This window comes from Myceligenerans halotolerans (genome assembly GCF_054782975.1).
In genome coordinates this window covers 113714-169393 of record NZ_BAAGRL010000006.1, presented here as the reverse complement: position 1 = coordinate 169393, position 55680 = coordinate 113714, and the positions used below count along the sequence as shown (strand labels likewise).

Annotated in this window: 62 protein-coding genes and 1 pseudogene (2 of these 63 only partly in view); 7 read left to right on the top strand and 56 right to left on the bottom strand. The window is 69.2% G+C overall.

All coding sequences use genetic code 11. The features are described 5' to 3' along the window. The 4 genes from ACYVK5_RS04050 to ACYVK5_RS04035 form a co-directional block, all read right to left on the bottom strand. Positions 1–249 carry the beginning of a choice-of-anchor G family protein gene (locus tag ACYVK5_RS04050; RefSeq protein ID WP_460702048.1) on the bottom strand. Its footprint begins 6213 nt before the window's first position, so 249 of the gene's 6462 nt are visible here — the first part of the coding sequence; the start codon lies at positions 247–249; the stop codon falls past the left edge of the window. 417 nt (positions 250–666) lie between these two features. Beyond that, the gene (locus ACYVK5_RS04045; RefSeq protein WP_460702046.1) at positions 667–2997 is read right to left on the bottom strand and encodes a LuxR C-terminal-related transcriptional regulator; all 2331 of its coding nucleotides are present in this window, start codon (positions 2995–2997) and stop codon (positions 667–669) included. 276 nt (positions 2998–3273) lie between these two features. Further along, positions 3274–3594 (bottom strand): hypothetical protein, encoded by a 321-nt coding sequence (locus tag ACYVK5_RS04040; RefSeq protein WP_460702045.1) that lies wholly within the window; start codon positions 3592–3594, stop codon positions 3274–3276. A 102-nt stretch (positions 3595–3696) separates the two neighbouring features. Continuing rightward, the gene (locus tag ACYVK5_RS04035; protein WP_460702043.1) at positions 3697–5355 is read right to left on the bottom strand and encodes a bifunctional ADP-dependent NAD(P)H-hydrate dehydratase/NAD(P)H-hydrate epimerase; all 1659 of its coding nucleotides are present in this window, start codon (positions 5353–5355) and stop codon (positions 3697–3699) included. Between the two features lie 150 nt (positions 5356–5505). On the opposite strand from ACYVK5_RS04035, the gene ACYVK5_RS04030 reads away from it, so the two are divergent. Together ACYVK5_RS04030 and ACYVK5_RS04025 are read left to right on the top strand one after the other, a co-directional pair. Continuing rightward, positions 5506–6555, top strand: a complete 1050-nt coding sequence (locus ACYVK5_RS04030) for an LLM class F420-dependent oxidoreductase (protein ID WP_460702041.1) — start codon at positions 5506–5508, stop codon at positions 6553–6555. Then, on the top strand, positions 6552–6902 hold the full coding sequence (locus ACYVK5_RS04025) for a holo-ACP synthase (protein ID WP_460702039.1): 351 nt from the start codon (positions 6552–6554) through the stop codon (positions 6900–6902). Before ACYVK5_RS04030 ends, ACYVK5_RS04025 begins: the two co-directional genes overlap by 4 nt. A gap of 57 nt (positions 6903–6959) precedes the next feature. On the opposite strand, the gene glmS is transcribed toward ACYVK5_RS04025, so the two are convergent. Further along, complete coding sequence (glmS, locus tag ACYVK5_RS04020) at positions 6960–8882, bottom strand: glutamine--fructose-6-phosphate transaminase (isomerizing) (RefSeq protein WP_460702037.1); 1923 nt, start codon at positions 8880–8882, stop codon at positions 6960–6962. Positions 8883–9005: 123 nt separating this feature from the next. On the opposite strand from glmS, the gene coaA reads away from it, so the two are divergent. Continuing rightward, complete coding sequence (gene coaA / locus ACYVK5_RS04015; RefSeq protein WP_460702035.1) at positions 9006–9989, top strand: type I pantothenate kinase; 984 nt, start codon at positions 9006–9008, stop codon at positions 9987–9989. A 149-nt stretch (positions 9990–10138) separates the two neighbouring features. Here coaA and ACYVK5_RS04010 read toward each other — a convergent pair whose 3' ends face one another. From ACYVK5_RS04010 to rplM, 4 genes are all read right to left on the bottom strand, one after another. Continuing rightward, positions 10139–10828 (bottom strand): DedA family protein, encoded by a 690-nt coding sequence (locus ACYVK5_RS04010; RefSeq protein ID WP_460702033.1) that lies wholly within the window; start codon positions 10826–10828, stop codon positions 10139–10141. A gap of 153 nt (positions 10829–10981) precedes the next feature. Next, positions 10982–12346, bottom strand: a complete 1365-nt coding sequence (glmM, locus tag ACYVK5_RS04005) for a phosphoglucosamine mutase (RefSeq protein ID WP_460702031.1) — start codon at positions 12344–12346, stop codon at positions 10982–10984. Positions 12347–12560: 214 nt separating this feature from the next. Further along, positions 12561–13046 carry a 30S ribosomal protein S9 gene (rpsI, locus tag ACYVK5_RS04000; RefSeq protein ID WP_207274621.1) on the bottom strand — a complete coding sequence of 162 codons (486 nt, stop codon included), beginning with the start codon at positions 13044–13046 and terminating at the stop codon, positions 12561–12563. A gap of 43 nt (positions 13047–13089) precedes the next feature. Beyond that, positions 13090–13539, bottom strand: coding sequence for a 50S ribosomal protein L13 (rplM, locus tag ACYVK5_RS03995; protein ID WP_192860881.1), 450 nt, complete (start codon positions 13537–13539; stop codon positions 13090–13092). 266 nt (positions 13540–13805) lie between these two features. Here rplM and ACYVK5_RS03990 point away from each other — a divergent pair, with 266 nt between their 5' ends. After that, the gene (locus ACYVK5_RS03990) at positions 13806–14219 is read left to right on the top strand and encodes a DUF5709 domain-containing protein (protein ID WP_460702028.1); all 414 of its coding nucleotides are present in this window, start codon (positions 13806–13808) and stop codon (positions 14217–14219) included. Between the two features lie 71 nt (positions 14220–14290). On the opposite strand, the gene ACYVK5_RS03985 is transcribed toward ACYVK5_RS03990, so the two are convergent. Next, complete coding sequence (locus tag ACYVK5_RS03985; RefSeq protein ID WP_460702026.1) at positions 14291–14995, bottom strand: lysostaphin resistance A-like protein; 705 nt, start codon at positions 14993–14995, stop codon at positions 14291–14293. A gap of 125 nt (positions 14996–15120) precedes the next feature. Here ACYVK5_RS03985 and ACYVK5_RS03980 point away from each other — a divergent pair, with 125 nt between their 5' ends. Beyond that, positions 15121–15750 carry a hypothetical protein gene (locus tag ACYVK5_RS03980; protein WP_460702024.1) on the top strand — a complete coding sequence of 210 codons (630 nt, stop codon included), beginning with the start codon at positions 15121–15123 and terminating at the stop codon, positions 15748–15750. Next, positions 15750–16004 carry a helix-turn-helix domain-containing protein gene (locus tag ACYVK5_RS03975; RefSeq protein ID WP_460702022.1) on the top strand — a complete coding sequence of 85 codons (255 nt, stop codon included), beginning with the start codon at positions 15750–15752 and terminating at the stop codon, positions 16002–16004. Before ACYVK5_RS03980 ends, ACYVK5_RS03975 begins: the two co-directional genes overlap by 1 nt. Here the strand turns inward: ACYVK5_RS03975 and truA are convergent. Next, a complete protein-coding gene (truA, locus tag ACYVK5_RS03970) occupies positions 16001–16882 on the bottom strand; it encodes a tRNA pseudouridine(38-40) synthase TruA (protein ID WP_460702020.1) in 882 nt (293 codons plus the stop codon). The genes ACYVK5_RS03975 and truA overlap by 4 nt on opposite strands. Positions 16883–16924: 42 nt before the next feature. Between truA and ACYVK5_RS03965 the strand changes: the two genes are divergently transcribed. Beyond that, a complete protein-coding gene (locus tag ACYVK5_RS03965; protein ID WP_460702018.1) occupies positions 16925–17692 on the top strand; it encodes an ROK family protein in 768 nt (255 codons plus the stop codon). Between the two features lie 172 nt (positions 17693–17864). Here ACYVK5_RS03965 and rplQ read toward each other — a convergent pair whose 3' ends face one another. From rplQ to rplA, 45 genes and pseudogenes are all read right to left on the bottom strand, one after another. Then, a complete protein-coding gene (rplQ, locus tag ACYVK5_RS03960; RefSeq protein WP_460702016.1) occupies positions 17865–18371 on the bottom strand; it encodes a 50S ribosomal protein L17 in 507 nt (168 codons plus the stop codon). Positions 18372–18445: 74 nt separating this feature from the next. Further along, the gene (locus ACYVK5_RS03955) at positions 18446–19465 is read right to left on the bottom strand and encodes a DNA-directed RNA polymerase subunit alpha (RefSeq protein ID WP_460702014.1); all 1020 of its coding nucleotides are present in this window, start codon (positions 19463–19465) and stop codon (positions 18446–18448) included. Between the two features lie 181 nt (positions 19466–19646). After that, positions 19647–20036, bottom strand: coding sequence for a 30S ribosomal protein S11 (rpsK, locus tag ACYVK5_RS03950; protein ID WP_123815716.1), 390 nt, complete (start codon positions 20034–20036; stop codon positions 19647–19649). Between the two features lie 194 nt (positions 20037–20230). Then, positions 20231–20605, bottom strand: coding sequence for a 30S ribosomal protein S13 (rpsM, locus tag ACYVK5_RS03945; RefSeq protein WP_460702012.1), 375 nt, complete (start codon positions 20603–20605; stop codon positions 20231–20233). A 169-nt stretch (positions 20606–20774) separates the two neighbouring features. Continuing rightward, on the bottom strand, positions 20775–20888 hold the full coding sequence (rpmJ, locus tag ACYVK5_RS03940) for a 50S ribosomal protein L36 (RefSeq protein WP_003956441.1): 114 nt from the start codon (positions 20886–20888) through the stop codon (positions 20775–20777). Positions 20889–20957: 69 nt separating this feature from the next. Beyond that, entirely contained in the window at positions 20958–21179 is a 222-nt protein-coding gene (gene infA, locus ACYVK5_RS03935; RefSeq protein ID WP_201845193.1) for a translation initiation factor IF-1, read from the bottom strand. A gap of 239 nt (positions 21180–21418) precedes the next feature. After that, positions 21419–21829 carry a hypothetical protein gene (locus ACYVK5_RS03930; protein ID WP_460702009.1) on the bottom strand — a complete coding sequence of 137 codons (411 nt, stop codon included), beginning with the start codon at positions 21827–21829 and terminating at the stop codon, positions 21419–21421. A 54-nt stretch (positions 21830–21883) separates the two neighbouring features. Continuing rightward, positions 21884–22774 carry a type I methionyl aminopeptidase gene (gene map / locus ACYVK5_RS03925; RefSeq protein ID WP_460702007.1) on the bottom strand — a complete coding sequence of 297 codons (891 nt, stop codon included), beginning with the start codon at positions 22772–22774 and terminating at the stop codon, positions 21884–21886. 93 nt (positions 22775–22867) lie between these two features. After that, a complete protein-coding gene (locus tag ACYVK5_RS03920) occupies positions 22868–23425 on the bottom strand; it encodes an adenylate kinase (protein WP_460702966.1) in 558 nt (185 codons plus the stop codon). A gap of 77 nt (positions 23426–23502) precedes the next feature. Then, positions 23503–24798 carry a preprotein translocase subunit SecY gene (secY, locus tag ACYVK5_RS03915; RefSeq protein ID WP_460702005.1) on the bottom strand — a complete coding sequence of 432 codons (1296 nt, stop codon included), beginning with the start codon at positions 24796–24798 and terminating at the stop codon, positions 23503–23505. 274 nt (positions 24799–25072) lie between these two features. Next, complete coding sequence (gene rplO / locus ACYVK5_RS03910) at positions 25073–25534, bottom strand: 50S ribosomal protein L15 (protein WP_460702003.1); 462 nt, start codon at positions 25532–25534, stop codon at positions 25073–25075. 2 nt (positions 25535–25536) lie between these two features. After that, positions 25537–25719: a 50S ribosomal protein L30 gene (rpmD, locus tag ACYVK5_RS03905; RefSeq protein WP_123815721.1), complete on the bottom strand. Its 183-nt coding sequence runs from the start codon at positions 25717–25719 to the stop codon at positions 25537–25539. Then, the gene (gene rpsE / locus ACYVK5_RS03900; RefSeq protein WP_460702000.1) at positions 25719–26384 is read right to left on the bottom strand and encodes a 30S ribosomal protein S5; all 666 of its coding nucleotides are present in this window, start codon (positions 26382–26384) and stop codon (positions 25719–25721) included. Before rpsE ends, rpmD begins: the two co-directional genes overlap by 1 nt. 31 nt (positions 26385–26415) lie before the next feature. After that, positions 26416–26787 (bottom strand): 50S ribosomal protein L18, encoded by a 372-nt coding sequence (gene rplR, locus ACYVK5_RS03895; protein WP_460702964.1) that lies wholly within the window; start codon positions 26785–26787, stop codon positions 26416–26418. A gap of 2 nt (positions 26788–26789) precedes the next feature. After that, on the bottom strand, positions 26790–27326 hold the full coding sequence (gene rplF, locus ACYVK5_RS03890; RefSeq protein ID WP_460701998.1) for a 50S ribosomal protein L6: 537 nt from the start codon (positions 27324–27326) through the stop codon (positions 26790–26792). A gap of 19 nt (positions 27327–27345) precedes the next feature. Further along, positions 27346–27744 (bottom strand): 30S ribosomal protein S8, encoded by a 399-nt coding sequence (gene rpsH / locus ACYVK5_RS03885; RefSeq protein ID WP_460701996.1) that lies wholly within the window; start codon positions 27742–27744, stop codon positions 27346–27348. A gap of 71 nt (positions 27745–27815) precedes the next feature. Further along, a complete protein-coding gene (locus ACYVK5_RS03880) occupies positions 27816–28001 on the bottom strand; it encodes a type Z 30S ribosomal protein S14 (protein WP_013837851.1) in 186 nt (61 codons plus the stop codon). Between the two features lies 1 nt (position 28002). Further along, positions 28003–28575, bottom strand: a complete 573-nt coding sequence (rplE, locus tag ACYVK5_RS03875; RefSeq protein ID WP_460701994.1) for a 50S ribosomal protein L5 — start codon at positions 28573–28575, stop codon at positions 28003–28005. After that, positions 28575–28919 carry a 50S ribosomal protein L24 gene (gene rplX / locus ACYVK5_RS03870; protein WP_460701992.1) on the bottom strand — a complete coding sequence of 115 codons (345 nt, stop codon included), beginning with the start codon at positions 28917–28919 and terminating at the stop codon, positions 28575–28577. The genes rplE and rplX overlap by 1 nt, the downstream gene beginning before the upstream one ends. Before the next feature lie 2 nt (positions 28920–28921). Further along, a complete protein-coding gene (gene rplN, locus ACYVK5_RS03865) occupies positions 28922–29290 on the bottom strand; it encodes a 50S ribosomal protein L14 (RefSeq protein ID WP_460701990.1) in 369 nt (122 codons plus the stop codon). A gap of 136 nt (positions 29291–29426) precedes the next feature. Next, complete coding sequence (gene rpsQ / locus ACYVK5_RS03860; RefSeq protein ID WP_460701988.1) at positions 29427–29711, bottom strand: 30S ribosomal protein S17; 285 nt, start codon at positions 29709–29711, stop codon at positions 29427–29429. A 7-nt stretch (positions 29712–29718) separates the two neighbouring features. Next, positions 29719–29958, bottom strand: a complete 240-nt coding sequence (rpmC, locus tag ACYVK5_RS03855) for a 50S ribosomal protein L29 (protein ID WP_123815729.1) — start codon at positions 29956–29958, stop codon at positions 29719–29721. After that, positions 29958–30377: a 50S ribosomal protein L16 gene (gene rplP / locus ACYVK5_RS03850; protein ID WP_460701986.1), complete on the bottom strand. Its 420-nt coding sequence runs from the start codon at positions 30375–30377 to the stop codon at positions 29958–29960. The genes rpmC and rplP overlap by 1 nt, the downstream gene beginning before the upstream one ends. Before the next feature lie 2 nt (positions 30378–30379). After that, positions 30380–31222: a 30S ribosomal protein S3 gene (rpsC, locus tag ACYVK5_RS03845; protein ID WP_460701984.1), complete on the bottom strand. Its 843-nt coding sequence runs from the start codon at positions 31220–31222 to the stop codon at positions 30380–30382. 2 nt (positions 31223–31224) lie between these two features. After that, positions 31225–31581 carry a 50S ribosomal protein L22 gene (gene rplV / locus ACYVK5_RS03840; RefSeq protein ID WP_123815732.1) on the bottom strand — a complete coding sequence of 119 codons (357 nt, stop codon included), beginning with the start codon at positions 31579–31581 and terminating at the stop codon, positions 31225–31227. A gap of 71 nt (positions 31582–31652) precedes the next feature. Next, complete coding sequence (gene rpsS, locus ACYVK5_RS03835) at positions 31653–31934, bottom strand: 30S ribosomal protein S19 (protein WP_460701981.1); 282 nt, start codon at positions 31932–31934, stop codon at positions 31653–31655. A 14-nt stretch (positions 31935–31948) separates the two neighbouring features. Further along, positions 31949–32785 carry a 50S ribosomal protein L2 gene (gene rplB / locus ACYVK5_RS03830; RefSeq protein WP_460701979.1) on the bottom strand — a complete coding sequence of 279 codons (837 nt, stop codon included), beginning with the start codon at positions 32783–32785 and terminating at the stop codon, positions 31949–31951. Positions 32786–32817: 32 nt separating this feature from the next. After that, entirely contained in the window at positions 32818–33120 is a 303-nt protein-coding gene (rplW, locus tag ACYVK5_RS03825; RefSeq protein ID WP_123815735.1) for a 50S ribosomal protein L23, read from the bottom strand. After that, positions 33117–33497 carry a helix-hairpin-helix domain-containing protein gene (locus ACYVK5_RS03820; RefSeq protein WP_460702962.1) on the bottom strand — a complete coding sequence of 127 codons (381 nt, stop codon included), beginning with the start codon at positions 33495–33497 and terminating at the stop codon, positions 33117–33119. Before ACYVK5_RS03820 ends, rplW begins: the two co-directional genes overlap by 4 nt. 33 nt (positions 33498–33530) lie before the next feature. After that, a pseudogene (gene rplD, locus ACYVK5_RS03815) lies at positions 33531–34208 on the bottom strand (50S ribosomal protein L4); the annotation flags it as partial. Positions 34209–34213: 5 nt separating this feature from the next. Then, positions 34214–34867, bottom strand: a complete 654-nt coding sequence (gene rplC, locus ACYVK5_RS03810) for a 50S ribosomal protein L3 (protein WP_460701977.1) — start codon at positions 34865–34867, stop codon at positions 34214–34216. A gap of 17 nt (positions 34868–34884) precedes the next feature. Continuing rightward, positions 34885–35193: a 30S ribosomal protein S10 gene (gene rpsJ / locus ACYVK5_RS03805; protein ID WP_043498203.1), complete on the bottom strand. Its 309-nt coding sequence runs from the start codon at positions 35191–35193 to the stop codon at positions 34885–34887. 468 nt (positions 35194–35661) lie between these two features. After that, positions 35662–36858, bottom strand: coding sequence for an elongation factor Tu (gene tuf, locus ACYVK5_RS03800; RefSeq protein ID WP_460701974.1), 1197 nt, complete (start codon positions 36856–36858; stop codon positions 35662–35664). A gap of 119 nt (positions 36859–36977) precedes the next feature. Continuing rightward, positions 36978–39080 carry an elongation factor G gene (gene fusA, locus ACYVK5_RS03795; protein WP_460701972.1) on the bottom strand — a complete coding sequence of 701 codons (2103 nt, stop codon included), beginning with the start codon at positions 39078–39080 and terminating at the stop codon, positions 36978–36980. 84 nt (positions 39081–39164) lie between these two features. Further along, entirely contained in the window at positions 39165–39635 is a 471-nt protein-coding gene (rpsG, locus tag ACYVK5_RS03790) for a 30S ribosomal protein S7 (RefSeq protein ID WP_123815740.1), read from the bottom strand. Then, positions 39635–40009 carry a 30S ribosomal protein S12 gene (gene rpsL, locus ACYVK5_RS03785; RefSeq protein ID WP_460701970.1) on the bottom strand — a complete coding sequence of 125 codons (375 nt, stop codon included), beginning with the start codon at positions 40007–40009 and terminating at the stop codon, positions 39635–39637. The genes rpsG and rpsL overlap by 1 nt, the downstream gene beginning before the upstream one ends. Positions 40010–40423: 414 nt before the next feature. Further along, a complete protein-coding gene (locus ACYVK5_RS03780) occupies positions 40424–44305 on the bottom strand; it encodes a DNA-directed RNA polymerase subunit beta' (RefSeq protein WP_460701968.1) in 3882 nt (1293 codons plus the stop codon). 59 nt (positions 44306–44364) lie between these two features. Further along, positions 44365–47877, bottom strand: coding sequence for a DNA-directed RNA polymerase subunit beta (rpoB, locus tag ACYVK5_RS03775; protein WP_460701966.1), 3513 nt, complete (start codon positions 47875–47877; stop codon positions 44365–44367). A 397-nt stretch (positions 47878–48274) separates the two neighbouring features. Then, positions 48275–48664 carry a 50S ribosomal protein L7/L12 gene (rplL, locus tag ACYVK5_RS03770; RefSeq protein WP_460701964.1) on the bottom strand — a complete coding sequence of 130 codons (390 nt, stop codon included), beginning with the start codon at positions 48662–48664 and terminating at the stop codon, positions 48275–48277. An 81-nt stretch (positions 48665–48745) separates the two neighbouring features. After that, on the bottom strand, positions 48746–49276 hold the full coding sequence (gene rplJ / locus ACYVK5_RS03765) for a 50S ribosomal protein L10 (protein WP_460701961.1): 531 nt from the start codon (positions 49274–49276) through the stop codon (positions 48746–48748). Positions 49277–49587: 311 nt separating this feature from the next. Then, the gene (locus tag ACYVK5_RS03760) at positions 49588–52170 is read right to left on the bottom strand and encodes a CHAT domain-containing protein (RefSeq protein WP_460701959.1); all 2583 of its coding nucleotides are present in this window, start codon (positions 52168–52170) and stop codon (positions 49588–49590) included. A 10-nt stretch (positions 52171–52180) separates the two neighbouring features. Further along, positions 52181–53641 carry a S8 family peptidase gene (locus ACYVK5_RS03755; protein WP_460701957.1) on the bottom strand — a complete coding sequence of 487 codons (1461 nt, stop codon included), beginning with the start codon at positions 53639–53641 and terminating at the stop codon, positions 52181–52183. Between the two features lie 112 nt (positions 53642–53753). After that, positions 53754–54299 carry a hypothetical protein gene (locus ACYVK5_RS03750; RefSeq protein ID WP_460701955.1) on the bottom strand — a complete coding sequence of 182 codons (546 nt, stop codon included), beginning with the start codon at positions 54297–54299 and terminating at the stop codon, positions 53754–53756. Beyond that, the gene (locus ACYVK5_RS03745; protein ID WP_460701953.1) at positions 54290–54928 is read right to left on the bottom strand and encodes an RNA polymerase sigma factor; all 639 of its coding nucleotides are present in this window, start codon (positions 54926–54928) and stop codon (positions 54290–54292) included. Before ACYVK5_RS03745 ends, ACYVK5_RS03750 begins: the two co-directional genes overlap by 10 nt. Positions 54929–55240: 312 nt before the next feature. Further along, positions 55241–55680, bottom strand: the 3' portion of a protein-coding gene (gene rplA / locus ACYVK5_RS03740) for a 50S ribosomal protein L1 (protein WP_460701951.1). The gene runs 277 nt beyond the window's last position; 440 of the gene's 717 nt are visible here — the last part of the coding sequence; the start codon falls outside the window, past its right edge; its stop codon occupies positions 55241–55243.

The window sequence follows — 55680 nt, the reverse complement described above, 5'->3', positions numbered from 1 at the left end:
CCCGAGCTGTCCGAGATCCATGAACTCGTCGACGGGGATCGCGACGTCGCCCAGCGACAGCAGCTGCCCCCCGAGCAGGTCGACGTCCAGGTTCTCGGTGTTGGGGCCCGGGTCGGTGTCCCAGCCGGCCACCGACGTGGCAGCGCCGAGGAGCTCAGTCTCCATGAGCTCCGACATCAGCACGCTCGCCCCTGCCTCCGCAGGGTCGTCAGGATAGGTGTCGAGCACCGCCTGTGCGGGGACGCTCAATCCGGCAACGCAGAGTGCGGCGCCGGCACCGATTGCGACCGGCCGCTGCCATTTGGCGCGGCCTCGCAATCGGTGTCGTCGTGAAGACAACTGTGTTCGCCTCAAAGGAACTCACTCCTCACAGGTTGCGCCGTCTGGGCGGCGTCGGAATAACGACGGGACCACGAAAAAGCACACACGAGTCCCACGTTCAGCGAACACAAGATCGAGGGGAAATGCATGCCCTGTCATCAGATATGCCCCAGCGCAGGCGAGCGCAACATGGCGCACTCGGGCCATACAGGTAGCGCTATTACGAAATAGCCCGATCTTTCCCCGTCATCATGGAAAGAGTGAAACCGCCACTGAAGACAATTTCACCCCTCATATGACGCGGCAAACCCGGACCGCCCCCGGGGGGCGGTCCGGGCCGGAACCCTATGCCTCGGCGGCCGCCCACCGTGGTGGGCATTCCTCCGCCAGGCGGATGAGGTCCCTGCGGTCACGGATACCCAGGCGGTGGTAGACCTGCCGCAGGCGGTTCACGACGGTCCGCTCCGAGACGAACACCGATTCCGCGATCTTCGAGTTCGTGGCACCTTTCAGAGCGAGCCGCACCATGGTCCGCTCGTCCCGGCGCAGCCCCTCCCACCGGTTGCTCGCCACGGCGCCTCCCGACGCGGTCTGCGCCGTGTCGATGCCCCGCGTCCACCCGGCCAGCCCGGCCAGCTGCGCGAGCGTCCGGCCGCGGTCGAACGCCGCCACGGCGACGCCGGCGTCTCCCCGGGCCGCGCGGAAGCGGCCGTAGGCGACGAGCGTCCGCACGTGCTGGCGGATCGAGGCCGGGGGCGTCGAGGCGCGAACCGCGTCGTCGAAGGCGCCCAGGGCATGGTCCCCGTCCGCGAGCAGCGCGGCGCCGCGCGCCGCGGCGGCGCGCAGGTCCGCGGACAGAGTGCCGCACTCGCTGACGACGGCGCCTCCGGCGGCGGCGGGAAGTGCCTGGACGTCGCCCGCGGACACCGCCGCGTCCACCAGGTCGGCCCGGACCATCACCGGGCACTGGTAGGGCCACCGGCACTGCTCGGCGGACACGGCCAGCAGAGACACCGCCTCCCGCGCGCGCCCCAGCAGCAGGTGGGCGGCTCCGACGTCGGCCGCGAACTCCGCCGCCGCGCGCGGTGACCAGTTCCCGAGGGTTTCGGGGACGCCCGCGTCCGGCACCCGGCCGTCGATGGCGGCGTCGGCGAGCGCGGTCAGTCCGCGCAGCACGAGCCATCCGTCGCACCCGGGGCGCAACCGGCGCACGGCGTCGAGGTGGCGGCGCACGTCGTGGAACTGTCCCTCGACCGCTGCGACCATCGCCCCGCTGAGGCTCCGCGCCACCTGCTCGGCGGCCCCCCGGACGTCGTCGTCCACGTGCGCCGCCACGAGCGCGCGGGCTCCGGACACGTCGCCGAGCATGAGCCGCATCCGCGTCTGCAGGTGCAGGCCCAGCCAGTGCTGGCCGGACGTGTCACCGACCGTGTCCAGGTCGGCGCGAAGCTGGTCCGGGTCGTGCACGGCGCCCTCGGCCTCGACGGCGAGCGCGGCGGCGGCGAGGCGCGCTCCCGCCGCACGGTCGGGCTCGTCGTGCCCGGCGGAGGCCCGCCACCACACGTGGTCGGCCCACTCACGGCAGTCGACCGCCCTCGTCGTGCCCGTGCGCGGAATGCCCCACGTCTGCCCGGTCAGCACCGACACGGTGAAGGCCAGGGCGCGGTTCTTCGGACACTCCACGGACAACGGGCCGGCTCGCAGCACCGGGTTGAGTTCCTGCATGTGCAGGCCGCGGAGCATCGACTCGCTCTTGCGTTCCGTCGTCGGTGCGGCCGGGCGCTCGGCCCCGCTCCGCTCGGCGCAGAGCACCGCGACCAGCGGATGTCGGAGGAACCACGTTCCGCCGCGCAGTTCGGCGAGACCCAGGTCGGCGAGTTTGCCCAGGGACGGGTCGTCGCCGAGTCCGGCCGCGCCGTCCCACGGCTCCTCACCGAGGCTCGATCCGGTCTGGCGCAGCACGAAGGACGCAAGCAGGTCCGCCCCGGGTTCGTCGATCTTCTCGAGGAGATGGCGGTAGGTCCGCTGGGCCGCGGAACCGGCTGTGTCGGGACCGTGCCAGAGCGCCCCGCCGCGCAGCTGCGCGACGGAGAGGTCCTGGGCCAGTTCGAGGGCGAGCCGGGGATTTCCGGCGCTCCACCAGGTGATCCGCTCGACGACGTCCGCCGCGATCGCCAGGCCGAGCGCGTCGGTGAGGAAGTGGCGTAGCGCCGGCGCCGCGAGGGGACCGAGGCGGAGGACGTCGAGCTCGTCCGGCAGCGCGCCGGGTGTGAGTTCCTCGGCGGCGACGATGAGCCGGCAGTCCAGTGCGAACGCCTCGTCGGCCAGGTGCTGCAGCCAGGAGAGCCGCTCCTCGGTCAGCACGCCGGCGTCGTCGACGAACACGACACGAGGGATCGTTCCGCCGAGGTTCTCGATGACGCTCTCGAAGAATCCGGTCGCGGCGTCCCGGTCCGCGTCGGACGGGACGACCGTGAGGTCGGAGCGTTCCGTGTCCCCGAGGAATCGTGCGTGGGGCCGGCGCGACCAGATCCTCTGCACGCGAAGCACCGGGACGTCAGGGCCCAGTCCGCGCAGCGCGTGCATGACCGTCGCGGTCTTTCCGGAACCGCTCGGTCCGACAACCAGCAATGTCCGGGGGTCGATCTCCGAGGCAACCCCGGCGATCGTCCGCATTTCCCGGTCTCGTCCGTGAAGCGTGTATTCGCGCACATTCTCCATAGCCATGCCGACGACTTGTCGAGGCTCACCATCGAGCACTCGAGGCGATACTGTCCGTGTCCTCACGCGCACCCACCCCCTTTTTGTGGCAGCGGTTACTTTTCCTGGGGGTGCGATGCGAGTGTATGACGAAAATGCGATCTTGCTTGGTGTATGCAAGTGGTGCAGGTGGGATTAATGGATGCTTGCCGGAATTGTGCTCGGCGGACACCAGCCCGTGCCGAGCTCCCCTTACCCGCCCGACACGAGCGTCAACCGCACCGAGACGGGCACCAGGTACGACGCGTCGGGCAGCCAGCCGCACCACGTCCGACTCAATGCCAACGGCGACGGCGGCCCCGGGACGAGACGGTGCCGCAGGGCCAGCCGCTTGGCGGCGCCCTCGTCGCTCAGCGTCACATTGACGGTCAGCCCGTCGATCCGTATCGGCTCTGCATCCTCGCTCCCGGGCACCACCTCGACCGCTTCCTGCTGGATCCTCAGAGCCAGGCTGTCCAGGCGGGCGAAACTGTCGATGACCTCGTGGAACCGGAACTCCGCATCGATGCTCATGCACCCCAGACGCGAGAACGCCGGAGATGTCACACCACTTTGGGAAATTCCTGAGCCGACTCCCAGGAGCCGCCCGGCCCCGCGGTTCCGGCTCGCCCCCGCTCAGCCCGCCAGGACGTCGGCGATCACGCGCGGCACGGCATCCGCCAGGGCCGACGCCGACACCGGACCGCCGCCGCTGGCCAGGGCCGCGGCCCGCCCGTGCAGCACGACGGCGGCCGCGGCGACCCGGCTCGTCAGCGCGGGATCGGCGAGCACATCGTCCGCCCGGGAGGCGAGCAGGGCGCCCAGCAGGCCGGCCAGGACGTCGCCGGCACCTGCCGTGGCGGTCCATGCGGGCGCCTCGGCCTGCGTGAACGTCGCGCCCGAACCGACCACCACCGTGACGGCCCCCTTCAGCAGCACCGTCGCGCCCGTCGCACGTTGCGCCGCACGCGCCCACCGCACCGGCTCGGCCTCGACATCCGCCCGGTCCACCTCGTGACCGAGCCCGCGCATCAGTTCCGCCAGCTCCCGGGCGTGCGGGGTGAGAACCGCGATCTCCGGGAGCCGGTGCTCCAGCATCGCCATGGCACCGGCGTCGATGACCGCGGGGACGACGCCGCCGGTGACCTCCGCGTCGAGCACCCCGGTCACGGCCGCCAGCGCGCCGTAGACGCGCCGGTCCTGCCCGGCGTCGGAACCGTCGGAGGGGATGCCCGGGCCGAGCACCCAGGACTGCACCCGCCCGCCCGCGGTGACGACCTCGGGGTGCCGGGTCAGGATCCGGTCGGTCACCGCCGTCGGGCCGAGCGCACGCACCATGCCCGCACCCGCGCGGACCGCTCCCGCGGTCACGAGGACCCCGGCGCCAGGGTACTTCTCGGTCCCGGCCACGACGCCCACGACACCACGTGTGTACTTGTGATCACGCACGCCGGGAACGCGCAGCACGTCGGCGACGTCGGCGTCCTCCATCCGCAGCGTGCCCGGGACCTGCGGCCCCTGTGCCGCCCCGATCCCGACGTCGGCCACCTCCACGGCGCCGGCGAGGTGGGCGGCCGGCGGGAGGAGGAGGCCGGGCTTGTGGGCGCCGAACGTCACGGTCCGGTCGGCCGGGAGCACAGGGCCCGGCACGGAGCCGTCGTCGACCCCGATGCCGCTTGGTACGTCGACGGCGACCACCCAGGGCCACGGGGTTCCGGCCGCCTCGGCCGTCGTCCGCGACTCCACGAGCGCCCGGACGATCCCGCCGGAGGGCGGGCGGAGCGCGCCACGCGACCCGACACCGACGAGTCCGTCGAGGACGACGTCCGCCGCCTCGGCCCGTTCGACGACGACCGGGACGCGCAGCTCGGACCGGGTGATCACCTCGGCACCGGCAGCCTCGAGCGCCGCGAGGCCCTCGTCGTGCACCGTGCCGGCCACGAGGAACGCGGTGACCCGGATGCCGGACCGCGCCAGGTGGGCACCGGCGAAGAGGGCGTCGCCGCCGTTGTTCCCGGCGCCGACGAGCAGCACCGCCCGCGCGCCGTGCGCGGCGTTCCGGGCGGGGCCGCCGCGACGGGGAGGCCGGACACGGCCGGGTCCCGGCAGGCCGTCCGACCCGAGGGCGCCGGCGAGCCGGAGCCGCGGGGGGTCGCCCGCGGACCGCCGTCGGGCGACGTCCGCGACCGCCGTCCGGGCGAGCGCCCACGCAGCACGTTCCATGAGGGGTGCCCCCGCGTCGAGCAGCGGTTTCTCCGCCGCACGCATCTCGTCTGCCGTCCATGCCTCGATCACGGGCCCTATGATGCCTGCTTTTTGTCACGGTTCGGTAAGGCAACGTTCCCCGCCGTCGTCGGACCGGCGATCCGGGGGCCCGCGAGCAGGAGGAGTACGCCTGTGGACAAGGGGCGACACCTGCCCGCGCAACCTCCTAGGCTCAGGGGCATGCGATTCGGACTCTTCATTCCGCAGGGCTGGCGGCTCGATCTCGTGAGCATCGCCCCCGAGGACCACTGGTCGACAATGTTGTCGCTGCTGCACCGGGCCGAGAACCAGGCGGCGGGCGAGGCCGTCCCAGGCGGCGGCTTCGCCTGGGAGTCGGCCTGGGTCTACGACCACTTCCACACCGTGCCGTTGCCCACGCAGGAGGCGACGCACGAGGCATGGACGCTGATGGCGGCGTTCGCGGCGGCCTCGCAGCGGGTGCGCCTGGGCCAGATGTGCACGTGCATGGCCTACCGGGAGCCGACCTATCTCGCGAAGGTGGCCTCGACCGCGGACGTGATCTCCGGCGGGCGCATCGAGATGGGCATCGGCGCCGGCTGGTACGAGCACGAGTGGCGCGCCTACGGCTATGGCTTCCCGACGGCGGGCGAGCGGCTGCGCGCGCTGGACGAGGGCGTGCAGATCATGGAGAACATGTGGCGCACCGGCTCCTCGGGCACGTTCGACGGCCAGCGGTACCAGGTCGACGGCGCCCGCTGCTACCCGCAGCCGCTGCAGCAGCTCCCGGTGGGCGACGGCGGTGCCGAGGTGCCGAGCATCCCCCTGTGGATCGCGGGCGGGGGCGAGAAGAAGACGTTGCGCATCGCCGCACAGCACGCGCAGTACACGAACTTCGCGGGCGATCCGGAGGGCTTCGCGCACAAGTCGTCGGTGCTCCAGGGGCACTGCGAGGACCTGGGCCGCGACTTCGACCAGATCACGCGCTCGGCCAACTACAACGTCGTGATCGGCGCTACCGAGAAGGAGGTCGCCGACCGGCTCGCCTGGATCGAGGAGCACCTGCGCCGGTGGGCGCCGGACCACGCCGAACGCGAGATGGACGAGTGGCGGAAGACCTACCTGTCCGGCACGCCGGAGCAGATCGTGGAGAAGCTGCGCGCGGTCGAGGAACTCGGCATGACGTACGCGATCACGTACTTCCTGGAGGCCGCGTACGACCAGTCCGGCATCGAGCTGTTCGAGAAGCAGGTCATCCCGGAGCTGCAGTGATCATCGGGGTGGGGATCGACGTCGTCGACGTCGACCGTTTCATGGCGACGCTGGAACGCACGCCCCGGCTCCGCGAGAAGCTGTTCACGCCCGCCGAGCGGGACCTGCCGCCGTCGTCGCTGGCGGCACGGTTCGCCGCGAAGGAGGCCATCGCGAAGGCGCTCGGCGCCCCGGACGGCATGCGCTGGCACGACGCGACGGTGCATCGCGTGGTCGGCGGGCCGCCCGAGGTCGAGCTCATCGGGACGGTCGCCGCGCGCGCGGACGAGCTGGGCGTGCGGCACTGGCACCTGACGATCTCGCACGACGCGGGGATCTCATCGGCGATGGTGATCGCCGAGGGGTGACCTCTCGCAGCCTCGGGCGGCACGTGATCGTTCCGTCGCATCCGGAACGATCTGCCCCTACTCCACCGTGACCGACTTCGCCAGGTTGCGCGGCTGGTCCACGTCCAGGCCCTTGGCCGTGGCCAGGGCCATCGCGAAGATCTGCAGCGGGACGACGGCGAGCAGGGGCTGCAGCAGCGTCGGCGCCTTCGGGATCCAGAAGACCTCGTCGGCGTACTTGCGCACCTCGTCGTCGCCGTCCTCGGCGATGACGAGGGTGCGGGCGCCGCGAGCCCGGATCTCCTGGATGTTCGAGACCACCTTGGAGTGCAGCGAGTCCCGTCCGCGCGGCGAGGGAACGACGACGAACACGGGCTGCCCCTCGTCGATCAGCGCGATCGGGCCGTGCTTGAGTTCGCCGGCCGCGAAGCCCTCGGCGTGGATGTAGGCCAGCTCCTTGAGCTTGAGCGCACCCTCCAGCGCGACCGGGAAGCCGACGTGCCGGCCGAGGAACAGCACCTTGTCGCTCGTACTCATCGAGCGGGCCGTGGCGCGCACGTACTCGCCGCGCTCGATGACGGTCTGGATCTTGCGCGGCATGTCACGCAGGTCGTCCAGGAGCGCGGCGATCTCGTCGGGGAACTTGTTCCCGCGCAGCTGCGCCAGGTACAGCCCCAGCAGGTACGCGGCGGTGATCTGGGCCAGGAACGCCTTGGTGGAGGCGACGGCGATCTCCGGTCCAGCGTGCGTGTAGAGCACGGCGTCGGACTCGCGCGGGATCGTCGAGCCGTGCGTGTTGACGATCGAGACGACCTTGGCGCCCTGCTCGCGCGCGTGCCGCACGGCCATCAGCGTGTCCATGGTCTCGCCGGACTGGGTCACGGCGACCACGAGCGTCTTCTCGTCCACGATCGGGTCCCGGTACCGGAACTCGTGGGCGAGCTCCACCTCGACCGGGATGCGGCACCAGTGCTCGATCGCGTACTTCGCCACGTGGCCGGAGTAGGCGGCGGTGCCGCAGGCGATCACGATGATCTTGTTCACGGCGCGCAGCACCGACTCGTCGATCCGCAGGTCGTCCAGGACGAGGTTGCCGGCGGCGTCGGTCCGGCCGAGCAGGGTGTCGGCGACGGCGTGCGGCTGGTCGTGGATCTCCTTGTCCATGAAGGAGTCGAAGCCGCCCTTCTCGGCGGCCGCCGCGTCCCAGTCCACCGTGTAGCGCTTCGCCTCCACCGGGTGCCCGGCGAAGTCCGTCACCTCGACCGACGACGGCGTGATCGTCACGACCTGGTCCTGGCCGAGCTCCATCGCCTCGTTCGTGTGAGCGATGAACGCGGCGACGTCCGACCCCAGGAAGTTCTCACCGTCACCGAGCCCGACGACCAGCGGCGAGTCGTGTCGCGCGCCCACCACCATCGCGGGATGGTCCGCGTGCACGGCAAGCAGGGTGAACGTGCCCCGGAGGCGCCGCGCCGCGGCGGCCATGGCACGCGTCAGGTCTCCCGTCGCGCGGTACTCCCGGGCGACGAGATGCGCGGCCACCTCGGTGTCGGTCTCGGAACGGAACTCCGCGCCCTCGGCGGCGAGCTCGCCACGCAGTTCGCTGAAGTTCTCGATGATCCCGTTGTGGATCACGGCGAGCCGGTCACCGTCGGCGAGATGCGGGTGGGCGTTCGTGTCCGTCGGGCCGCCGTGTGTCGCCCAGCGCGTGTGGCCGATGGCCGACGTCGCCGCCGGGAGCGGACGCAGATCGAGCTCCTCCACGAGGTTGGCGAGCTTTCCGGCTTTCTTCGCGGTGGCGATGCCGTCGATACCGGGACCCACGAGCGCCACACCCGCCGAGTCGTACCCGCGGTACTCCAGCCGCCGCAGCCCCTCGAGCGCGACGGCCAGGGGTGTCGCCGACCCGCCTGTCTCCTGATCGGACTGATCGGAGCCGCGCGCGCCCTGCTGGTCCGCGCCGACGCCGCTCAGGCCCGTGTATCCGACGATTCCGCACATGGTCGGGAGTCTACCCGCGCCCTCTTACCATAAGTACGCCGCCCTTACAAGATCGAATGCCGCCTTTCACCCGCATCGTGGCGCGGCACGAAGCACACCTGCGGGTGGTGCAGAATCGTGCGAGTGGCACATCACTCTTCGACCACGATCGGTGAGCACCTGCTGTCGCTGGCGCCGGCATCGCCGTACGTGGACCTCGATCGTGCGGCCTGGAGCCGCCTCTCCGCGTCGACTCCCCTCCCGCTGACCGACGACGACGTCGATCGGCTCCGGGGGCTCGGCGACCCTATCGACCTGGACGAGGTCGACGCCGTCTACCGCCCGCTGTCGCGTCTGCTCAACCTCTACGTCAATGCGGTGACCGGCCTGCACGGGGCCACGGCGGCGTTCCTCCACGAGCAGCCGCCGCGGACCCCGTACGTCATCGGCGTCGCCGGCTCGGTCGCCGTCGGGAAGTCGACCACGGCGCGGATCCTGCGCGAGATGCTGGCCCGCTGGCCCTCGACGCCGCGCGTCGAGCTCATCACCACGGACGGCTTCCTCTACCCGAACACCGAGCTGGCGCGGCGCGGTCTCATGGAACGCAAGGGCTTCCCCGAGGCGTACGACCGGCGGGCCCTGATCCGGTTCCTGTCGCGGATCAAGGCCGGACAGGACGAGGTCCGCGCCCCGCGCTACTCGCACACGATCTACGACATCGTGCCCGGTGAGGAGGTGGTGATCCGCAAACCCGACGTCCTCATCGTCGAGGGCCTGAACGTGCTCCAGCCGGCCCGGCCGTCCGCGATCGACGAGTCGACCGTCGCCGTCAGCGACTACTTCGACTTCTCCATCTACGTGGACGCTCGCACCCGGAACATCCGCCAGTGGTACGTCGACCGGTTCCTGCAGCTGCGGCGCACGGCCTTCCAGCGCCCGGAGTCCTACTTCCGCAAGTACGCCGACCTGTCCGACGACGACGCGGTCACCCGTGCCCTGGCCATCTGGGAGTCCATCAACGCGCCGAACCTGGAGCAGAACATCCTGCCCACGCGCGGCCGCGCCACACTGGTGCTCACGAAGGGCGCCGACCACAAGGTCCAGCGGGTCCGCCTGCGCAAGCTCTGACGGGTGTCTTCCGGAGCCGCCGGGCTCGGCCCGGCGGGCGCTCCTGCGTCGCATCCTCGGTCTTTGCCACCATTCCGGCGGCCCGGGACCGGTTGCGTCGCGCGAGCTCGTGAGCGAACGCGAAGCGGGTGGGCGATCCGTGCTGCCGCCTATGCCGCCGTGCGTTCGCCGGATGCTGCCGCGGTGTCCAGGACGCTGTCGTCGTCGTGTTCGTAGTCGGGATGGCGGCGCTGGAACCACATCACGACCTTGTCGATGACGAATCCGGCCGTGACCCCGAAGACGATGCCGGCACCGATGGCGAGCAGCGGCTCGTGCCCGAGCCAGGCCGCCGCGAGGATCCCGATGCCCGCCGAGTACAGCGACCACATCACCGAGGCGATCGCCGCGATGATCATGAACCGGCGCCGTGGATAGTGCACGGCTCCCGCCGTCATGTTCACGGCGACCCGCCCGATCGGGATGTACCGCGCCGCCAGGATGAACGACGCTCCGCGCCGCTCCAGGACGCGCTCCGCCCGGGCCACGATCCGTCTGCCCCGCTCGGAACGCAGGAACGGCACCCGCTCGGTACCAATCGCGCGACCGATCTGGTAGGCGATCTGGTCTCCGGCCCACGCGCCGAGCGCGCCCATCACGAGGACCAGGGGCAACCAGGGAACCCCGGTGCTGTGCGCCGACACGGCCAGCGTGATGAGCACGGACTCGCTCGGCAGCGGCGGGAAGAAGCCGTCCACGGTCGCGAACCCGAACATGGCGGCATAGACCCAGGGCGACGCCGCGAGGTCGAGGACCCAGAGCTCGAGGGCTTCCAGGAAGGCATAGATCGGTTCCAGCACGCGCTAAGAGTAAGCAGCCGGGCACCCTGATTGTCACCAGGGTTCGTCCCTGATTCGCGGCCCTGACCCACGGCCCTACCGATACCCACCCAACCCCGAGACGCGCCCTCTGGCGTCAGGCCGCGCCCGCTCTCGCGGCTCCGGGACGCGCACTCAGAGCGCCAGGTTCTCCCGCACCGCCGTGGCCAGGTGCTCCGCCTCGGTCTCCGCCTGGTGCTGCGTCGCGGCCTCGACCATGACCCGGACCACCGGTTCGGTCCCACTCGGGCGCAGGAGCACCCGTCCGGTGTCACCGAGCCGTTGTTCCGCCGCGGTCACGGCGGCCTTCACGCCGTCGTCACTCCCCGCACGCGACTTGTCCACGCCCTCCACGTTCACGAGCGTCTGCGGGAGCCGCCGGATGTCCGAGCCCAGCTCGGCAAGACGACGGCCGGCCGTCTTGACGCGCGCCGCCAGGTGCAGCGCGGTGAGCACGCCGTCGCCGGTGGTGGCGTGGTCGGCGAGGATGATGTGCCCGGACTGCTCGCCGCCCAGGCCGTACCCCTTCGCCCGCATCTCCTCGAGCACGTACCGGTCCCCGACGGCGGTCTGCACGGTGCTGATCCCGGCCTCGCGCATCGCGAGGAGCAGCCCGAGGTTAGACATCACGGTCACGACCAGCGTGCTGTCCGGCAGCCGCCCCTCGGCCTTCAGGGCCGAGGCCAGGATGCCCAGGATCTGGTCGCCGTCGACGATCTCTCCCGTGTGGCCGACGGCGATGCACCGGTCGGCGTCGCCGTCGAACGCCACACCGAAGTCCGCCTCCGAGGCTACGACCACCGCCTGCAGCTGCTCCGGGTGCGTAGAACCACACTTCTCGTTGATGTTCCGCCCGTCAGGGCTGGCGTTGATGACGACGACGTCCGCCCCGGCGTCGCGCAGCGCCTGGGGACCCACCTCGCTGGCCGCCCCGTTCGCGCAGTCGAGCGCGATCCGCAGCCCCTCGAGGGGGCGGTGCTCCAGCGTGGTCCCGATGCTCTCGGTGAGGTACTTGACGTACTTCGCGGCGGCGAGTCCGGGATCGAGGCGGATGCGGCCGACGCCGGCGCCCACGGGGCGCACCCACTCGTCGGCCAGCACTGCCGCGATGGCGTCCTCGACGGCGTCGTCCAGCTTGAGCCCGCCCCGCTGGAAGAACTTGATGCCGTTGTCCGGCATCGCGTTGTGCGACGCCGAGATCATGACACCCAGGTCCGTGTCCAGCTCACTGACCAGATAGGCCAGGGCCGGGGTGGGCAGGACGCCGAGATCGATCACGTCGACCCCGGCCGAGGCCAGGCCGGCGGCCACGGCGCCGGAGAGCAGCTCTCCCGATGCCCGCGGGTCCCGCCCGACGACCGCCCGCGGACGGGGGCCCAGGATCTCGCCCTGGGCGGTCAGCACCCGGGCCGCGGCGCTCCCCAGCGAGAGCGCCAGCTCCGCGGTGATGTCGCGGTTGGCGAGCCCTCGCACGCCGTCGGTGCCGAACAGCCTGCCCATGTGTCGTGTCCCTCCGTGCCGAAAGATGTGCGACCCAGGTTAGTGGGCACACGAAGAAGGTGAAAAGCGCAGTGGCCCCGCACGACAGTGCCGTGCGGGGCCACCGGAAGCAGCGCTCCTCGTCAGCGCTCCGTTGTCCGAAGCGCTTCCTCGGGTTCCGCGCAGGGCACGCGCCTCGAACAACCTCGGCTCGTACCCTGCGCAGCGCCCTTCGTCAGCGCTTGCTGTACTGCGGCGCCTTACGGGCCTTCTTGAGACCGGCCTTCTTGCGCTCGACCGCACGGTCGTCGCGCGTGAGGAAGCCGGCCTTCTTGAGGGCCGGGCGGTTCGACTCGGCGTCGATGGCGTTCAGCGCGCGGGCGATGCCCAGGCGCAGCGCACCGGCCTGGCCGGAGCTGCCGCCGCCGTTGATGCGGGCGATCACATCGAAGCGGCCCTCGACCTCGACCAGCTTCAGCGGGTCGTTGACCAGCTGCTGGTGCACCTTGTTCGGGAAGTACTCCTCAAGGGTGCGGCCGTTGATCTTCCACTGGCCGGTGCCGGGGACGAGGCGCACGCGCGCCACGGCCTCCTTGCGGCGCCCGACCGCCTGGCCGGGTGCGGTGAGGGACGAGCCGCCCGTCGCGGGGGCGACCGTCTCGCTGGTGTAGGTGCTGGGCGTGGTCTCGTCCAGCTCGGTGTCGACGGTGGTCTCAGCCACTGTGTAGTCCTCGCGTCCTTCGCGTTGCGATCCGGCAGCGGCCTCAGGCCTGCTGCGAAACCTGGGTGATCTCGAACGGCTTCGGCTGCTGCGCCGCGTGCGGGTGCTCGGCGCCCGCATAGACCTTGAGCTTCTTGATCTGCTCGCGGCCGAGCGTGGTCTTCGGGAGCATCCCGCGGACGGCCTTCTCGATGGCCTTGCGCGGGCTCTTCTCGATCAGCTCGCCGTACGGCGTAGCGGTCAGACCACCCGGGTAGCCGGAGTGGCGGTACGCCATCTTGTTCTCGCGCTTGTTGCCGCTGAGGGCGACCTTCTCCGCGTTGATGACGATGACGAAGTCACCGCCGTCGACGTGCGGAGCGAAGGTCGGCTTGTGCTTCCCGCGCAGCAATGTAGCGACCTGGGAGGCCAGTCGGCCCAGGACGACGTCGGTCGCGTCGACGACGTGCCAGTCACGCTGGACGTCGCCGGGCTTGGGGGTGTACGTACGCACGGTTCGTAACCTTCTGTTCGGTGTCGTCGGGCGAGAAGCGGCGCCCGATGAGTCAGGATCATTGTGCGCGGGAGCTCATGGTGACGCCCGGGCCAAACATCGGAGTGCGAGTGGGTCGCTACCGGTGCAGGACGTCGGAGACATAGCACAACGACGACCTAGAATACCCGTGCGTTCCGAGCAGGGTCAAAGCGAGCAGGGCCTACCGACCACGTGGCGTTCGACACCCCCTCGCCTCACGGCCATGAGTGTGTCACCGTAGATCCATGAGCGGCGACACAACCGCCACGTCGCCGGACCCGGAGTACGGCGCCGAGGGCGACACGGACCAGTTGCAGCAGGCCGACACCCTGCTCGACCGGGGTACCCCGGACGTGCTCGACGAGGGCTATTCCCCGCCCGACTACCCCCGCAAGAACCACTGGGGCGAGACCGCGTGGGAGGAGTCCCACGGAGAGCCTCTCGACCAGCGCCTGGCAGAAGAAGAACCGGAGAACTGGGAACGCGACCCGCTCACCCGCCCAGACCTCTCCCGCTCGGGCCGCCTTGTCGCCGACGACGACGCCGACCCCGGCGCGGACGGCCACCGCCAGAACGACCTGTACGGCGACGACGCCGGCATCGACGGTGCGGGAGCGAGCGCCGAGGAGGCAGCGGTCCACTGGGTCGAGGAGCCCTGACCGCAGCGCCGCCTTGCCCGCGAGTGCCCTGGTGAAGGAACCAGCAGGGCCGGACGGACGACGATCCCGGCTCAGCCGTAGATGACGAGGACCGCCCAGATCGCGGAGACGTTCCACAGGGCGTGGGCCAGCATGGATGCTGTCAGCCGGCGAGTGGCCAGGAACAGCCCGGTGTAGACGAGGCCGGCGACGGTGATGGACAGCACATCCGGGATGTTGCCCGGCAGGTGCAGCACGCCGAACAGCACCACCGAGACGACCGCCGCCACCCACAGCGCCACCCTGGGACGGGCGGATCGCTGCGGGATGGCGCCGAGCAGGAAGCCGCGGAAGTACAGTTCCTCGGCGATGCCGCCACCGACGATCCCCAGGACGAGGGTCGCGGCGATCGCCGCCGCTCCGCCGGAGGCCATTCGCAGGACCTCCTGGACTTCCAGGTTGGCCGCGCCGCCGGCTGCCGGGAGCAGGACACCGAACTCCAGAAGGAGTCGGGGCGGAACGGTGGCCGCCGCGATCATCGCGTCCCGTCGCCAGTGCTGTGATGTCAGGCCGAGACTGCGGCGGGTGAGCCCGTGGCGGCGCAGCCACCAGGCCATGAGGGTGGTGGCGGATACCAGTTCGGCGACGGCGACCGCGATGACCGCCATCGGCGGCCAGTCCGACGCGAACACACCCGCGGTGAGCGGTGGCACGACGAAGCAGAGCAGTGCGCCGGCGAGGAACACCCCGGCGGAGCGGGCGGGGTGGGCAGGGCGGGCGGGTGCGGAGATGGTCACGGGGGTCCAGCCTTTCGGTGGGCAGCTCGGGTTGTTCGACATGGCGATGACGAGACCGTCGGAGGCATATCGATTTTCGGTATACTAGACAGAGAACGTATCGATTGTCGATAAGGGAGGTTGTCGTGCAGCATGAACAGGGGCATCGGCCCCGCTCGGGCCTGGCGGGCCAGTGGGTCTTCGAGGCAGTCACAGCCGCCGCCGTCACTCTCGGCGTCCTGCTGTCCGCCGGCTCGGCGCTCGGCGCACTCGTCGCCGACAACCTGGTCCTGCCCGTGACGGTGGATCCCGCGGCCGATCTCGGCGCACAAGCGGCGGCAGGCCGCTTCGAGCTCGTTCCGCAGGGTGCCGCCGTCCTGACCGTGACCGAGCCGACTGTCGGCGACCGGCTCTGGATCTTCGGGCCGGCGCTGCTGCTCGCCGCCGTCGTCGCGGCGGCGGGAGGACTGCTGTGGCGAGTGGTGCGATCGCTGCGCACCGCGGACCCGTTCCATCCGCGCAACGCCCGCCGGGTCGGTGCGGCGGCTGCTGTGCTCCTGCTCGGCGGGTCGCTGGCTGCCGGGCTCCAGGCCGCCGGTCAGCTCGCACTCGCCGACGCCGCGCGGCACGCCTGGCAGTCGGGCCAGGCGCACGGGCTGCAGGCTGCCATCGACCCGCCGGCGGCCATCTTGCTGCTCGGCCTCGGTCTCGTCGCGGCGGCCGAATTCCTGCGCCGAGGCGCGGCGATGCGCGCCGACCTCGACGGACTCGTGTGATGGCCCCGTCCGACGACGAGCAGCCATCCAATCATCGCGTGGTCTGCCACCTCGACCAACTCCTCGCCGAGTGCCAGATGACTCTCGCCGAACTCGCCAAACGGGCCGGGGTCACAGTGGTGAACCTGTCGGTGCTGAAGAACGACCGGGCCAAAGCCGTCCGGTTCTCCACCCTGACCGCCATCTGCGACGTACTCCACTGCCAACCGGGCGACCTGTTCAGCGTGCGTCCCGCCGAGACGAGCAGGCCCTAGCCGAGCACTTCCTCGTCCATCCGCTTCGCGCGGATGCGTTCGGCCCGCTCGGCGAGTTCGCCGTCGGCCGGATAGGTGACCTCCTCCAGCACAAGGCCCTGCGGCGGCACGACGGCGGCGCCCGCCGTCCGCTTCCGGTTCGCGAGCAGCTCGGCGGGCCACTCGACGGGGCGACGCCCTTCCCCCACGGCGATCGAGGCGCCGACGATCGCGCGCACCATGTTGTGGCAGAACGCGTCCGCGACGACCCGCGCCACCACGAGGCCGGCGTCGGCCCCCGACGCCGGGCGCTCCCAGCCGACGTCGAGCAGCTCACGGATCGTCGTCGCGCCGGGGCGCGGCTTGCAGTAGGCGGCGAAGTCGTGCAGGCCGGCGAGCGGCCTGACGGCCGCGTCCATGGCGGCGGCGTCGAGCGGCTTGCGGCTGAACAGCACGTGGGTGCGTCGCAGCGGGTCGCGGCGTCCGACGTCGTCGGCGACGCGGTACGCGTACCGCCGGTGCAGCGCGGAGAACCGCGCGTCGAAGCCCTCCGGCGCGGGCCTCGCACGGTGCACGACGACGTCCGCGGGGAGCACCCCGGTCAGGCGCGCCACCATCGCGTCCCCCGGTGAACGGTCGGACCGCCCGGGCATCTCCTCCCAACGGCTCACCGGCACGTCCACGTGGGCGACCTGCCCCCGCGCGTGCACCCCGGCGTCGGTGCGGCCGGCCACGGTGAGCCGCGGCGCGGGCAGGCCGAGCGGCTCGGTGCGCAGGATCGTCGCGAGCCCGTCCTCGAGGACGCCCTGCACGGTGCGCTCCGTCGGCTGGCGCGCCCAGCCGGCGAACTTGGTGCCATCGTAGGCGAGATCGAGCCTGATCCGGATGCAGTCGTCCACGGTGACATTCTCCCCTCCCGACGCGGTGCGTAACGTTAGGGCGTGAACGACGTACTGACACTCGCCGTGGACTGCGGCGGCAGCGGGATCAAGGCCGCCGTGCTCGACGCCGCCGGGACCGCCCACGCCCAGCCCGTGCGCGTCCTGACGCCATACCCGCTCGCCCCGGAGCTCCTGGTGGACGTGATCGCGAAGATCGCCACCGAGCTCCCGGGAGCACAACGGGTCACGGTGGGCATGCCGGGGATGATCCGCAGCGGCGTCGTCGTGCAGACACCGCACTACATCACGCGGTCCGGGCCCCGCTCGCGCGTCGACCCCGCGCTCGCCGTCGCCTGGGCGGACTTCGACATGCAGGCCGCCGTGGCACATCAGCTGAACATGCCCGCCCTCGTACTGAACGACGCCGAGGTACACGGCGCGGGCGTCATCGCCGCCACGGGGCTCGAGCTCGTGCTGACTCTCGGCACGGGCCTCGGGTCCGCACACTTCCACGGCGGCAGGCTCGCCCCGCACCTGGAGTGGTCCCGGGCACCGATCCGCCGCAGCCTCACGTACGACGAGTACATCGGCGAGCCGGAACGCCGCCGGCTCGGGGACGGGCTCTGGTCGCGGCGCGTGGTGAACGTGGTCGAGGGGCTGCGGCCGGTGTTCCACTGGGACCGGCTGTACCTGGGCGGAGGCAACTCGCGCAACATCACGTCGTCGGCGCTGGCCCGGCTGGGGGACGACGTCGTCGTCGTGCCGAACTCGGCGGGCCTGGTCGGCGGGGCCCGGGCCTGGGACCTCCCGGAAGCGCCGAAGCGGTGAGTTCCGTGTGCGGCCGGTGACGTGGCCGTCTCCGCCGCCTGCGTCGCCGGTCCGGGCCGGACCGGCGACGCAGGCCCGCTGTCTCACGGCGAAGCGGATGGTTCCGGACACGGCAGAGCCCCCGCCGCATTCTTGGATGCGGCGGGGGCTCCGGAACGGAAGAAGAGGGTCCTCAGGACTCCTTCTTCTCCTCGGTCTCCTCGGCCGGGGCCTCGGTCTCGGCGGCCGGAGCCTCGGGGGTCTCCTCGACCTCGGGCTCGGCCGGCGCGGCCTTCTCGGCGGCCTTGGTCGCCTCGGCGACCACGGCCTGCTTCGGGCTCACCGGCTCGGTGACGAGCTCGATGACCGCCATCGGCGCGTTGTCGCCCTTGCGGGCGCCGATCTTCGTGATGCGCGTGTAGCCACCGTCGCGCTCGGCCATGGTCGGCGCGATCTCGGTGAACAGCGTGTGCACCACGCCCTTGTCGCGGACGACACGGAGGACCCGGCGACGCGCGTGCAGGTCGCCCTTCTTGGCGAAGCTGATGAGGCGCTCCGCCAGCGGGCGCAGGCGCTTCGCCTTCGTCTCGGTGGTCGTGATGCGGCCGTGCTCGAACAGCGCGGTGGACAGGTTCGCGAGGATCAGACGCTCGTGAGCCGGGCTACCGCCGAGGCGCGCACCCTTGGTAGGGGTAGGCATTGCATGTGCTCCTTAGGGATGTACCGCCACCGCGGCGCGTTCCGGACGGCCGGAACGCGCCAGCGGTACGGGTGTCAGTACGACTGCTCGTCGCCGCCGCTGTACGTGGGCGCCGCGTCGTCACCGCTGAAGTAGTTCGCCCCGGAGTCGAAGTCCAGGGGCGAGTCCTTCAGGCTCAGGTTCAACTCTGCGAGCTTCTCCTTCACCTCGCTGATGGACTTGGCACCGAAGTTGCGGATGTCGAGCAGGTCCGCCTCGCTGCGCGCGACGAGTTCACCGACCTGGTGAATGCCCTCGCGCTTGAGGCAGTTGTACGACCGGATGGTGAGGTTGAGCTCCTCGATCGGCAACGCCAGGTCCGCGGCCAGCGCGGTGTCCGTGGGCGACGGGCCGATCTCGATGCCTTCAGCCTCGACGTTCAGTTCACGGGCAAGGCCGAACAGTTCGACGAGCGTCTTGCCGGCCGAGGCGAGCGCGTCACGCGGCGCGATGGCCGACTTGGTCTCGACGTCGACGATGAGCTTGTCGAAGTCGGTGCGCTGCTCGACTCGGGTGGCCTCGACCTTGTACGTGACCTTGAGAACGGGCGAGTAGATCGAGTCGACCGGGATGCGGCCGATCTCCGCGTCGAACGACTTGTTCTGCGCGGCGGACACGTACCCACGGCCCCGCTCGACGGTCAGCTCGATCTCGAGCTTCCCCTTGTCGTTGAGCGTCGCGATGTGCAGGTCGGGGTTGTGTACCTCGACCCCCGCCGGCGGCACGATGTCCGCGGCGGTGACCACACCGGCACCCTGCTTGCGCAGGTACATCACGACGGGCTCGTCGTTCTCCGAGGAGACGACGAGGTTCTTGATGTTGAGGATGATCTCGGTGACGTCCTCCTTCACGCCCGACACGGTGCTGAACTCGTGCAGCACGTTGTCGATGCGGATGGAGGTCACGGCCGCGCCCGGGATGGACGACAGCAGCGTGCGGCGCAGCGAGTTGCCGAGCGTGTAGCCGAAGCCGGGCTCGAGCGGCTCGATGGAGAACCGCGAACGGTACTCCGAGATGACCTCTTCGGTCAGCGTGGGGCGCTGTGCGATGAGCACTGTGGGTGTCCTTTCAGCGTGCGTCCGCTATATGACGCATCACGGCTCGCGATCTCTCGCGGCCCGGTGAGACTCTGTCCGCTCGCCGGGCGAAGGTGCTCACCGTGTGGGGTGAGCGGTTGTCGCTGCCGCGGAGCGCCCCGGCCCGAGGGCGGAGGCACACCACGCGCGACGCGGGGGTTCAGACGCGGCGACGCTTCGGGGGGCGGCAGCCGTTGTGCGCCTGGGGCGTCACGTCCTGGATCGAGCCGACCTCGAGTCCCGTCGCCTGCAGGGAACGGATGGCGGTCTCACGACCGGAGCCCGGGCCCTTGACGAAGACGTCGACCTTCTTCACGCCGTGCTCCTGGGCGCGGCGGGCGGCCGACTCGGCAGCCAGCTGCGCGGCGTACGGCGTCGACTTGCGGGAGCCCTTGAAGCCGACGTGGCCGGCGGACGCCCAGGAGACCACGGCGCCCGAGGGGTCCGTGATCGAGATGATGGTGTTGTTGAACGTGCTCTTGATGTGCGCCTGGCCGAGCGGGACGTTCTTCTTGTCCTTGCGACGCGGCTTGCGAGTCTTGGGAGGCATTGGTGCTCTTCTATCTCCTGGTCTGGTCGGACCGGGGCGGGCACTTCCCCTGAGGGCTGCCCGCACCGCGGACTACGTGCGGCATTGGCTTCCGCGTGATGACGACGCCTGGACCCTCGCAGGTGGCATCGATCAGCGTGTTCCTGGCTGCCGCGTGATGGCGATGCCTGGAGCCCTTGCGGGCGAGGCATCGATCAGCGGGCCTTCTTCTTGCCGGCGACGGTGCGCTTCGGACCCTTGCGGGTACGCGCGTTGGTCTTGGTGCGCTGACCGCGCACCGGCAGGCCGCGACGGTGACGCAGACCCTGGTAGGTACCGATCTCCACCTTGCGGCGGATGTCGGAAGCGACCTCGCGGCGGAGGTCACCCTCGAGCTGGTAGCTGGTCTCGAGGTGGTCACGGAGCGCGACGAGCTCGGCGTCGCCGAGGTCCTTCACGCGGGTGTCCGGGTTGACCCCGGTCGCGGCAAGGGTTTCCTTGGCGCGGGTCCGGCCGACCCCGAAGATGTAGGTGAGCGCGATCTCGACCCGCTTCTCGCGGGGGAGGTCGACGCCGATAAGACGTGCCATGTGCCTGACGGCTCCTGTACTTCTCGTCCGGAGGTCTGCCGCACCGCCATCCCGCGAGATCCGCGGGCCCCGGCCTCCGGGCCGAGGGTTCCCCCGCCTGCGCGGCGGGTTCGAGGTGGTGCACTGATGGTGGCCGTGGCCACCGGCCCGGGGCGCCCCCGGGAGGTGATCAGCCCTGACGCTGCTTGTGGCGCAGGTTGTCGCAGATCACCATGACGCGACCGTGCCGGCGAATCACCTTGCACTTGTCGCAGATCTTCTTGACGCTCGGCTTGACCTTCATGGGTTTCCTCTGACTGTGGTGAAACGTGGCGTTTCCCGAGTTCAGCGACCGGGCTCCGCCGCGTTCCGGCTACTTGTAGCGGTAGACGATCCGGCCGCGGGACAGGTCGTACGGGCTGAGCTCGACCACGACCCGGTCCTCCGGGAGGATTCGGATGTAGTTCTGACGCATCTTGCCCGAGATGTGGGCGAGCACCCTGTGACCGTTCTCCAGCTCCACGCGGAACGTCGCGTTCGGCAGAGCCTCGACCACGCTGCCCTCGATCTCGATGACACCGTCCTTCTTAGCCATATCCTCCGCTAACTCTCGTCGGCCTGTTCCTCGCCTGACATGAGGCGCGCAAGAAGCACGCCGCCGTCGGGACGAGGATGTCGTGTGCAGCCGCGAACACCGGCCCGATGGCGGAACCGGCGCCCGGCCAAGACCGAACCACCAGCGATCGACCTGCCGAAACACAGCTTGGAGGCCGAACCTGTAGGGACTGCGTCCTTTGGCGCCGGAGCGCGGACCACACCCAACGAGCCATCTTATCAGAGGTCGTACTCCACGCCGGGCGGCCCGACCATCGTGTGCGGCAGCGCGCCGACGAGCAGGACCAGCATCGGCACCCAGCCCAGCAGGATCCCCACCGACACCGCGACCAGCTCCGGCCGCCGCTTGCGGCGCCACCACCACGCACCCGCGATCCAGCCCACGACGGCGAGCAGCAGCACCGACTCCCACATCTGCAACGAGGTACCGAACCCGACGATGAGGCCGGCCCAGAACCAGACGCCGAACACCAGTCGCCGCACCCACCGGCCGAGCCACCCGCCGAACCGCGAGAACGCCCCCGCGACGGCCGCCGCCGCGTGCCTGCGTCGAGGGAGCGGCGCATCACCGGGCTCGCGGGTCGCCCGGATCCGGGTCATGGGCCTGAGGGCATGAGCGTCATCGGTCATGCCACATGAGCATAGACCAACTGACTCCAGCTAAGTAAGAGGCCGCGATCGACTTCAGTCGAGCGCCCGCACGTCCACACCGAGCTCGCCCAGGCGACCCGCTCCCCCGTCCGGTGCGGTCAGCACCCAGATGCCGCCCTCGAGGACGGCCACGCTGTGCTCCCAGTGCGCGGCTCGCGATCCGTCGGCGGTCACCACGGTCCACTCGTCGTCGAGCACGTGCGTGTCGCCCGTGCCCAGCGTGACCATGGGCTCGATCGCCAGGCACATCCCCGGCCGGAGCCGCGGCCCGGCCTCCCGCAGGCGGAAGTTCACCACGTCCGGCGGCTGGTGCATGGCGGTCCCGATGCCGTGCCCCACGTACTCCTCGACGATCCCGTACTCGGCGCCGACCAGCTCACCCGCCAGCTCGATGCTCGCCTCGACGGCACGGCCGACGTCGTTCAGCCGCCGCCCGCCGTGCAGAGCGGCGATCCCCGCCCACATCGCGGCTTCGGTGGCGCGCACGAGCTGAGCATGGGCCACCGAACCGCCCGCCGCCTCCACGACGTCGTCGGACGCGTCCGTCGGCAGCGCGCCGGCGTCTCCGAGCACGAACGACGTCGCCGAGTCGCCGTGCCAGCCGTCCACGATCGCGCCGCAGTCCACGGAGACGAGGTCGCCGACGCCGAGCACCCGCCCGCCGGGGATGCCGTGGATCACCTCGTCCCCGACCGACACGCAGATCGTGGCGGGGAACCCTTCGTACCCCAGGAACGACGGCGTCGCGCCGGCGCCACGGATGGCGTCCGACGCGACGGAGTCGAGATCGGCGGTACTCATGCCGGGGCGGGCGGCCTCCCGCACCGCGGCGAGCGTGTCGGCGACGACGAGACCGGCGCGCCGCATGATGCGCACCTGCTCCGGCGTCTTGTACTCGATGCGCTCCCGCCCGAGCCCGAGCATGCTCTCAGCGCTCCCTTGACATTTCCTCGGGGTTCCTCCGCGGGCGAGTGCCTCGTTCCCCGGCCCTCACCGCAGGTTCCCCCGTCGTCGACGTCATCCCAGCTGTGCCGCGAGCGACGTCACGATGCGGTCGGTGACATCTGCGATCTCCCCGACGCCGTCCACCTTGGCCAGCAGCCCGCGCTCCGCGTAGGCGGCCGTGAGCGGAGCGGTCTCGGCGTCGTAGATCTCCAGGCGCTTCCTGATGGCGTCGGGAGTGTCGTCGGTGCGACCCTCCTCCTCGGCACGCTTCGCGAGCCGGGCCATGAGCTCGTCCCGGTCGGCCGTCAGTTCGATGACGCCGTCCAGCTCCCAGCCGAGATCGGACAGGATGTGGTCGAGCTCGGCCACCTGGGCCGCGTTGCGCGGGTACCCGTCGAGCAGGAAGCCGTCCGTCACGTCGGGCCGGCTGAGCCGGTCCCGCACCATGGCGTTCGTGATCTCGTCCGGGACGAGGTCACCCTTCTCGGAGTACGCCTTCGCCGTCCGGCCGAGTTCGGTGTCGCCCTTGATGTTCGCGCGGAAGATGTCACCCGTGGAGATCGTCACGATGCCGAAGGTCTCGGCGAGCCGGGCAGCCTGCGTGCCCTTCCCGACGCCCTGCGGGCCCATGATGACGAGGCGCGTGATGCGGCCCTCGGGGCCCGGGCGGACGTGCAGGTCGCTGCGAGAGGTGGTGGGAGTCTGGCTCAACGGAGGAATCCTTCGTAATGACGCTGCTGGAGCTGGGAGTCGATCTGCTTGACCGTCTCGAGCCCGACACCGACCACGATGAGGATCGAACTGCCGCCGAACGGCAGGTTGGTGCTGACGCCCAGGAAGACGAGCACCAGCGTCGGGATCAGCGCCACCAGCGCGAGGTACAGGGAACCGGCGGAGGTGATCCGGGTGATCACGTAGTCGAGGTACTCCGCGGTGGGCCGGCCCGCCCGGATACCCGGGATGAAGCCGCCGTACTTCTTCATGTTGTCCGCGACCTCGTCCGGGTTGAACGTGATCGACGTGTAGAAGAAGCAGAAGAAGATGATCATCAGCGTGTAGAGCGCGATGTACAGCGGCTCCGACGGCTGGACCAGGTTGTTCGAGATCCAGATGACCCACTCGGACTGCTGGTCCCCGAACTGGGCGATCAGACCCGGCAGCGCCAGGATCGACGCCGCGAAGATGACCGGGATGACGCCGGACATGTTGATCTTGATGGGGATGTAGGTGCTGGTGCCGCCGTACATCCGACGGCCCACCATGCGCTTCGCGTACTGCACCGGGATCCGGCGCTGCGACTGCTCGACGAACACGACCAGGCCGACCACCAGCACGATGACGACGATCATGATCGTGAAGTTCAGGACGCCGTTGGCGCCACCGGCGATGGACCAGAGCGCCGTCGGGAAGCTCGCCGCGATGGACGTGAAGATCAGCAGCGACATGCCGTTGCCGACGCCGCGCTCGGTGATGAGCTCGCCGAGCCACATGACCAGGCCCGTACCAGCGGTCATGGTGATGACCATGAGGATGGAGGTGAGCACCGTGTCGTCGGCGATGATGGGCAGGTCGCACTGCAGCAGCAGGCCCTGGCGCGCGGTCGTGATCACCGTCGTCGACTGCAGGATCGCCAGCGCGATCGTCAGGTAACGGGTGTACTGCGTGAGCTTCGACTGACCCGACTGGCCCTCCTTGTGCAGGGCCTCGAACCGCGGGATCACCACGCGCAGGAGCTGGACGATGATGCTCGCCGTGATGTAGGGCATGATCCCGAGCGCGAACACCGACAGCTGCAGGAGCGCGCCACCGCTGAACACGTTGATCAGCCCGAGCAGCGAGGAGTTGTCCTGCTGCCCCTCGATGCACTCCTGGACGTTCGCGTAGTTCACGCCCGGTGTCGGAATGAACGACCCGACGCGGAACAGCGCCATGATCGCGATCGTGAACAGCAGCTTGCGCCGCAGGTCTGGCGTCCGGAAAGCCCGGCCGAATGCGCTGAGCACCCTGTCCTCCTGGCCCGCGTGCGCGGGGTCTCGTGTCGCCGGATCTCTCCGGCGAGATGTCGTCGTCGCCCGCTGCCGTTCTCCGTCGACGTACGGGACCTGTCGGATTCTACGTTGCCTGCGAGGTCCGGTGGACCACGCACGGGCCTAGTCTGCCCGACTTCCGGCGAGACACCACCACGGGACGCACCCGCCACGCCGTCGTCGGCCCACGCGACCTCCAAACGACACGGGACCGGCCGCGCTGACGCGCTGCCGGTCCCGTGCGACCTGCTCAGTCCTCCGCGGGCTCGGCCACGGAGCCACCGGCGGCCAGGATCTTCTCCCTGGCCGACGCCGAGACGCGGTCGACCGCGATCTCGAGCTTGACGGTGACGTCACCGTTGCCGAGAACCTTCACCGGCTGGTTCTTGCGAACCGCGCCCTTGGCGACGAGGTCCTCGACGGTGACGGAGCCACCGGCGGGGTAAAGCTCCGAGAGCTTGTCCAGGTTCACGACCTGGTACTCGACGCGGAACGGGTTCTTGAACCCACGCAGCTTCGGAAGGCGCATCTGCAGGGGAACCTGCCCGCCCTCGAAGCCCGCGGGAACCTGGTAGCGGGCCTTCGTGCCCTTGGTACCACGGCCCGCCGTCTTACCCTTCGACGCCTCGCCACGACCCACGCGGGTCTTGGCGGTCTTGGCGCCCGGGGCCGGACGGAGGTGGTGGACCTTCAGCGGCTTGTTGTCCGCCATGATCACTCGACCTCCTCGACGGTGACGAGATGCGACACCGTCTTGACCATGCCGCGGATCTCCGGGCGGTCCTCCTTCACGGCGGTGTCGCCGATCCGCTTGAGGCCAAGAGTCCGCAGCGTCTCACGCTGCTTGAACTTGCCGCCGATGGTGGACTTCACCTGGGTGACCTTGAGTCGAGCCATCACGCACCCGCCTTCGCCTCGGCGGCCGCGGCGATGCCCTTGGCCTGCGCCCGCAGGAGCGCGGCCGGGGCCACGTCCTCCAGCGGCAGACCACGACGTGCGGCGACGGCCTCGGGCTGCTCGAGCCCGCGCAGCGCCGCGACCGTGGCGTGCACGATGTTGATCGCGTTCGACGAACCGAGCGACTTGCTCAGCACGTCATGGATGCCGGCGCACTCCAGCACGGCGCGGACCGGACCACCGGCGATCACACCGGTACCCGGCGACGCCGGACGGAGGAACACGACACCGGCGGCGGCCTCACCCTGGATGGGGTGCGGGATGGTGCCCTGGATGCGCGGGACGCGGAAGAAGTTCTTCTTCGCCTCCTCGACACCCTTGGCGATCGCCGAGGGCACCTCCTTGGCCTTGCCGTAGCCGACGCCGACGGTACCGTCACCGTCACCCACCACGACGAGCGCGGTGAAGCTGAACCGGCGACCACCCTTGACGACCTTGGCGACGCGGTTGATCGTCACCACGCGCTCGACGAAGGCGCTCTTCTCCTCGCCGCGACCGCCGCCACCGCGGCGGTCGTCACGGCGACCCGAACGACGGCCGTCGTTCTTCTTCTCGTTCCCGTTGGCGGCACCCTGGGGGGCGCCGCTGCGCTGCCCTGCAGCCATCAGAGAGTCCTTTTCTTCCGTGCGTCGGTCGTCACAGGGTCAGCCCGCCTTCGCGAGCCCCGTCGGCGACTGCCGCCACCCGACCGTGGTACTTGTTGCCACCGCGGTCGAACACCACGGTCTCGACGCCGGCAGCCTTGGCGCGCTCGGCGACCAGCTCACCCACCTTGCGGGCCTTGGCCGTCTTGTCACCGTCGAACGAACGCAGGTCCGCCTCCAGCGTGGAGGCCGACACGACGGTCTTGCCGACGGTGTCGTCGACGACCTGGGCGACCATGTGTCGCGACGAACGGGTCACGACGAGACGAGGCCGGACGGCGGTGCCGGTGACCTTCTTGCGGGCGCGCGCGTGGCGGCGCTTCCGGGCAACAGTCTTGCCCTTGCCAAGAATCTTGATGGCCATCGTCACTTACCAGCCTTTCCGACCTTGCGCCGGACGTGCTCGTCGGCGTAGCGCACGCCCTTGCCCTTGTACGGCTCGGGCTTGCGGATCTTGCGGATGTTCGCCGCGACCTCACCGACCTGCTGCTTGTCGATGCCGGACACGGAGAACTTGTTCGCGCCCTCGACCTTGAAGGTGATGCCCTCGGGCGCCTCCACGACGACCGGGTGCGAGAAGCCGAGCGCGAACTCGAGGTTGGAGCCCTTCGCCAGCACACGGTAACCCGTGCCCACGATCTCCAGCTTCTTCTCGTAGCCGTCCGTGACGCCGGTGATCATGTTCGCCAGCAGCGTGCGGGTGAGGCCGTGCAGCGACTTCGAGAGCCGCTCGTCGTTCGGACGGGACACCGTGATGGCGCCGTCGTCCAGAGCGACCGTGATGGGTGCGGCGACCGTGTGGTCGAGGGTCCCCTTGGGACCCTTGACGGTCACGAGCGCACCACTGATGGTGACGTCCACGCCGGCCGGGACCGGAACGGGGAGCTTGCCGATACGAGACATGCTTCTTTCTCCCTTCCGATTACCAGACGTAGGCGAGCACTTCGCCGCCGACGCCCTTGGACTCGGCCTGCCGGTCGGTCAGGAGACCGGAGGACGTGGACAGGATCGCCACGCCGAGGCCGCCGAGAACCTTGGGCAGGTTGGTGGACTTTGCGTAGACGCGCAGACCGGGCTTGGACACGCGGCGCACACCCGAGAGGGCGCGCTCGCGGTTCTGGCCGTACTTCAGCTGGAGCGTGAGGGTCTTGCCCACCTGGGCGTCCTCGACGTTCCAGCTCGTGATGTAGCCCTCGGCCTGCAGGATCTTCGCGATGTTCGACTTCAGCTTCGACGACGGCATGGTGACCGTCTCGTGGTGAGCCGAATTCGCGTTCCGCAGACGGGTCAACATGTCTGCGATCGGGTCGGTCATAGTCATCGGGCTCTAGCCCTTCCTCGCCGGGGTATCCGCACCGTGCCGTGCGCGGACGCGGACCTACGGCGTAGTTGTTACCAGCTGCTCTTGGTGACGCCGGGGAGCTCGCCGCGGTGGGCCATCTCCCGCAAACAGATGCGGCACAGGCCGAACTTGCGGTACACGGAGTGCGGGCGACCGCACCGCTGGCACCGGGTGTAGGCACGCACGGCGAACTTGGGCTTGGCGTTCGCCTTGTTGATCAGGGCCTTCTTCGCCATGTCAGTTCTCCTTGAAGGGGAAGCCGAGACGGCGCAGGAGGGAGCGGCCCTCGTCGTCCGTCGTCGCCGTGGTCACGATCGTGATGTCCATACCACGGACACGGTCGATCTTGTCCTGGTCGATCTCGTGGAACATCGACTGCTCCGTGAGACCGAACGTGTAGTTCCCGTTGCCGTCGAACTGCTTCGGCGACAGACCGCGGAAGTCACGGATACGCGGGAGTGCGATCGCCAGCAGGCGGTCGAGGAACTCCCACATGCGGTCGCCGCGAAGCGTCGTGTGCGCACCGATCGGCATGCCCTCGCGCAGCTTGAACTGTGCGATCGACTTCTTGGCACGGGCGACCTGCGGCTTCTGACCGGTGATCGCGGTCAGGTCGCGGATCGCGCCTTCGATCAGCTTCGAGTCCTTCGCGGCGTCACCGACACCCATGTTGACGACGATCTTCGTGAGACCGCCGGCCTGGTGGATGTTGGTGTGGCCGAACTCCTCGACCAGCGCCGGGAGGATCTCCTCGCGGTACTTCTGCTTGAGGCGCGGCAGGGCCGGGGCCTCGATCGTGGTCTCGCTCATCAGTCGATGTCCTTCCCGGAGCGCTTCGCCACGCGGACCCGCACCGTCTTGGTGCGACCGTCACGGTCGACCTCCTCGAGGCGGTACCCGACGCGGGTGCCCTTCTTGGTCTCCGGGTCGACGACCATCACGTTGCTCACGTGGATCGACGCCTCGACCGTCTCGATGCCACCGGTACGGGTGCCGCGCTGCGACTGGCCCATCTTGGTGTGCTTGGTGACGCGCTGGACACCCTCGACGACGACGCGGTCGCGGTCCTTGATGACCTCGAGCACGCGACCGGTCTTGCCCTTGTCCTTGCCCGAGATGACGAGGACCTGATCGCCCTTCTTGATCTTCGCCATGGTCAGAGCACCTCCGGAGCCAGCGAGATGATCTTCATGAACTTCTTGTCGCGCAGCTCGCGGCCCACAGGGCCGAAGATGCGGGTGCCGCGCGGCTCGCCGTCGCTCTTGAGGATGACGGCGGCGTTCTCGTCGAACTTGATGTAGGAACCGTCCGGACGACGGCGTTCCTTGGCGGTGCGAACGACGACGGCCTTGACGACCTCGCCCTTCTTGACGTTCCCGCCAGGGATCGCGTCCTTGACGGTGGCGACGAACGTGTCGCCGATACCGGCGTAGCGACGGCCGGAACCGCCGAGAACGCGGATGCACAGGATCTCCTTGGCACCCGTGTTGTCGGCGACCCGAAGTCGCGACTCCTGCTGGATCATTTGAGTGATCTCCTTGCGTCGTGCTGGTTCTCACCGCGAGCGGTGAGCCTTGCCGAACGGATAAGTACTGTGTGGCTCCTTCGGTGGGCCGGAGGCGGCGGGAATCGTGCCCCGCCGCCGTGACCTCGCGAAGGTGTTACTTGGCCTTCTCCAGGACCGACACCAGCCGCCACCGCTTGGTGGCGGACAGGGGTCGGGTCTCCATGATCTCGACCAGGTCGCCGATACCGGCGGTGTTCTCCTCGTCATGCGCCTTCACCTTGGTGGTGGTGCGCAGGACCTTGCCGTAGAGAGGGTGCTTCTTGCGGTCCTCGACCTCGACGACGATGGTCTTGGCCATCTTGTCGCTGACGACGTAACCGCGGCGCACCTTGCGCGTGTTGCGCTCTGTGGTCACCTGGACCTCGGTGTTCTCGCTCATCCTTGCCTCACTCACTCACGCTCGGAGCCGTACGGATGCCGAGCTCACGCTCGCGCAGGATCGTGTAGATCCGCGCGATGTCGCGGCGCACGGCCTTGAGACGACCGTGGCTCTCCAGCTGGCCCGTGGCCGACTGGAAGCGGAGGTTGAAGAGCTCCTCCTTCGACTCCTTCAGCTTGGCGACGAGGGTCTCGTCGTCCATACCGTCGAGGTCGACGGGCTGCATACCCTTCGTACCGACGACCATCAGATCGCACCCCCCTCGCGCACCACGAAACGGCACTTCATCGGGAGCTTGTGCATCGCGCGACGCATGGCCTCGCGTGCCAGCTCCTCATCGACACCGGCCAGCTCGAAGACGATGCGGCCGGGCTTGACATTGGCGACCCACCACTCGGGCGAGCCCTTACCGGAACCCATACGGACCTCGGCGGGCTTCTTGGTCAGCGGGCGGTCCGGGTAGATGTTGATCCAGACCTTTCCGCCACGCTTGATGTGACGGGTCATCGCGATACGCGCCGCCTCGATCTGGCGGTTGGTGACGTAGGCCGGCTCGAGAGCCTGGATCCCGAAGTCACCGAAGGAGATCTGCGTACCGCCCTTGGCGGAACCACCGCGCTTGGGGTGGTGCTGCTTGCGGTGCTTGACCTTGCGCGGAATCAGCATGGTCAGGCCTCCGTTCCGGACTCTGCGGCCGGCGCGGCCGGGGCCTCCGCCGCAGCAGCGGCGGGAGCGGCCTCGGGCTTGCGCTCGGCCGAACGCTCGTTACGACGGCCACCACCACGACGGTCGCGGTCACCGCGCTCGCCACGCTCGCCCCGGCCACGACCCTGACGGGGCGCGGAGGCGGCCTGCTGCGCGGCGAACTCCTTCTCGGTGGTGTCGCCCTTGTAGATCCACACCTTCACGCCGATGCGACCGAAGGTCGTCCGCGCCTCGAAGAAGCCGTAGTCGATGTACGCGCGGAGCGTGTGCAGCGGCACGCGCCCCTCGCGGTAGAACTCCGAGCGGCTCATCTCGGCGCCACCCAGGCGGCCGGAGACCTGCACGCGGATGCCCTTGGCGCCGGCGCGCTGCGCGGACTGGATGCCCTTGCGCATGGCGCGACGGAACGAGACACGGCTCGCGAGCTGCTCGGCGATGCCCTGCGCGACGAGCTGGGCCTCGATCTCGGCGTTCTTGACCTCGAGGATGTTGAGCTGGACCTGCTTGCCCGTGAGCTTCTCGAGCTCGCCGCGGATGCGGTCGGCCTCGGCGCCACGGCGGCCGATCACGATGCCCGGACGCGCCGTGTGGATGTCCACGCGGACGCGGTCGCGGGTGCGCTCGATCTCGACCTTGGCGATACCGGCCCGCTCGAGGCCGGTGCTCATGAGCTTGCGGATCGCGACGTCCTCACGGACGTAGTCGCGGTACCGCTGACCGGGCTTCGTGCTGTCCGCGAACCACCGCGACTTGTGGTCGGTGGTGATGCCCAGGCGGTACCCGTGCGGGTGTACCTTCTGACCCACTGTCAGGCCCCTTCCTTGTCGGCGAGCACCACGGTGATGTGGCTCGTGCGCTTGAGGATCCGGTTCGCACGGCCCTGCGCCCGCGGCCGGAACCGCTTGAGCGTCGGGCCCTCGTCCACGTACGCCTCCTTGATGACCAGTTCGTCTTCGACGAACCGGACACTGTCCCGGTCGGCCTTCACACGCGCGTTGGCGATGGCGCTCTCGACGACCTTCCGGATCGGCTCGGCGGGCGACTGCGGTGCGAACTTCAGCACCGCAACGGCCTCCTGAGCCTGCTTGCCACGGATGAGGTCGATGACGCGCCGGGCCTTCTGGGGCGTGACACGGACGAACCGCGCCTGCGCCTTGGCTTCCATTGCTGTCCTGCTTCCTTTTCTCAGACAGTCAGGGTTGTCGTTTCGCTGCGGGAAGGGCTTGTGCCCTCCGCTCAGCGGCGACGACCCTTCTTGTCGTCCTTCACGTGGCCGCGGAAGGTCCGCGTGGGAGCGAACTCGCCGAGCTTGTGGCCGACCATCGCCTCGGTGACGAACACCGGGACGTGCTTGCGGCCGTCGTGCACGGCAAGTGTGTGGCCCAGGAAGTCGGGCGTGATGACCGACCGACGGGACCAGGTCTTGATGACGGTCTTGGTCCCCTTCTCGTTCTGGGCGTCCACCTTCTTCTGCAGGTGGTCGTCGACGAAGGGGCCCTTCTTCAGGCTACGAGGCATCAGTCAGGCTCCTATCAGCGCTTCTTGCCGGTGCGGCGACGGCGGACGATCAGTTTGTCGCTCGCCTTCTTCGGGCGGCGGGTACGGCCCTCGGGCTTGCCCCAGGGGCTCACCGGGTGGCGACCACCGGAGGTCTTGCCCTCACCACCACCGTGCGGGTGGTCGATCGGGTTCATGACCACACCGCGGACGGTCGGGCGCTTGCCCTTCCAGCGGTTACGGCCGGCCTTGCCCCAGTTGATGTTCGACTGCTCGGCGTTGCCCACCTCGCCGACCGTCGCGCGGCAGCGCAGGTCGACGTTCCGGATCTCGCCGGACGGCATGCGCAGCTGCGCGTACGGGCCGTCCTTCGCGACGAGCTGCACGGAGGCGCCGGCCGAGCGGGCGATCTTCGCACCGCCACCGGGCCGCAGCTCGACGGCGTGGATGACCGTACCGGTCGGGATGTTGCGCATCGGCAGGTTGTTGCCCGGCTTGATGTCCGCGGCAGCACCGGCCTCGACCACGTCACCCTGGCTCAGCTTGTTCGGGGCGACGATGTAGCGCTTCTCGCCGTCCGCGTAGTGCAGCAGCGCGATGCGAGCCGTGCGGTTCGGGTCGTACTCGATGTGAGCGACCTTGGCCGGCACGCCGTCCTTGTCGTGGCGGCGGAAGTCGATGACGCGGTATGCGCGCTTGTGACCGCCGCCCTTGTGACGCGTCGTGATGCGGCCGGAGTTGTTGCGGCCACCCGTCTTGGACAGCGGGCGGAGCAGCGACTTCTCCGGCTGCGAGCGCGTGATCTCGACGAAGTCGGCGACGCTCGCGCCGCGGCGGCCCGGCGTCGTCGGCTTGTACTTACGGATTCCCATGGGGGTTTGTCCTCAATCTGCTCTCGTCCGGCTCAGCCGACCGGCCCGCCGAAGATGTCGATCGACCCCTCGCGGAGGGTGACGATCGCACGCTTGGTGTCCTTGCGCTTGCCAAGGCCGTAACGCGTGCGCCGCGTCTTGCCCTTGCGGTTGATCGTGTTCACCGAGGCGACCTTCACGTCGAAGACCTTCTCGATGGCGATCTTGATCTCGGTCTTGTTGGCCCTCGGGTCCACGATGAAGGTGTACTTGCCCTCGTCGAGGAGGTTGTAGCTCTTCTCGGAGACGACCGGCGCGATCAGGATGTCGCGCGGGTCCTTCTGCACGATGGTCACTTGGAGTCCTCCTCGGTGGACTCGGCAGCGGCAACCTTCTCCGCGTCCTCAGCGATGGCCTCGGCCTTGCCCGCCTCGTCCTCGATCTCGTCGACGTCGGTGAAGTCGACCTTCTCGTTGAACTTGTAGTCGCGAGCCTGTCCGCCGACGAGGTAGTCCTGGAACTCGGCCAGGCCGTCCTCGTCGCCGTCGGCCAGGAACTGGGCCTGCTTGGCGAAGGAGCTGGCGGCCGGCGAGAACTTCACGCCGCCGTCGGTCAGCGCCGTACGGACGTCGTCCTCGGTGGCCGCGGCAAGCTTGGCCCACGTGGTGTAACCGGCAGCCACGAGGACGCCGGCGATCTTCGGGCCGATGCCCTCGATCCGCTTCAGGTCCACCGGCGTGGCGGACTCCTCGGCGGGAGCCGCGGCCGCGACGGCCTCGGACTCGGTGGCGACGGCCTTCGCACCCTTGCCCGCGGTGGGACCCGCGAGGAACGCGGACAGCGCGGACTCGGTGAAGATCACGTCGTCCGAGATGAGCACGTCGTAGGTGTTCAGCTGGTCAGGGACCAGGACGTGCACCTCGGGAACGTTGCGCAGCGACCGGTGCGACACGTCGTCCGACCGATCCAGCACGACGAGCACGTGCGCGCGGGGAGTCAGGGACTTGATGCTCGCAAGCGCCTTCTTCGTGGAGGGCGTGCCGTCGATGCCGAAGCCCGACACCACGTGCACGCGACCCGAACGGGCGCGGTCGGAAAGCGCGCCACGCAGTGCGGCGGCCTTCATCTTCTTCGGCGTGCGCTGCTCGTACGAGCGCGGCTGCGGGCCGTGGACGACGCCACCACCGGCGAACTGCGGGGCGCGGATCGAACCCTGACGGGCGCGGCCGGTGCCCTTCTGCTTGTACGGCTTCCTGCCACCACCGCGGACCTCGCCGCGGGTCTTGGTGGAGTGCGTGCCCTGGCGGGCCGCCGCGCGCTGCGCGACGACGACCTGGTGAATCAGCGGGACGTTCACGGCGACGTCGAAGACCTCGGCGGGGAGCTCCGCCGTGCCCGACTTCTTCCCGGATGCGTCAAGCACATCGACGGTCAGTGCGGCCATTGGTGTCACGCTCCCTTCGCGGCGGTACGAACGAGGACGACGCCGCCCTTGTTACCGGGAACCGCGCCCTTGACGAGCAGCAGACCCTTCTCGGCGTCGACCGCGTGAACGGTCAGGTTCTGGACGGTCTTGCGGGCGTTGCCCATCCGACCGGCCATGCGCAGGCCCTTGAACACGCGCGACGGCGTCGAAGCGCCACCGATCGAGCCGGGCTTGCGGTGGTTGCGGTGCGAGCCGTGCGAGGCGCCGACACCGGAGAAGCCGTGGCGCTTCATGACACCCGCGGTGCCCTTGCCCTTGGTCGTGCCGGTCACGTCGACCACGGCGCCGGCCTCGAAAGCCTCGGCGGTGATCTCCTGACCGAGCGCGAACTCCGCGGAGTTCTCGGTGCGCACCTCGGCCACGTGACGGCGCGGCGTCACGCCGGCCTTGTCGAAGTGGCCCTTCATCGGCTTGGTGACCTTGCGGGGGTCGATCTGGCCGTACGCGAGCTGGACGGCGGCGTAGCCGTCCGTCTCCTCGGTACGGATCTGGGTCACGACGTTCGTGCCCACCGACACGACCGTCACCGGCACAAGGCGCCCGGCCTCGTCCCAGGTCTGGGTCATGCCGAGCTTCGTCCCGAGCACCGCGGTCACGTTCTTCTGCTGGTTGGTCATGATGATGTCCTCCAGCCTCAGAGCTTGATCTCGATGTTCACGTCCGCAGGCAGGTCGAGACGCATGAGCGAATCGACGGCCTTGGGCGTCGGGTCGACGATGTCGATGAGCCGCTTGTGCGTACGCATCTCGAAGTGCTCGCGGCTGTCCTTGTACTTGTGAGGCGACCGGATGACGGTGAAGACATTCTTCTCCGTCGGCAGCGGCACCGGGCCCACGACCGTCGCACCAGCGCGAGTGACCGTGTCGACGATCTTGCGCGCCGAGCTGTCGATCACCTCGTGGTCGTAGGACTTGAGCCGGATGCGGATCTTCTGTCCCGCCATGGCGTCGTCTGACTCTCTCTCTCGAACCGCTACTGTCCGACCCCCGCGCTCGGGCGTGTCGCGCTGTGCGACGCACTCGTGCACACGCACCTACCCGGTGCGGGGCCGTTGGGAAGTGATCTCCTGCGAGGTATCTCGCTCGGACCACGACGTTTGCCGAGCCTGCTCGGAACAGTGCCATCGGTGATGACCGTCGGCGTGTGCTCCGCGGGGCGCATTCCTGGCGTCGAGATTCAGACGCAAAACCCCGCAGCCTCTCCTGGGGAGAGGACCGCCCAGCCACCTCGGTGGCTGCGGCTTCGCACACTGTTCGACACAAGAAAGAGCGCGCCCGTAACAGGCAACTGCTCAAGTCTGCCATACGATTCCGCGGAATTCCAAGCGGAACCGGTGTGATATGGCACGCCCACGACGAAGGGTCCGGCCGCCGAGGCGTCCGGACCCTTCGCGTGAGCCGTCAGACCAGGATCACTTGAGGATCTTGGTGACGCGGCCGGAACCGACCGTGCGGCCACCCTCGCGGATGGCGAAGCCGAGGCCCTCTTCCATGGCGATCGGCTGGATGAGCTCGACCGTCATCTCGGTGTTGTCGCCCGGCATGACCATCTCGGTGCCCTCGGGCAGCGTGATGACGCCGGTGACGTCCGTCGTGCGGAAGTAGAACTGCGGGCGGTAGTTCGAGAAGAACGGGTTGTGCCGGCCACCCTCGTTCTTGCCCAGGATGTAGACCTGAGCCTCGAAGTTGGTGTGCGGCGTGATCGAACCCGGCTTCACGACGACCTGGCCACGCTCGACGTCCTCGCGCTTGGTACCGCGCAGCAGCAGACCGGTGTTGTCGCCGGCCTGCGCCTGGTCCATCTGCTTGTGGAACGTCTCGATACCGGTGACCGTGGTCTTCTGCGGCTCGCGGATACCCACGATCTCGACCTCGGAGTTGATGTCGAGCTTGCCGCGCTCCACCTTGCCGGTGACGACGGTGCCGCGACCGGTGATCGTGAAGACGTCCTCGATCGGCATCAGGAACGGCTTGTCCAGGTCGCGCTCCGGCTCCGGGACGTTCTCGTCCACGGCCTCCATGAGCTCGACGACCTTCTCGACCCACTCGGGGTCGCCCTCGAGGGCCTTGAGGCCGGAGACGCGGACCACCGGGACGTCGTCGCCGGGGAACTCCTGCGACGACAGGAGCTCGCGGACCTCCATCTCGACGAGCTCGAGGAGTTCCTCGTCCTCGACCATGTCGGCCTTGTTGAGCGCGACCAGCAGGTAGGGCACGCCGACCTGACGAGCGAGCAGCACGTGCTCACGCGTCTGCGCCATCGGACCGTCGGTCGCGGCGACCACCAGGATCGCGCCGTCCATCTGGGCGGCACCGGTGATCATGTTCTTGATGTAGTCGGCGTGACCGGGGGCGTCAACGTGCGCGTAGTGGCGCTTCGGCGTCTCGTACTCGATGTGCGCGATGTTGATCGTGATGCCGCGCTGCTTCTCCTCCGGCGCGGCGTCGATCTCGTCGAAGTTACGCTGCGTGTTCGCCGGCAGGTCCGGGTACTTGTCGGCGAGCGTCTTCGAGATCGCGGCGGTCAGCGTCGTCTTACCGTGGTCGACGTGACCGATCGTGCCGATGTTGACGTGCGGCTTGGTCCGCTCGAACTTGGCCTTAGCCACTTGGGTCCTCCTGGGACTTGGGTAGATGTTCCGAACGTTGCGGATGTCGGCGAGTGAGCCTACAACCACGGGGCGTCGGGCTTCCTACAGGTTGGTAGTACGGTTCGACCTGTGGGGACTCACTCGCCCCGGGTCTTCTTGATGATCTCCTCGGCAACCGCCTTGGGAACCTCGGCATAGCTGTCGAACTGCATCGAGTACACGGCACGCCCCTGAGTCTTGGACCGCAGGTCACCGATGTACCCGAACATCTCGCTCAAAGGTACGGCGGCACGAACGACCTTGACACCGGTGGCGTCCTCCATGGACTGGATCATCCCACGACGCGAGTTCAGGTCGCCGATCACCTCGCCCATGTACTCCTCGGGCGTACGGACCTCGACGGCCATGACGGGCTCGAGAAGCACCGGGTCGGCCCGCCTCACGCCCTCCTTGAACACCATCGAGCCGGCGATCTTGAACGCCATCTCCGAGGAGTCGACGTCGTGGTACGCGCCGTCGAGCAGCGTGGCCTTGACACCGACGACCGGGAACCCGGCCAGCACACCCTGCTCCATGGCCGACTGGATACCCGCGTCCACCGACGGGATGTACTCGCGCGGGATACGCCCACCGGTCACCTCGTTGGCGAACTCGTAGAGCTCGCCCTCCGTGGTCTCCAGCGGCTCGAAGGTCACCTGGACCTTCGCGAACTGGCCCGAGCCACCCGTCTGCTTCTTGTGGGTGTAGTCGATCTTCTCCGCCTTGCGACGGATCGTCTCGCGGTACGCCACCTGCGGCTTACCGACATTGGCCTCGACCTTGAACTCGCGGCGCATGCGGTCCACGAGGATGTCGAGGTGGAGCTCGCCCATACCGCCGACGACGGTCTGGCCGGTCTCCTCGTCCAGCGAGATGCGATACGTCGGGTCCTCGTCGAGGAGCTTCTGGATCGCCGTGGACATCTTCTCCTGGTCGGCCTTCGTCTTCGGCTCGATCGCCACGTCGATGACGGGCTCCGGGAAAGACATCGACTCCAGGATGACCTGGTTGTTCGGGTCGCTCAGGGTGTCACCGGTGGTGACGTCCTTGAGACCGATGAACGCATAGATGTGACCCGCCTGGGCGTCCTCCACCGGGTTCTCCTTGTTGGAGTGCATCTGGAACATCTTCCCGATGCGCTCCTTCTTGCCCTTGGTGGTGTTGAACACCTGGGCACCCTGGGAGATCTTGCCGGAGTAGACGCGCACGTACGTGAGCTTGCCGAAGAACGGGTGGGTCGCGACCTTGAACGCCAGACCCGAGAACGGCTCCGTGGCGTCGGCGTGGCGCTCGACGATCTTCTCCGCGTCCTTGACGTCGTGACCCTCGATGGAGGGGACGTCGAGCGGGGACGGCAGGTAGGCGATCACCGCGTCGAGCATGGGCTGGACGCCCTTGTTCTTGTACGCGGAGCCGCACAGCACCGGGAACGCCGCGGACGAGACGACCAGCTTGCGGATGCCCGCCTTGATCTCGTCCGTGGTCAGCGCCTCGCCACCGAGGTACTTCTCCATCAGTTCGTCGTCCGCCTCCGCGACGGCCTCGACGAGCTCCTCGTGATACTTCTCGGCCTTCTCCTGGAGATCGGCCGGGATCTCCTCGATCTCGTACTCTTCGCCCATCTTCGTGTCGCCACGCCAGGTGAGAGCCTTCATCTCGACGAGGTCGACGACACCTTCGAAGTCGTTCTCCGCGCCGATCGGCAGCTGGATCACGAGGGGCTTCGCCTTGAGGCGGTTCACGATGGTGTCGACGGTGAAGTAGAAGTCCGCACCGAGCTTGTCCATCTTGTTGACGAAGCAGATGCGCGGGACGTCGTACTTGTCGGCCTGGCGCCACACCGTCTCGGACTGCGGCTCCACGCCCTCCTTGCCGTCGAACACCGCGACGGCGCCGTCGAGCACGCGGAGCGAGCGCTCCACCTCGACCGTGAAGTCGACGTGGCCGGGCGTGTCGATGATGTTGATCTGGTTGTCGTCCCAGTAGCACGTCGTCGCGGCGGACGTGATCGTGATGCCGCGCTCCTGCTCCTGGGCCATCCAGTCCATCGTCGAGGCGCCGTCGTGCGTCTCACCGATCTTGTAGTTCACACCCGTGTAGAACAGGATGCGCTCAGTCGTAGTGGTCTTGCCGGCATCGATGTGGGCCATGATGCCGATGTTGCGGACCTTCTTCAGGTCGGTCAGCACGTCGAGTGCCACGGTCTCTTACCCCTCTGTGGGTCTGGTCCGCCGAGGCGGATCCACCGAAGGCCCCGGTGGTGACCGGGGCCGTCGGAGCAATTATTACCAGCGGTAGTGCGCGAAGGCCTTGTTGGAGTCAGCCATCTTGTGCATGTCCTCGCGGCGCTTCACCGCCGCACCGAGACCGTTCGACGCATCGAGGATCTCGTTCATCAGACGCTCGGTCATCGTCTTCTCGCGGCGGGCCCGGGAGAAGTCCGTGAGCCAGCGCAGCGCGAGCGTCGTGGAACGCGACGGGCGCACCTCGACCGGAACCTGGTACGTGGCGCCACCGACACGGCGCGAACGCACCTCGAGCGCCGGGCGGACGTTGTCCAGCGCGCGCTTCAGCACGACGACCGGGTCCTGGTCCGTCTTGCTGCGGACACCCTCGAGGGCGCCGTAGACGATCGCCTCGGCGGTGGACTTCTTCCCGTCCAGCAGCACCTTGTTGATCAGCTGCGTGACAACCGGGGACCCGTAGACCGGGTCGACGATGAGCGGCCGCTTCGGGGCCGGTCCCTTGCGGGGCATCAGCTCTTCTCCTTCTTGGCGCCGTAGCGGGAGCGCGCCTGCTGGCGGCCCTTCACGCCCTGCGTGTCGAGGGCCCCGCGGATGATCTTGTAGCGAACACCCGGGAGGTCCTTCACACGGCCGCCGCGCACGAGCACGATCGAGTGCTCCTGCAGGTTGTGGCCGACACCGGGGATGTACGCCGTGACCTCCATGCCGGAGGAGAGCTTCACACGTGCGACCTTGCGGAGCGCGGAGTTCGGCTTCTTGGGGGTGGTGGTGTACACACGGGTGCACACGCCGCGCCGCTGGGGGGAGCCCTTGAGGGCCGGGGTCTTCGACTTCCCGGCCTTCGAGCTCCGGCCCTTGCGGACGAGCTGCTGGATCGTAGGCACTACGTCTCCGTCGTCTGTCGAGCTGGTGGTGCCGGCGGGTGCCGCCGACGCCCTTCGTTGGTCTGTGGCTGGTGCGTGCCGATCGCACGCGGCACCCGCGGCCCTCACGGGTCCGCAACGCCACCTACCACCGGCTCGATGGCCCGGTCGATCTCACCTGCAGCGCGAAGCTGCGGGAGATTCTCCGGGATGCCCGCGCACTCACATCGGCCGCTTCCGCTGGATCGCGACCAGGCGATCCGCAAAACTATGCGGCCAGACGGCGCTGGCACGTTGAACAAGGCTACCCGCGGCCTCGCGGGCGGTCAAAACGAAATGACTGTGAGGTCCATGACCTCACATGCCCGACGGCGGCCGTGGTCGCGTTCCGTACGAAACGTCCCCACGACCGCCGTCGGACGGTGACATCATCGATCAGCGGAAGTCGCCGAAGTCCAGGTCCTCCAGCGGGATCGCCTCGCCCGAGCCCATACCGAGGGTCGGGAAGTCGATGTCGTCGTACCCGAAGCTCGGGTACAGCTCCGCCTTGGCCTGCTCGGTCGGCTCGACCTCCACGTTCCGGTAGCGGGCCAGGCCCGTGCCGGAGGGGATGAGCTTACCGATGATGACGTTCTCCTTGAGGCCGAGCAGCGGGTCACGCCGGCCGCTCATCGCCGCCTCGGTGAGCACCCGGGTGGTCTCCTGGAAGGAGGCCGCCGAGAGCCACGAGTCGGTGGCGAGCGACGCCTTGGTGATACCCATCAGCTCCGGACGGCCGGCGGCCGGCTGGCCACCCTCCGCCACAGCCTTGCGGTTCGCGTCCTCGAAACGCATGCGCTCGGCGAGCTCACCCGGCAGGAGCTCGGAGTCACCCGAGTCCAGCACGGTCACGCGACGCAGCATCTGCCGCACGATGACCTCGATGTGCTTGTCGTGGATGTCCACGCCCTGCGAGCGGTAGGTCTCCTGGACCTGCTCCACCAGGTGGCTCTGCGTGGCCCGCGGGCCGAGGATGCGCAGCACCTTCTTCGGGTCGACGGCACCCTTGACGAACTGGGTACCGACCGACACGTGGTCGCCGTCGTGCACGAGCAGCGTCGCGCGCTTGGTGACCGGGTACTTGATCTCCTCCGCGCCGTCGTCCGGCTTGAGGACGATGTGACGCGTGCGCTCGGTGTCCTCGATGGCGATCGTGCCGGTGAACTCCGCGATCGGCGCCTCACCCTTCGGGGTACGGGCCTCGAAGAGCTCGGTGACACGCGGCAGACCCTGCGTGATGTCCTCCGCGGCGGCCACACCACCGGTGTGGAACGTACGCATCGTGAGCTGGGTACCCGGCTCACCGATCGACTGCGCCGCGATGATACCGACGGCCTCGCCGATGTCCACGAGCTTGCCCGTGGCCAGGGAGCGGCCGTAGCACTTGGCGCAGGCGCCTACGCGGGACTCGCAGGTGAGCACGGAGCGCACCTTGGCGTCGGCGACGCCCGCCGCGACGACGGCCGCGATGGCCACGTCACCGCAGTCCTCGCCGGCCCCCGCCACGACGTTCCCGTCGGCGTCGGTGACGTCGACCGCGAACGTGCGGCCGTAGACGCTCGTCTCCACCAGCGGGTGCGGGACCAGCGAACCGTCGTCGAGCCTCTCGGCGACCGGGTGGGTCAGACCGCGCTGGGTGCCGCAGTCCTCCTCGCGGATGATCACGTCCTGCGAGACGTCCACCAGGCGACGGGTCAGGTAACCCGAGTCCGCCGTACGCAGAGCCGTGTCCGCGAGACCCTTTCGCGCACCGTGCGTCGCGATGAAGTACTCGAGGACGGACAGGCCCTCACGGTAGTTGGACTTGATCGGACGAGGGATGATCTCGCCCTTCGGATTCGCCACGAGGCCGCGCATACCGGCGATCTGACGCACCTGCATCCAGTTACCACGGGCACCGGAACCCACCATGCGGAGCACGGTGTTCCGGCTGTTCGACTCGAGGTTCTCGCGCATGACCTGCGCGACCTTGTCCGTCGCCTGCGTCCACAGCTCGATGAGCTCCTGCCGGCGCTCGTCGTCGGTGATCAGACCGCGCTCGAACTGCTGCTGCACCTTCAGGGCGCGCGCCTCGTGCTCGTCGAGGATCGCCGACTTCTCCTTCGGCGCCGCCACGTCGCTGATCGCGATCGTGACACCCGAGCGCGTGGCCCAGTAGTAGCCCGCGTCCTTCAGCGCGTCCAGCGCCGCGGCGACCTCGACCTTCGGGTAACGCTCCGCCAGGTCGTTGACGATCGCCGAGAGCCGCTTCTTGTCGGCTACGCCGTTCTCGTACGGGTAGTCGACCGGCAGCGTCTCGTTGAACAGGTAGCGGCCGAGGGTCGTCTCGAACAGGATCGGCTGGCCCTCTTCCCAGCCCTCCGGCGTCTCGAAGCCCTTCGGCGGCACCAGGTCGTCGAGGCGCAGCCTGATCTTGGCGTTGATGTCCAGCTGGTGGCGGTCGAAGGCCATGAGCGCCTCGGCCACCGACGCGAACGCCCGGCCCTCGCCGACGGCGTCCTGACGGTCGCTCGTCAGGTGGTGCAGACCGATGATCATGTCCTGCGAAGGCATGGTCACCGGGCGGCCGTCCGACGGCTTGAGGATGTTGTTGCTGGACAGCATCAGGATGCGGGCCTCGGCCTGCGCCTCGGCGCTCAGCGGCAGGTGGACCGCCATCTGGTCGCCGTCGAAGTCCGCGTTGAACGCGGCGCACACGAGCGGGTGCAGGTGGATCGCCTTGCCCTCGACGAGCTGCGGCTCGAACGCCTGGATACCCAGGCGGTGCAGCGTCGGCGCGCGGTTCAGCAGGACGGGGTGCTCGGTGATGACCTCTTCGAGCACGTCCCACACGACCGGGCGCGTGCGCTCGACCATGCGCTTCGCCGACTTGATGTTCTGCGCGTGGTTCAGCTCCACGAGACGCTTCATCACGAACGGCTTGAACAGCTCGAGGGCCATCTGCTTCGGCAGACCGCACTGGTGCAGCTTGAGCTGCGGGCCGACCACGATGACCGAACGGCCCGAGTAGTCGACGCGCTTGCCGAGCAGGTTCTGGCGGAACCGGCCCTGCTTGCCCTTGAGCATGTCGGAGATCGACTTCAGCGGACGGTTGCCCGGGCCCGTGACGGGCCGGCCGCGACGGCCGTTGTCGAACAGCGAGTCCACGGCCTCCTGGAGCATCCGCTTCTCGTTGTTGACGATGATCTCCGGCGCGCCCAGGTCCAGGAGCCGCTTGAGGCGGTTGTTCCGGTTGATCACGCGGCGGTACAGGTCGTTCAGGTCCGACGTCGCGAAGCGGCCACCGTCGAGCTGCACCATCGGGCGCAGGTCCGGCGGGATGACCGGGACGGCGTCGAGCACCATGGCCGTCGGCGAGTTCGTCGTGGTGAGGAACGCGTTGACGACCTTGAGGCGCTTGAGCGCACGCGTCTTGCGCTGCCCCTTACCGCTGCGGATGGTCTCCTTCAGCGACTCGGCCTCGGCCTCCAGGTCGAAGGTCTCCAGGCGCTTCTGGATCGCGGCGGCGCCCATGGCACCCTCGAAGTAGGTGCCGTAGCGGTCCTGCAGGGCGCGGTACAGCATCTCGTCGCCCTCGAGGTCGGCGACCTTGAGGTTCTTGAACCGGTCCCAGACCTGCTCCAGGCGGTCCAGCTCCTGGTCCGCCCGCTTGCGCAGCTGTGCCATCTCGCGCTCAGCGGAGTCGCGGACCTTGCGGCGCGCGTCGGCCTTGGCGCCCTCGGCCTCCAGCTCGGCGAGATCCTGCTCGAGCTTGGTGGCCCGGGTGTTGATCTCGTTGTCCCTGCGGTCCGTGATCTCCTTCTTCTCGAGGTCGATCTCGTTCTGCAGGTTGGGCAGGTCCTCCTGGCGCGCCTCGTCGTCGACCGCCGTGATCATGTACGCGGCGAAGTAGATGACCTTCTCCAGGTCCTTCGGCGCCAGGTCCAGCAGGTAGCCCAGACGCGAGGGCACGCCCTTGAAGAACCAGATGTGCGTGACCGGTGCGGCCAGCTCGATGTGGGCCATGCGCTCACGGCGCACCTTGGAGCGCGTGACCTCCACGCCGCAGCGCTCGCAGATGATGCCCTTGAAGCGCACGCGCTTGTACTTACCGCAGTAGCACTCCCAGTCCCGGGTGGGGCCGAAGATCTTCTCGCAGAAGAGCCCGTCCTTCTCCGGCTTCAGGGTGCGGTAGTTGATGGTCTCGGGCTTCTTGACCTCGCCGTGCGACCAGGCGCGGATGTTGTCGGCCGTGGCGAGGCCGATACGCAGCTCGTCGAAGATGTTGACGTCGAGCAAGGTGTCCTACTTCCTGAAGAGTTCTCGAAAAATCTTGGTTTTCCGGGACGGGCCCGGTTTCAGATCTCGTCGACGGTGGACGCCGAGTTGGGGCGCCGGGACAGGTCGATCCCGAGCTCCTCCGCGGCGCGGTACACCTCGTCGTCGGACTCCTTCATCTCGATGGCGGCGCCGTCGCTGGACAGCACCTCCACGTTCAGGCAGAGCGACTGCATCTCCTTCAGGAGCACCTTGAAGGACTCAGGGATACCCGAGTCGGGGATGTTCTCGCCCTTGACGATGGCCTCGTAGACCTTGACACGACCGGGGACGTCGTCGGACTTGATGGTGAGCAGTTCCTGCAGCGTGTAGGCGGCGCCGTACGCCTCCAGGGCCCACACCTCCATCTCGCCGAAACGCTGACCACCGAACTGCGCCTTACCACCCAGCGGCTGCTGCGTGATCATCGAGTACGGACCGGTCGAGCGGGCGTGGATCTTGTCGTCCACCAGGTGGTGGAGCTTCAGGATGTACATGTAGCCCGTCGAGATCGGCTCCGGGAACGGCTCGCCGGAGCGGCCGTCGAACAGGAGCGCCTTCCCGTCGAGACCGACCATGCGCTGGCCGTCACGGTTCGGCAGGGTCGTCGCGATGAGGCCGCGCAGCGCGTCCTCCTGCAGACCGTCGAACACCGGCGTGGCGACCGGGTCACCCGGCGTGCTCGACCGCGCGATCTCCGGAACGTTGTCCAGCCACTCGGCCTTCGGGTCCTCGGCGGCGGAGACGTCCCAGCCCTGCTTGGCGACCCACCCGAGGTGCGTCTCCAGGACCTGGCCCACGTTCATACGACCGGGCACGCCCAGCGGGTTCAGGATCACGTCGACCGGGGTGCCGTCCTCGAGGAACGGCATGTCCTCGACCGGCAGGATCTTCGAGATGACACCCTTGTTGCCGTGACGGCCGGCCAGCTTGTCACCCACGGTGATCTTGCGGCGGTTCGCGATGTAGACGCGCACCAGCTGGTTCACGCCGGCGGGCAGCTCGTCGCCGTCCTCCCGGTTGAACTCGCGCACCGCGATGACCGTGCCGGACTCGCCGTGAGGCACCTTCAGCGAGGTGTCGCGCACCTCGCGGGCCTTCTCGCCGAAGATCGCCCGCAGCAGGCGCTCCTCCGGGGTCAGCTCGGTCTCGCCCTTCGGGGTGACCTTGCCGACCAGGATGTCGCCCGCGCCGACCTCGGCGCCGATCCGGACGATGCCGCGCTCGTCGAGGTCGCCCAGGACCTCCTCGGAGACGTTCGGGATGTCCCGCGTGATCTCCTCGGGGCCGAGCTTCGTGTCACGCGCGTCGACCTCGTGCTCCTCGATGTGGATCGAGGACAGGACGTCGTCCTCCACGAGCCGCTGGCTCAGGATGATCGCGTCCTCGTAGTTGTGGCCCTCCCACGACATGAATGCCACGAGCAGGTTCTTGCCGAGAGCGAGCTCGCCCTCGTCGGTCGCCGGGCCGTCCGCCAGCACCGAGCCGACCTCGACGCGCTGCCCCTCGTCCACGAGTACCCGCTGGTTGTAGCTGGTGCCCTGGTTCGAGCGGATGAACTTGTGCACGCGGTAGGACCCGGTGGTGCCGTCGTCGTTCGCGACGAGGACCAGGTCCGCGGACACCTCGGTGACCACGCCGGGCTTGTTCGCCACGATCACGTCGCCGGCGTCGATCGCCGCACGGCGCTCCATGCCCGTACCGACCACCGGCATCTCCGAGCGCACCAGCGGCACCGCCTGGCGCTGCATGTTGGCGCCCATGAGCGCGCGGTTCGCGTCGTCGTGCTCGAGGAACGGGATGAGCGCGGTCGCGACCGACACCATCTGGCGCGGCGAGACGTCCATGTAGTCGACGTCCGTGGCCAGGACGTCGTTGGTCTCGCCGCCCTTGGTGCGGACCAGGACGCGGTCCGTCTCGAAGGCGCCGTCGGCGGTCAGCGACGTGTTCGCCTGCGCGATGACGTGGCGGTCCTCGTCGTCGGACGTCAGGTACTCGACGTCGTCCGTCACGCGACCGTTGACGACCTTGCGGTACGGCGTCTCGATGAAGCCGAACGGGTTGATCCGCCCGAACGACGCCAGCGAGCCGATCAGGCCGATGTTCGGGCCTTCCGGGGTCTCGATGGGGCACATGCGGCCGTAGTGCGACGGGTGGACGTCGCGGACCTCCATGCCCGCGCGGTCGCGCGAGAGACCGCCCGGACCGAGCGCGGACAGGCGGCGCTTGTGCGTCAGACCGGCCAGCGGGTTGTTCTGGTCCATGAACTGCGACAGCTGGGAGGTACCGAAGAACTCGCGGATCGACGCCACGACCGGCCGGATGTTGATCAGCGTCTGCGGCGTGATCGCCTCGACGTCCTGCGTGGTCATGCGCTCGCGCACGACACGCTCCATACGGGACAGGCCCGTGCGCACCTGGTTCTGGATGAGCTCACCCACGGCGCGGATACGGCGGTTGCCGAAGTGGTCGATGTCGTCCGTCTCGACGCGGACCTCGACCGGCTGACCGTTGCGCAGGCCGCCGATGGCGTCCACGTCGGCGTGCAGCGCGGCGAGGTACTTGATCGTGGCGACGACGTCGCCCACCGACAGCGTCGAATCCGTCAGCGGAGCGTCCGTACCGACCTTCTTGCCGAGCTTGTAGCGACCCACCTTCGCCAGGTCGTACCGCTTCGGGTTGAAGTAGAAGTTCTCCAGCAGCGTGCGACCGGCCTCGACCGTCGGGGGCTCACCCGGGCGGATCTTGCGGTACAGGTCGACGAGCGCCTCGTCCTCGGTGTGGACGTGGTCCTTCTCGAGGGTGTCCAGCACCGACGGGAAGTCCGCGAACTCCTCGCGGATCTGCGCCTCGGTCAGGCCGAGCGCCTTCAGGAGCACGGTGACCGGCTGCTTGCGCTTGCGGTCGACGCGCACGCCGACGGCGTCGCGCTTGTCGATCTCGAACTCCAGCCACGCACCGCGCGACGGGATCACCTTCGCGGAGAAGACGTCCTTGTCGCTGGTCTTGTCCGGGGTGCGCTCGAAGTACACGCCCGGGCTGCGCACGAGCTGCGAGACGACGACGCGCTCGGTGCCGTTGATGATGAACGTGCCGCGCTCGGTCATGAGCGGGAAGTCACCCATGAACACGGTCTGGCTCTTGATCTCACCGGTCGTGTAGTTCACGAACTCCGCGGTCACGAACAGCGGGGCGGCAAACGTGAAGTCCTTCTCCTTGCACTCGTCCGCCGAGTACTTCGGCGGCTCGAAGCGGTGGTTGGAGAATGACAGAGACATCGACTGACCGAAATCCTCGATCGGCGAGATCTCCTCGAAGATCTCTTCCAGACCGGAGGCCTCCGGGACATCGTTCCGGCCGCCGGCCTTCGCCGCGGCGACACGGGCCTGCCAATCGGCGTTGCCCAGCAGCCAGTCGAAGCTCTCGGTCTGCAGACCGAGCAGGTCAGGAACTTCGAGCGGTTCGTGGATCTTGGCGAAGGAGACGCGACGTGAGGCGGTACGGTTCGCGATGGCGTCGGCGGACGGTGCTGAAGGGGTGCGCGAGGCAGCCAAGAGGGGTCCTTCCCTGCAGTACGGGGTGAACGCTGTACGCTCGGGTGCGGCAGGAAGCTCGGCCGGCTTCACCGGTGGTCCGTGGACATCCCGTCCAAGGATGTGACCAGGTCATTCGGGAAGCAATGTGGCGGCGTCGAGGGCACACGCGGGCGCAAAGCGCTAGCATACCTATTCACTTCAAGTATGTCTACTCGCCGTCTGTCGTGCACGCCGAATCGAGGTGGATTCGGAAAATGGTGCGCATCCGCACCGACACGACAAGACGGCACGAGGCCCGCACCCCGGCATTCCGGGCGTGCGGGCCTCGTGTCTGACGATGACGCCCGACGACGGCGCGGGGCCGCGCCGGGCGATCACCTGCCCGAGACGGGCAGAGGTCACGCGACCTCGTGGCTCACTTGAGCTCGACGGTGGCGCCGGCGCCCTCGAGGGCAGCCTTGGCCTTCTCCGCGTCTTCCTTGCTGGCGGCCTCGAGGACCGCCTTGGGGGCGCCGTCCACCAGGTCCTTGGCCTCCTTCAGGCCGAGGGACGTGAGGGCGCGCACCTCCTTGATGACGCCGATCTTCTTGTCGCCGGCGGCCGTGAGGATGACGTCGAACTCCGTCTTCTCCTCCTCGGCGGCGGCACCACCGTCGCCGCCAGCGGGGGCGGCAACGGCCACGGCGGCCGGCGCGGCGGCGGTGACGTCGAACTTCTCCTCGAAGGCCTTCACGAACTCGGAGAGCTCGATGAGCGTGAGCTCCTCGAAGGCGGACAGGAGCTCGTCGGTGCTGAGCTTCGCCATGATGGCGTTCCTTTCACTTCAGCGCTTCGCGGGGCATCGCCCGCCAGAAGCAGGGGGTTGTGTTCTCGGTACCACCACGCATCACGCGGCGGCACCCTCCGATTCCTGCTTCTGACGCAGGGCATCGATGATGCGGGCGACCTGGGCGGGCTTGGCGGTGAACGCGTACGCCGCACGGGTCAGCGTGGCCTTCAGGCCGCCGGCCACCTTGGCCAGCAGAACCTCGCGGGACTCGAGGTCCGCGAGCTTCGTGATCTCCGCGGCGGTCAGGGCGTTCCCGTCAAGGACACCGCCCTTGATGACCAGCGCGGGGTTCGCCTTGGCGAAGTCACGCAGACCCTTCGCAGCCTCGACCGGGTCCCCGGTCACGAATGCGATGGCGGACGGGCCCTTCAGGTCGGCGTCGAGACCCTCGACACCGGCCTCCTTGGCCGCGATCCCCGTCAGCGTGTTCTTCACCACGGCGTAGGTTGCGTTGCCGCTGAGCGACCGGCGCAGATCCTTGAGCTGCGCGACGGTGAGCCCGCGGTACTCGGTCAGCACGGCCGCGTTGGACTCGCGGAGCTTGTCCGCGATCTCCGCGACGGCGGCTGCCTTGTCCGGCCTCGCCATGGCAATCCTTCCGGTGGTGGTACCGCCGTCCCCTCGGGCGTGAGCCCGGGGCGGTCTCCCCCGGAAACGAAAGGAGCCCCGGCGCAGGCGCACGGGGCTCGGAACACATTCGGCCACGAGGGCCGGACGGATCGTCGTCGTTCACCTGCGCAGGCCCCCGCGTGTCAGCGGGACTTCGGTCCTCTGCTCCCCGTTCCCGGGCAGCATCGGACAACCGGCGGTCTGTGGTTACCGGGCAAGACTACACGAGGTGCACGACGACGGACGCAGGCGGGCACGTGCGCCTCGCCACACCGCAAGGGGAATCCTCGTCAGAGGGACTCCAGGGCCGCGAAGCAGACCAGCGGGACCGGCTGATCCGCCTCCGCGCAGGCGGCCGCGAGCGCCGCCTCCGGGTCGTCCGTGGCCCGGAGGTGGGCGTGGAAGCGAGGCATGACCTGGGCCGCGAGGGCGTCGGGCAGGGGCGCGACCGCCGCGATGACCGCCCGTGCGCCGAGCCGGAGCAGTACCGAGGTGAGGCCCAGCACCTCTCCCCCGACCACCTCGGAGGAGCCGCCGACCTCGCACGCGGCGAGCACCACCACGGAGCCGGGCAGCCGCATGCCGTCGAGTTCGTGGGCGAAGAGGGGACCGTCGGCCAGCTCGATCGAGGCGAAGAGCGGGTTGTCGGCGTCGTGCCGGCCGTGGGCGGCGAGGTGGACGACGTCGTGCGTGGCGAGTGCCGCACGGACCGCGGCGGTGGTCGCCGCCTGGCTGGTGAGGACCGTGGCGCCGGGCCACTCCTCACCGACCGCGACGGCCTCACCGGCGCCGTGTGCGACACCGGGTCCGGCGGCGGCGAGCAGGCGGTGGCGGGTGCCGGGGCGTGCGTCGCGGCGGCCTCGTGCCACGTGCGAGTTGACCGACGTGCGCCTCCCCTGCCGGGACGGCAGCGCCGCCCACGGGATGCCGAGCAGGGGTTCGCGGGCCACGACGTGCAGGTCGCCCTCGGCTCTCAGGGGCGCGAGGATGGCGTCATCCAGCTTCTTGAGGGAACGGTCGAGGGATGCCTGCGCGGCCGCGCGTAGTGGTGGCGGGATGTGCTCGTTGGTGGCGACCGCGATGTCGGCGCGGACGCGGCGCACGCGTTCCTCGACGCCGGCGGGCTCGCCGAGGTCGAGGAGCGCGGCGCCGCGGTCGTCGACCCGGACGGCACGGAGGTGTCCGCCGAGGACGGCGAAGTTGGCGACGACGGCGCCGCCGCCGAGCGCGCGCACCGTCTCGCGTGCGGTGACGGGCTGGTCCACCTCGGCGTCCCCGGCATGCAGCCAGGAGCGTTCGCGTACCTGGTTCTGGAGCAACCCGGCGCGCCGGGTGAGATCTTCCCGCTCGACCGCATGCTCGCCGTCGGCGGGGAGTTCCCGGGCTCGTCCGAGGAGGCCGCGGGCCTCGGCGAGGAGTTCGGCGGCCGCCGGATCGTCGGGCGGGGTGACCCGGCCGGCGCCGGCGAACGTGGATCGCCCTCGTTCCAGCGCGTCGAAGAACGCCTGCGCTCGCCCGGTCTCGAGCGCGGCTCCGACGTCGACGAGCTGGAGGTCGACACCGTGCACGGCGGCCGCGGTCACCGATTCGACGGCGCCGAGCCGCGACCGGTGTTCACGCAGGAGCCGGAAGCCCTGGCGCACTGCGCGCAGTCCCCGGGAGCGGTTGTGCTCGGCGAAGGCTAGCTGGGCCGCGACGACAAGGCGCTGGATGCGGAAGGTGAGCGGGGTGCCCGGGCTGTCGCGGCCGACGACGTCGAACACCCGGCGGGCCCGGACGATGTCGCCGGCGAGCACGAGCCAGCGCGCGGCGACGAGGCGGGCGGCGTGGCCCGGGTGGTAGCCCAGGAACGAGCCGGTCCCGTCCCCTTCTCGCGCGACGGTGAGCGCGGTCTCCGCCCGGCGTCGGGCGATGGCGGGTGTGGGAGCCTCGAACCGGGTGGCGGCGAGCTCCGCCTCGAGTTCCAGGACCTGGGCGAGCGCCGCCATGGAGTGGTTCCCCGCGTCGGCGAACCGCCGACTGGCCCGCCGTGCTGTCCGGCGCGCCGCGTCGTACTGGCGAAGTCCCAGCAGGCATCGGGCATGGAACCACTCGGCCTCGGCGTGGTCGGCGCGCCACCCCACCTTGGCGAGCTGCTCGACGGCCGTCCTCAGGAGGCGCTCGGCGTCCTCGAGCAGGCCGCTGTCGAACAGCACCTCGGCGCGCGCCAGGAGCGGGATGCCGTCGTCCCGGTCCGGCGTCAGGTCATGGGACCGCTCCATCGACGCGAGGGCGCCGGGCAGGTCTCCCATGGCGTACATGGCGTACCCGATGTTGCCGAGCGCGAAGGAGGTGGACATGACGTTCCCGGCGTTGGCTGCATGCTCGTAGGACTCCTGGTAGTCACGCAGGGCGGCGTCGAACATGCCGAGCTCGCTGTGCGCGTTTCCCCGGTTCAGGAGCAGGATCGCCCGCTCCTCGTCCTCGAGCATGTGGGCGTTCTCGCATGCCTCGGAGAAGTGGCCGAGCGCTACCCGCGTGCTGCCGGTGCGGATCAGGAGTACACCGCGCTGCAGTTGGACGAGCGTTCCCAGGGACGTGTCGGCGGACGCCTCGGCGAACCCCTCGGCCCGGGCGCACAGCTGCATCGCCTCGTCGAGTGAGTCGGTCCGCATGAGCACCGAGTTCGAGAGGCCCAGATGCCCACGGACGGCGAGGCCGTCCCACACGCGTCGCTGTGCCTGGCCGAGTCGCTCGACGTCGATCGCGTCGATCTCGTCGAGCACACGGCGGAACGCCGACTCGCCCTCGGCCCATCGCGCCCGCTTGTTCAGCTCACGTGCCGCTTTGATCCGGGACGCGAGCGACTCCAGATGCGAGCCGTCCACCGTCATGGCGCGGGCCTCATCGTGCGGCGACCGGTTCGGGCATACCCGTCACGGCCTGCACGGCCCGCCACGCCATGGCCACCCGGTGGTCCTCGGCTCCCTCCCGCCGCCGCTCCAGGAGTTCCTGCGCGAGCTCTCCGGCGAGCACCGGCGCGGCGAAGGACGTGCCGCTCCACTGCGCGAATCCCCCGGTGAAGTCATCCGGATCGGTCGACTCGCGCAGTGGGTCGTCCCCGAGGAACTGGGGCTGGAGAGGGCCGTCGGCCGTGATCGGCATCGTGCTGATCACCTCCCGGCCGTGCCGCACACAGGTGACCCAGGGACCGTCGTTGCTGAAGTCCGCGAGCGTGCCGTTCGGGTTGGACGCGGCGACCGACAGGATCGGCGGGTACTCCGGGCGCAGATCGTTCAGGTCGAGCGGCTCGACCCGGTCCTCGAGCCGCCGGACGTGCGGCGCCCAGGCCGCGGGGAAGACCTCGCGCTCGTCCCCGTCGTTGCCGGCCGACACCACGACGAGCACACCCGCCCGGCGCAGATCCCTCAGCACCCCCCGGAGGACTCCTTCGTAGTCGTCGTCCTCCACGGTCTCGGGGCGGAAGCCCATGGCGAGCACGAGGACGTCGACCGGCGCGTGGCCGTCACTCCCGGCGAGGCCGCGCAGGTGATACTCCAGCAGGCGTTCCAGCGTCCGCGTCAGGTCCCACTCACGGACCAGCCCGTCGGTCGACATCGCCCGGACAGGCAGGATCGCGGCGTCCGGACACATCTGGTGCACGACGCCGGCGATGAACGTGCCGTGCCCGGCGAACGGGGTGAGGCCGTCAGGTGTGGTGTCCGGTTCGTCTTCGGTGTAGGTACCGATGGGGTGGCCGTCGACCTCCGCGTCCCGGATCACCAGTCTGTCGCCGTCCAGCCAGGGGTGCTCCCCGATCCCCGTGTCGACGACCGCCACGACGGGGCGGTGCATCCCGTCCACCGTGAGCCACGGTGCGGGCCCGTCTCCGAACAGGCGGCGAGGCGCCGGACCGATCCGATGGGCGGGCTCGCGGTCACCGGGAACCGGCAGCCCTCCCCCGTTCCGGTGCCCGGCCAGCACGTGGTCCAGCCCGATGCGCTTGCGCTCGTGGGCGTCGGCCGCGGACGCGATGTCGTCCAGCAGGTCCCACACGTCGCCGTCGTTCCCGGCGAGGTGCACGGCGAGGCCCGGCTGTGTCACCCCGCCGCGCGACCCGGCCCGTTCCAGGCGCTCCTCCTCGAGCTCGAGGTTCCGTTCCGTCGCTCGCGCCCGCAGCAGGTCGAGCAACGGGTCCGGGTCGTCACCCGGCGTGGTCCGGAGGATCAGGCGGTCCGCCACGTAGCGGGTGGGGGCCAGGGAGATCTCCCGGCGGCAGTGTGCCGATTCCGGGTTCAGGTCCCGGACCGGGCGCCAGCCACCGGTGTGGTCGCGTACATGTGGGGTCTCGGGGAAAGAGCTCACAGGGGGTCACCTCTCGTTCGTCGGATGCTTGCGCCTCGCCGATGCGGCCTCCCCCGAGGCCACGATGCGACTGACCTCCCCTCAGGCCACGATGATGCTTGCCGGCGCCTCACTACAGTTCGATCACGGGTGTGCTCACAGCGCCGCCGTCGGCCTCCGGGCGGTGGACGATCAGACTGGCCGGACCGGGCTGCACCGCCGGGAACGAGAACCGCCCGTCCTCGTCCGCCTCCGTCGCCTCCGGGGCCGCGCCCGGCCGGTGCAGCTCGACGGTGTACGACGGCGTCGACATCGCGATCCAGCCATCCACGCGGATCCGGCCGGCGCGCTCGGCGGAGAGCTGGATCATCAGCGTGAGATCGCCGTGCGTGAAGGAGATGGTCCGCGCCTCGGTCGGCACGCCCTCGGCCGTGGCCGAGCGCACGCCGGCCAGCGGCTCGGGCAGGTGCACGGCCTCCATCATCTCGGCCTCGAGCCCCGCGAGGGTCGCCGCGAACAACGATCGCTCGACGAGGTCACCGGGCACCGGATCGAGCAGGCCGGCAACCTCGGAGAGATGCGCGAGGACGGCGCGATCGGCACCGTTCATCGGCTCGGCGGGCGAGAGCGTGAGCTCCTCGTCCCGGATCTCCGGGAAGTCCTCTCCGTTCAGATCCATGCCCCGCCCCCCATCCGGTCGAGTTCGGACCGCAGTTTGGCGAGGCACCGGCCGCGCGTCGCCCCGATGCTCCCGACCGGCATACCGACCGCGGCGGAGATCATCCGGTAGTCGGGGCGGTCCGCAAGGGAGACCAGGTGCAGCAGTTCGCGGCAGCGGTCGGACAGTTTGCTGAAGGCCTTCCAGAGCAGCCGGTCGCGTTCCCTGGTCAGCACCTCCGCGTCCGGCTGCGGCGCGTCATCGGGCAGGCGGGTATGACCGGCGTCGTCATCGGGCAGGTCCGTCAGCCGCACGGCGTCGGCGCGGTCGTTCCGGACGGCTTCCCATGCCGCCCGCCGGGCCGTGGTGAGCAGCCACTTCAGGACAGCGCGCGGTTCCTCGATGCGGTCCGCGTACTTGACGAGCTGCACCCAGGTGTTCTGGACGATGTCGGCCGCCGCGTCCCGGTCCACGCCCTGGGCGCGGACAGTCGCCCACAGCAGCGGGGTCGCCTCCCGGACGACGGCGTCCAGGCGATCGGCGCGGCCCTCCCGATACGCGATCAGCGCATGCGCGGCACGCTCCCCGAGCGTGGAGCCGGGAGCGTCGTGGAAATCGGATGCCGACGGAGCGTCGCAGCGTCTTGTCATCGCCTCGATGCAGGGTCTCGTCGCCCGCGCGCGCGGACGTATCGGTACTGGACCCTGCAAATATACGGGGGCACTCGGACACACACGACGTGTCCGAGCCCTCCTCACCGGTACATGCACCCGGCACCCACCCCTCTGGGACGAAGCGACGATGTGAAGGCCGCGGCGGGCGGAACGATCTCCCGCCTGCACGCGACCTCCTGCTCTCACCAGTACAGAGGGTGTCGGGCGCCGTTTGATACATCGGGAAAACGACGTCGGCCCGCGCCCCGGTGCGGGGCGCGGGCCGACGTCGTCAGCGGGTGGTCCGGCTCAGGCGGCCGAAGCCTCCATGAGGTTCGACGTGCGCGACTGGTCGAGCGGGATGCCCGGGCCCATCGTCGTCGTCATCGTCGCCTTCGTGATGTAGCGGCCCTTCGAGGAGGACGGCTTGAGACGCAGGACCTCGTCGAGCGCAGCGCCGTAGTTCTCCACCAGGTGCTCGTCCGAGAAGGACACCTTGCCGATGATGAAGTGCAGGTTCGCGTGCTTGTCGACGCGGAACTCGATCTTGCCGCCCTTGATCTCGGTCACGGCCTTGGTCACGTCCATCGTCACGGTGCCGGTCTTCGGGTTCGGCATCAGGCCACGGGGGCCCAGCACCTTACCGAGACGACCGACCTTGCCCATGAGGTCCGGCGTGGCCACCGCGGCGTCGAAGTCGGTGTAACCACCGGCGACCTTCTCGATCAGCTCGTCGCCGCCGACCTCGT

What these genes read in the sequence shown, in the direction of transcription:
- rplO (WP_460702003.1), bottom strand. Translation starts at nt 25,534, where the DNA reads ATGGCGGACAACAAGCCGCTGAAGGTCCACCACCTCCGTCCGGCCCCG.
- infA (WP_201845193.1), bottom strand. Translation starts at nt 21,179, where the DNA reads ATGGCTAAGAAGGACGGTGTCATCGAGATCGAGGGCAGCGTGGTCGAG.
- rplQ (WP_460702016.1), bottom strand. Translation starts at nt 18,371, where the DNA reads ATGCCTACCCCTACCAAGGGTGCGCGCCTCGGCGGTAGCCCGGCTCAC.
- rpsM (WP_460702012.1), bottom strand. Translation starts at nt 20,605, where the DNA reads ATGGCACGTCTTATCGGCGTCGACCTCCCCCGCGAGAAGCGGGTCGAG.
- rpmD (WP_123815721.1), bottom strand. Translation starts at nt 25,719, where the DNA reads ATGGCTCGACTCAAGGTCACCCAGGTGAAGTCCACCATCGGCGGCAAG.
- ACYVK5_RS03880 (WP_013837851.1), bottom strand. Translation starts at nt 28,001, where the DNA reads ATGGCGAAGAAGGCCCTGATCAACAAGGCGAACGCCAAGCCCAAGTTC.
- glmS (WP_460702037.1), bottom strand. Translation starts at nt 8,882, where the DNA reads ATGTGCGGAATCGTCGGATACACGGGCCTGAGCGGCGTCGGCGCGGAC.
- rplC (WP_460701977.1), bottom strand. Translation starts at nt 34,867, where the DNA reads ATGACCAACCAGCAGAAGAACGTGACCGCGGTGCTCGGGACGAAGCTC.
- rpsK (WP_123815716.1), bottom strand. Translation starts at nt 20,036, where the DNA reads ATGCCTCCCAAGACTCGCAAGCCGCGTCGCAAGGACAAGAAGAACGTC.
- ACYVK5_RS03745 (WP_460701953.1), bottom strand. Translation starts at nt 54,928, where the DNA reads ATGACAAGACGCTGCGACGCTCCGTCGGCATCCGATTTCCACGACGCT.
- map (WP_460702007.1), bottom strand. Translation starts at nt 22,774, where the DNA reads ATGCTCGGGCTCGGGCGGGAGCGCATCGAGTACAAGACGCCGGAGCAG.
- ACYVK5_RS03990 (WP_460702028.1), top strand. Translation starts at nt 13,806, where the DNA reads ATGAGCGGCGACACAACCGCCACGTCGCCGGACCCGGAGTACGGCGCC.
- rpsG (WP_123815740.1), bottom strand. Translation starts at nt 39,635, where the DNA reads ATGCCCCGCAAGGGACCGGCCCCGAAGCGGCCGCTCATCGTCGACCCG.
- ACYVK5_RS04030 (WP_460702041.1), top strand. Translation starts at nt 5,506, where the DNA reads ATGCGATTCGGACTCTTCATTCCGCAGGGCTGGCGGCTCGATCTCGTG.
- rplF (WP_460701998.1), bottom strand. Translation starts at nt 27,326, where the DNA reads ATGTCTCGTATCGGCAAGCTCCCCGTTCCGGTCCCGGCCGGCGTGGAC.
- rplP (WP_460701986.1), bottom strand. Translation starts at nt 30,377, where the DNA reads ATGCTGATTCCGCGCAAGGTCAAGCACCGCAAGCAGCACCACCCCAAG.
- rplB (WP_460701979.1), bottom strand. Translation starts at nt 32,785, where the DNA reads ATGGGAATCCGTAAGTACAAGCCGACGACGCCGGGCCGCCGCGGCGCG.
- ACYVK5_RS04045 (WP_460702046.1), bottom strand. Translation starts at nt 2,997, where the DNA reads ATGCGGACGATCGCCGGGGTTGCCTCGGAGATCGACCCCCGGACATTG.
- rplR (WP_460702964.1), bottom strand. Translation starts at nt 26,787, where the DNA reads ATGGCCATCAAGATTCTTGGCAAGGGCAAGACTGTTGCCCGGAAGCGC.
- rpmJ (WP_003956441.1), bottom strand. Translation starts at nt 20,888, where the DNA reads ATGAAGGTCAAGCCGAGCGTCAAGAAGATCTGCGACAAGTGCAAGGTG.
- rpsS (WP_460701981.1), bottom strand. Translation starts at nt 31,934, where the DNA reads ATGCCTCGTAGCCTGAAGAAGGGCCCCTTCGTCGACGACCACCTGCAG.
- ACYVK5_RS03920 (WP_460702966.1), bottom strand. Translation starts at nt 23,425, where the DNA reads ATGGGCCCGCAGGGCGTCGGGAAGGGCACGCAGGCTGCCCGGCTCGCC.
- rplX (WP_460701992.1), bottom strand. Translation starts at nt 28,919, where the DNA reads ATGGCGAAGATCAAGAAGGGCGATCAGGTCCTCGTCATCTCGGGCAAG.
- rplV (WP_123815732.1), bottom strand. Translation starts at nt 31,581, where the DNA reads ATGGAAGCCAAGGCGCAGGCGCGGTTCGTCCGTGTCACGCCCCAGAAG.
- glmM (WP_460702031.1), bottom strand. Translation starts at nt 12,346, where the DNA reads ATGGGCAGGCTGTTCGGCACCGACGGCGTGCGAGGGCTCGCCAACCGC.
- rplN (WP_460701990.1), bottom strand. Translation starts at nt 29,290, where the DNA reads ATGATCCAGCAGGAGTCGCGACTTCGGGTCGCCGACAACACGGGTGCC.
- rpsJ (WP_043498203.1), bottom strand. Translation starts at nt 35,193, where the DNA reads ATGGCGGGACAGAAGATCCGCATCCGGCTCAAGTCCTACGACCACGAG.
- ACYVK5_RS03760 (WP_460701959.1), bottom strand. Translation starts at nt 52,170, where the DNA reads ATGACGGTGGACGGCTCGCATCTGGAGTCGCTCGCGTCCCGGATCAAA.
- rplE (WP_460701994.1), bottom strand. Translation starts at nt 28,575, where the DNA reads ATGAGCGAGACCACGATCGAGGCCCCGGCCCTGCCGCGCCTCAAGCAG.
- rplJ (WP_460701961.1), bottom strand. Translation starts at nt 49,276, where the DNA reads ATGGCGAGGCCGGACAAGGCAGCCGCCGTCGCGGAGATCGCGGACAAG.
- ACYVK5_RS03975 (WP_460702022.1), top strand. Translation starts at nt 15,750, where the DNA reads ATGGCCCCGTCCGACGACGAGCAGCCATCCAATCATCGCGTGGTCTGC.
- rpsQ (WP_460701988.1), bottom strand. Translation starts at nt 29,711, where the DNA reads ATGAGCGAGAACACCGAGGTCCAGGTGACCACAGAGCGCAACACGCGC.
- rpmC (WP_123815729.1), bottom strand. Translation starts at nt 29,958, where the DNA reads ATGGTCGTCGGTACGAAGGGTATGCAGCCCGTCGACCTCGACGGTATG.
- rpsE (WP_460702000.1), bottom strand. Translation starts at nt 26,384, where the DNA reads ATGGCTGCAGGGCAGCGCAGCGGCGCCCCCCAGGGTGCCGCCAACGGG.
- ACYVK5_RS03750 (WP_460701955.1), bottom strand. Translation starts at nt 54,299, where the DNA reads ATGGATCTGAACGGAGAGGACTTCCCGGAGATCCGGGACGAGGAGCTC.
- rpsH (WP_460701996.1), bottom strand. Translation starts at nt 27,744, where the DNA reads ATGACTATGACCGACCCGATCGCAGACATGTTGACCCGTCTGCGGAAC.
- rplL (WP_460701964.1), bottom strand. Translation starts at nt 48,664, where the DNA reads ATGGCGAAGCTCAGCACCGACGAGCTCCTGTCCGCCTTCGAGGAGCTC.
- ACYVK5_RS03930 (WP_460702009.1), bottom strand. Translation starts at nt 21,829, where the DNA reads ATGACCGATGACGCTCATGCCCTCAGGCCCATGACCCGGATCCGGGCG.
- ACYVK5_RS04040 (WP_460702045.1), bottom strand. Translation starts at nt 3,594, where the DNA reads ATGAGCATCGATGCGGAGTTCCGGTTCCACGAGGTCATCGACAGTTTC.